At 71.9% G+C, this 47,356-nt stretch carries 38 protein-coding genes, 1 tRNA gene and 1 riboswitch (1 of these 40 cut by a window edge); of the genes, 11 read left to right on the top strand and 28 right to left on the bottom strand.

Features of this window, described 5'->3' with window-relative positions; all coding sequences use genetic code 11:
• Window position 1: 1 nt before the first annotated feature.
• Both MHO01S_RS11825 and MHO01S_RS11820 read right to left on the bottom strand, forming a co-directional pair.
• Window positions 2-895: a hypothetical protein gene (locus tag MHO01S_RS11825; RefSeq protein ID WP_061782363.1), complete on the bottom strand. Its 894-nt coding sequence runs from the start codon at window positions 893-895 to the stop codon at window positions 2-4.
• On the bottom strand, window positions 892-1,890 hold the full coding sequence (locus tag MHO01S_RS11820; RefSeq protein WP_371836325.1) for a TadA family conjugal transfer-associated ATPase: 999 nt from the start codon (window positions 1,888-1,890) through the stop codon (window positions 892-894). The genes MHO01S_RS11825 and MHO01S_RS11820 overlap by 4 nt, the downstream gene beginning before the upstream one ends.
• 446 nt (window positions 1,891-2,336) lie before the next feature.
• On the opposite strand from MHO01S_RS11820, the gene acs reads away from it, so the two are divergent.
• Window positions 2,337-4,310 carry an acetate--CoA ligase gene (gene acs, locus MHO01S_RS11815; RefSeq protein ID WP_061782361.1) on the top strand — a complete coding sequence of 658 codons (1,974 nt, stop codon included), beginning with the start codon at window positions 2,337-2,339 and terminating at the stop codon, window positions 4,308-4,310.
• Here the strand turns inward: acs and MHO01S_RS11810 are convergent.
• The 4 genes from MHO01S_RS11810 to sp36 all read right to left on the bottom strand — a co-directional run bounded on the left by MHO01S_RS11810 (window position 4,294) and on the right by sp36 (window position 10,525).
• Window positions 4,294-9,039: an HtaA domain-containing protein gene (locus MHO01S_RS11810; RefSeq protein ID WP_061782360.1), complete on the bottom strand. Its 4,746-nt coding sequence runs from the start codon at window positions 9,037-9,039 to the stop codon at window positions 4,294-4,296. The two genes, acs and MHO01S_RS11810, sit on opposite strands and share 17 nt — an antisense overlap.
• Window positions 9,040-9,160: 121 nt before the next feature.
• Window positions 9,161-9,628 carry a neocarzinostatin apoprotein domain-containing protein gene (locus tag MHO01S_RS11805; protein ID WP_060958325.1) on the bottom strand — a complete coding sequence of 156 codons (468 nt, stop codon included), beginning with the start codon at window positions 9,626-9,628 and terminating at the stop codon, window positions 9,161-9,163.
• Window positions 9,629-9,842: 214 nt separating this feature from the next.
• The gene (locus MHO01S_RS11800) at window positions 9,843-10,310 is read right to left on the bottom strand and encodes a RidA family protein (protein ID WP_061782359.1); all 468 of its coding nucleotides are present in this window, start codon (window positions 10,308-10,310) and stop codon (window positions 9,843-9,845) included.
• On the bottom strand, window positions 10,307-10,525 hold the full coding sequence (sp36, locus tag MHO01S_RS11795) for a Sp36 family protein (protein WP_061782358.1): 219 nt from the start codon (window positions 10,523-10,525) through the stop codon (window positions 10,307-10,309). The genes MHO01S_RS11800 and sp36 overlap by 4 nt, the downstream gene beginning before the upstream one ends.
• An 88-nt stretch (window positions 10,526-10,613) precedes the next feature.
• Here sp36 and MHO01S_RS11790 point away from each other — a divergent pair, with 88 nt between their 5' ends.
• The 4 genes from MHO01S_RS11790 (at window position 10,614) to MHO01S_RS11775 (ending at window position 15,109) form a co-directional block, all read left to right on the top strand.
• On the top strand, window positions 10,614-13,190 hold the full coding sequence (locus tag MHO01S_RS11790) for a transglycosylase domain-containing protein (protein ID WP_060958322.1): 2,577 nt from the start codon (window positions 10,614-10,616) through the stop codon (window positions 13,188-13,190).
• A complete protein-coding gene (locus MHO01S_RS11785; RefSeq protein ID WP_060958321.1) occupies window positions 13,187-14,182 on the top strand; it encodes a metallophosphoesterase in 996 nt (331 codons plus the stop codon). Before MHO01S_RS11790 ends, MHO01S_RS11785 begins: the two co-directional genes overlap by 4 nt.
• Before the next feature lie 16 nt (window positions 14,183-14,198).
• Window positions 14,199-14,272, top strand: a tRNA-Pro gene (locus MHO01S_RS11780).
• A gap of 72 nt (window positions 14,273-14,344) precedes the next feature.
• The gene (locus tag MHO01S_RS11775; RefSeq protein ID WP_060958320.1) at window positions 14,345-15,109 is read left to right on the top strand and encodes an HAD-IIB family hydrolase; all 765 of its coding nucleotides are present in this window, start codon (window positions 14,345-14,347) and stop codon (window positions 15,107-15,109) included.
• A gap of 18 nt (window positions 15,110-15,127) precedes the next feature.
• Here MHO01S_RS11775 and MHO01S_RS11770 read toward each other — a convergent pair whose 3' ends face one another.
• Window positions 15,128-15,865, bottom strand: a complete 738-nt coding sequence (locus MHO01S_RS11770; protein ID WP_061782357.1) for a FadR/GntR family transcriptional regulator — start codon at window positions 15,863-15,865, stop codon at window positions 15,128-15,130.
• A gap of 103 nt (window positions 15,866-15,968) precedes the next feature.
• Between MHO01S_RS11770 and MHO01S_RS11765 the strand changes: the two genes are divergently transcribed.
• Window positions 15,969-16,805 carry a DUF1295 domain-containing protein gene (locus MHO01S_RS11765; RefSeq protein WP_060958318.1) on the top strand — a complete coding sequence of 279 codons (837 nt, stop codon included), beginning with the start codon at window positions 15,969-15,971 and terminating at the stop codon, window positions 16,803-16,805.
• Here MHO01S_RS11765 and MHO01S_RS11760 read toward each other — a convergent pair.
• From MHO01S_RS11760 to MHO01S_RS11745, 4 genes are all read right to left on the bottom strand, one after another.
• Complete coding sequence (locus MHO01S_RS11760) at window positions 16,798-17,400, bottom strand: thymidine kinase (RefSeq protein ID WP_060958317.1); 603 nt, start codon at window positions 17,398-17,400, stop codon at window positions 16,798-16,800. The genes MHO01S_RS11765 and MHO01S_RS11760 overlap by 8 nt on opposite strands.
• 19 nt (window positions 17,401-17,419) lie before the next feature.
• Entirely contained in the window at window positions 17,420-18,895 is a 1,476-nt protein-coding gene (locus tag MHO01S_RS11755; protein ID WP_060958316.1) for a malate:quinone oxidoreductase, read from the bottom strand.
• Window positions 18,896-19,018: 123 nt separating this feature from the next.
• Window positions 19,019-20,092, bottom strand: a complete 1,074-nt coding sequence (locus MHO01S_RS11750; RefSeq protein ID WP_060958315.1) for an aspartate-semialdehyde dehydrogenase — start codon at window positions 20,090-20,092, stop codon at window positions 19,019-19,021.
• 131 nt (window positions 20,093-20,223) lie between these two features.
• Window positions 20,224-21,525, bottom strand: coding sequence for an aspartate kinase (locus tag MHO01S_RS11745; RefSeq protein WP_060958314.1), 1,302 nt, complete (start codon window positions 21,523-21,525; stop codon window positions 20,224-20,226).
• 122 nt (window positions 21,526-21,647) lie between these two features.
• Between MHO01S_RS11745 and MHO01S_RS11740 the strand changes: the two genes are divergently transcribed.
• The gene (locus tag MHO01S_RS11740) at window positions 21,648-22,136 is read left to right on the top strand and encodes a hypothetical protein (protein ID WP_060958313.1); all 489 of its coding nucleotides are present in this window, start codon (window positions 21,648-21,650) and stop codon (window positions 22,134-22,136) included.
• On the opposite strand, the gene MHO01S_RS11735 is transcribed toward MHO01S_RS11740, so the two are convergent.
• The 15 genes from MHO01S_RS11735 to MHO01S_RS11665 all read right to left on the bottom strand — a co-directional run bounded on the left by MHO01S_RS11735 (window position 22,021) and on the right by MHO01S_RS11665 (window position 41,545).
• On the bottom strand, window positions 22,021-22,896 hold the full coding sequence (locus MHO01S_RS11735) for a lytic transglycosylase domain-containing protein (RefSeq protein ID WP_082808082.1): 876 nt from the start codon (window positions 22,894-22,896) through the stop codon (window positions 22,021-22,023). The genes MHO01S_RS11740 and MHO01S_RS11735 overlap by 116 nt on opposite strands.
• 5 nt (window positions 22,897-22,901) lie before the next feature.
• On the bottom strand, window positions 22,902-23,717 hold the full coding sequence (locus tag MHO01S_RS11730) for a phosphate ABC transporter ATP-binding protein (protein WP_060958329.1): 816 nt from the start codon (window positions 23,715-23,717) through the stop codon (window positions 22,902-22,904).
• A gap of 193 nt (window positions 23,718-23,910) precedes the next feature.
• Complete coding sequence (locus MHO01S_RS11725) at window positions 23,911-24,876, bottom strand: sortase (protein WP_060958312.1); 966 nt, start codon at window positions 24,874-24,876, stop codon at window positions 23,911-23,913.
• Window positions 24,873-25,643: a hypothetical protein gene (locus MHO01S_RS11720; RefSeq protein ID WP_060958311.1), complete on the bottom strand. Its 771-nt coding sequence runs from the start codon at window positions 25,641-25,643 to the stop codon at window positions 24,873-24,875. Before MHO01S_RS11720 ends, MHO01S_RS11725 begins: the two co-directional genes overlap by 4 nt.
• Window positions 25,640-26,743, bottom strand: coding sequence for a WxL protein peptidoglycan domain-containing protein (locus tag MHO01S_RS11715; RefSeq protein WP_231734795.1), 1,104 nt, complete (start codon window positions 26,741-26,743; stop codon window positions 25,640-25,642). The genes MHO01S_RS11720 and MHO01S_RS11715 overlap by 4 nt, the downstream gene beginning before the upstream one ends.
• Before the next feature lie 175 nt (window positions 26,744-26,918).
• On the bottom strand, window positions 26,919-28,535 hold the full coding sequence (locus tag MHO01S_RS11710) for a DUF8696 domain-containing protein (RefSeq protein ID WP_060958309.1): 1,617 nt from the start codon (window positions 28,533-28,535) through the stop codon (window positions 26,919-26,921).
• A gap of 40 nt (window positions 28,536-28,575) precedes the next feature.
• Window positions 28,576-29,736, bottom strand: a complete 1,161-nt coding sequence (locus MHO01S_RS11705; protein WP_061782356.1) for a hypothetical protein — start codon at window positions 29,734-29,736, stop codon at window positions 28,576-28,578.
• 64 nt (window positions 29,737-29,800) lie between these two features.
• Window positions 29,801-32,323, bottom strand: coding sequence for a hypothetical protein (locus MHO01S_RS11700; protein WP_061782355.1), 2,523 nt, complete (start codon window positions 32,321-32,323; stop codon window positions 29,801-29,803).
• Between the two features lie 157 nt (window positions 32,324-32,480).
• The gene (pstS, locus tag MHO01S_RS11695; RefSeq protein ID WP_061782354.1) at window positions 32,481-33,965 is read right to left on the bottom strand and encodes a phosphate ABC transporter substrate-binding protein PstS; all 1,485 of its coding nucleotides are present in this window, start codon (window positions 33,963-33,965) and stop codon (window positions 32,481-32,483) included.
• Window positions 33,962-35,209 carry a phosphate ABC transporter permease PstA gene (gene pstA / locus MHO01S_RS11690; RefSeq protein ID WP_060960206.1) on the bottom strand — a complete coding sequence of 416 codons (1,248 nt, stop codon included), beginning with the start codon at window positions 35,207-35,209 and terminating at the stop codon, window positions 33,962-33,964. Before pstA ends, pstS begins: the two co-directional genes overlap by 4 nt.
• Window positions 35,209-36,222 carry a phosphate ABC transporter permease subunit PstC gene (gene pstC, locus MHO01S_RS11685; protein ID WP_060960205.1) on the bottom strand — a complete coding sequence of 338 codons (1,014 nt, stop codon included), beginning with the start codon at window positions 36,220-36,222 and terminating at the stop codon, window positions 35,209-35,211. The genes pstA and pstC overlap by 1 nt, the downstream gene beginning before the upstream one ends.
• Window positions 36,223-36,429: 207 nt before the next feature.
• A complete protein-coding gene (locus MHO01S_RS11680; RefSeq protein ID WP_061782353.1) occupies window positions 36,430-38,112 on the bottom strand; it encodes a protein kinase domain-containing protein in 1,683 nt (560 codons plus the stop codon).
• A complete protein-coding gene (locus MHO01S_RS16690) occupies window positions 38,109-38,594 on the bottom strand; it encodes a hypothetical protein (protein ID WP_060961042.1) in 486 nt (161 codons plus the stop codon). The genes MHO01S_RS11680 and MHO01S_RS16690 overlap by 4 nt, the downstream gene beginning before the upstream one ends.
• A 173-nt stretch (window positions 38,595-38,767) precedes the next feature.
• On the bottom strand, window positions 38,768-39,361 hold the full coding sequence (recR, locus tag MHO01S_RS11670; RefSeq protein WP_060961043.1) for a recombination mediator RecR: 594 nt from the start codon (window positions 39,359-39,361) through the stop codon (window positions 38,768-38,770).
• Window positions 39,362-39,364: 3 nt separating this feature from the next.
• Complete coding sequence (locus MHO01S_RS11665; RefSeq protein WP_174524676.1) at window positions 39,365-41,545, bottom strand: DNA polymerase III subunit gamma and tau; 2,181 nt, start codon at window positions 41,543-41,545, stop codon at window positions 39,365-39,367.
• An 86-nt stretch (window positions 41,546-41,631) separates the two neighbouring features.
• Here MHO01S_RS11665 and MHO01S_RS11660 point away from each other — a divergent pair, with 86 nt between their 5' ends.
• The 4 genes from MHO01S_RS11660 (at window position 41,632) to thiD (ending at window position 45,785) form a co-directional block, all read left to right on the top strand.
• Complete coding sequence (locus tag MHO01S_RS11660; RefSeq protein WP_060960017.1) at window positions 41,632-42,735, top strand: NAD(P)-binding domain-containing protein; 1,104 nt, start codon at window positions 41,632-41,634, stop codon at window positions 42,733-42,735.
• Between the two features lie 49 nt (window positions 42,736-42,784).
• Window positions 42,785-42,879, top strand: a riboswitch (TPP riboswitch).
• Complete coding sequence (thiM, locus tag MHO01S_RS11655; RefSeq protein WP_061782351.1) at window positions 42,872-43,675, top strand: hydroxyethylthiazole kinase; 804 nt, start codon at window positions 42,872-42,874, stop codon at window positions 43,673-43,675. It overlaps the preceding riboswitch by 8 nt.
• On the top strand, window positions 43,672-44,355 hold the full coding sequence (gene thiE / locus MHO01S_RS11650; RefSeq protein ID WP_060960009.1) for a thiamine phosphate synthase: 684 nt from the start codon (window positions 43,672-43,674) through the stop codon (window positions 44,353-44,355). The genes thiM and thiE overlap by 4 nt, the downstream gene beginning before the upstream one ends.
• Window positions 44,352-45,785: a bifunctional hydroxymethylpyrimidine kinase/phosphomethylpyrimidine kinase gene (gene thiD / locus MHO01S_RS11645; protein WP_061782350.1), complete on the top strand. Its 1,434-nt coding sequence runs from the start codon at window positions 44,352-44,354 to the stop codon at window positions 45,783-45,785. Before thiE ends, thiD begins: the two co-directional genes overlap by 4 nt.
• 91 nt (window positions 45,786-45,876) lie before the next feature.
• On the opposite strand, the gene MHO01S_RS11640 is transcribed toward thiD, so the two are convergent.
• Both MHO01S_RS11640 and MHO01S_RS11635 read right to left on the bottom strand, forming a co-directional pair.
• The gene (locus tag MHO01S_RS11640) at window positions 45,877-46,389 is read right to left on the bottom strand and encodes a hypothetical protein (protein ID WP_157553783.1); all 513 of its coding nucleotides are present in this window, start codon (window positions 46,387-46,389) and stop codon (window positions 45,877-45,879) included.
• 4 nt (window positions 46,390-46,393) lie between these two features.
• Window positions 46,394-47,356 carry the end of a primary-amine oxidase gene (locus MHO01S_RS11635; RefSeq protein WP_060960006.1) on the bottom strand. It continues 1,026 nt past the right edge of the window, so only the last 963 of its 1,989 coding nucleotides appear in the window; its start codon lies off the right edge, out of view; the stop codon is at window positions 46,394-46,396.

Here is a 47,356-nt window from a genome sequence, read left to right as displayed (position 1 = left end):
GCTAGGGCGGTGCCGCGGGTGCGCCGAGCGGCAGGGGTGCGCCGCCGACCACCGACAGCAGCAGCGGGGCGACGCCCAGCAGCAGGAAGGCGGGCAAGGTGCACACGCCCATCGGCAGCAGCAGCGACGCGCCCAGACGGGCCGCACGCAACCGGCCCTCCGTGCGTGCGGCACGGCGTTGCTCCGCGGCGCCCGCCCGGAGGAGGTCGACGGCCGGGGCGCCGGCCCGCTGCGACAGACGCAGGACCGCGCGCACGTCGGGCGCGATCCGTCCGGCGCCGGCACCCTCCGCCGTCGCCAGCGCCCGATCGATCGACACGCCCCCGGACAGGGCGATGGCGACGACTTCCGCCTGCATACCGGCGAGGCGGTCGTCGGGCTGGGCGCGCGCCACCAGGCGCTTCGTCCAGCCGCGTGCGGCGAGCATCAGCGCGATGCCCGCGACCGCGCACGCGATGCCGATCGGCTGGGTGAGCGTCGCGACGAGGTCGAAGCCCAGCGTCATGCCGAGGAGCACCGCGACGACCGGGAGCCACGTGACGAGACGCGCGGTGGCCGTCGGGTCGGCCAGCGCCACGCGCACGTCGTCGCGCGCCTCCTGGGCGCCGCGCAGCGTGTCGGCGAACCGCCGGAGGCTGGATGCGAGCGGCGCGCCGACGGTCTCCGCGACCTGCCACGCGGCGGCGACATCGACCCACGCGCCGCCCAGTGCGCGCAGCGCGGAGGAGGCGCCGGCGCCGTCGGGAGCCGTCGCGACCCGCAGCGCGACGGGATCGCCGTCCTCGGCCAGCAGCTCCCACGCCCGGCCAGGGGCGACGCCGGATTCGAGGAGGACCGACACCTTCTGGACGGTCGCGGCGGCGTCGGAGGCCTCCGCGGGCCGACGGGCGCTCACGATCCGACCTCCATGCGCAGGCGGCCGCTGTCGTCGAGCGCGGGCCGAGCGATTCCCGAGACGCGCCGGATGCCGTCGGCGCCCCGCTCGACGTGGACCACCACGCCGATGGCACTGACGACCTGACGCGCCATCGAGCGATCGTCCATGCCCGCGAGCGCGCCCAGCGCCTCCAGCCGGGCCGGAAGGTCGCGGATGCTGCCGGCATGGACGGTGCCGGCGCCGCCGTCGTGTCCCGTGTTGAGCGCGGTGAGGAGCTCTCGCACCTCCTCGCCGCGACACTCCCCCACGACGAGGCGGTCGGGCCTCATCCGCAGGGCCTCGCGGACGAGCCGCGCCAACGGCACCGCCCCGGCGCCCTCCAGATTGGGCTGTCTCGCCTCGAGGCGGACGTGGTGGGGATGCCGGATGCGCAGTTCGGCGACGTCCTCGATGGTCACGATGCGTTCCCGGGCGGGAACACGTCCCAGCAGCGCCGACAGCAGGGTGGTCTTGCCGGCCCCGGTCGCACCGGAGATGAGGACGTTCCGGCGCGCCGTCACGAGCGCGTCGAGGCGGCGGACGGTCTCGGCATCGCACAGACCGCCGCGCACGAGCTCGTCGAGATCGGGGATGCCGACCTGCGGGAGACGGATCGAGATGGCCGTGCCCGAGCACGCCACCGGCGGGAGCACCGCGTGCACCCGTGCGCCGTGCTCCCACCGGACGTCCACGAGCGGTGTGGCATCGTCGAGGTGGCGTCCGCCGACGCCGATGAGAGCGACGGCCAGCGCGCGCAGGTCGTCCGCTCCCAGGTGCCAACCCTCCACGGATTCGACGCCGCGACCACGGTCGACGAAGAGGCCGTCGACGCCGTTGATGAACACGTCCGTGATCTGCGGATCGCCCAGCAGATGGCGGAGGGGGTCGAGCGCCGGATGGTCGGGCAGCGGTCTGCGCTCCGGCCGCCGCAGCGGAGCCGCCCGTGACGCCGCGGCCGCCGCCGCATCGACCATCGGGGTCCGGCGCACGGATTCGGGAACGCGCCGGCTCTCGCGGCGACGGACGACGAACGGCTCGGACATGCCTCGACGGTAGGTGCGGCCGACGCCTGCGCTCGGGGTGGGCGGCGGCATCCGTGGACAGTGCGCGTCGGCGCGACGTTGGGGAGGAGCCTCCGCCGGAAAGAGAGAAGGCGGCATCCCATAGGGGGAGATGGGATGCCGCCACGCGACATCCCGGAATCGGGGGTGGTCGGGAGTCGCGCTGCCTGAATCGAAGTTCGGCCGGATCGAGCTTACGCAGACGCGCGGCACCACTCCAATCGAAACCGCGTGTTTCCACTGATATATCGGATGTCCGTCGCTCCCCACTTCCGGAGGTGGTGCACGTCGGAGGCCGTCGCTAGATTTCGTGAATCGTCCGGGACACGGTCCCGTCCCCGCCGCAAAGGAGCGCGCAGATGAGCAGCCAGATCGACCACTTGCTGAACGAGACCCGTCGGTTCGCCCCCTCCCCCGCGTTCGCCGCCGACGCGATCGCCACGGCCGACCTGTACGCGCGCGCGGATGCCGACCGTGAGGCGTTCTGGGCCGAGCAGGCCCGCGCGCTGCACTGGCACACCCCGTTCACCGAGGTCCTCGACTGGTCGCAGCCGCCCTTCGCCCGGTGGTTCGCCGATGGAGAGCTCAACGTCGCCTACAACTGCCTCGACCGCCACGTGGCGGAGGGCAACGGCGATCGCGTCGCGCTGCTGTGGGAGGGCGAGCCCGGCGATGAGCGCCGCATCACCTACGCGCAGCTCACCGAGGAGGTCAAGCGCACGGCGAACGTGCTGCACGACCTCGGCGTCGGCGCCGGCGACCGGGTCGCGATCTACCTCCCCATGATCCCGGAGGCGATCGCGGCGATGCTCGCCGTCGCGCGGATCGGCGCCATCCACTCGGTCATCTTCGGCGGGTTCTCCGCCGACAGCCTGCGCTCCCGCATCGACGACGCCGGCGCGAAGCTCGTCATCACCGCCGACGGCGGCTACCGCAAGGGCCGCGTGTCCCCGCTGAAGCCGGCGGTCGATCAGGCGCTCGGCGACCGCGGTGCCGGACCGCAGGAGACGGTGGAGCACGTCCTGGTCGTGCGACGCACCGAGAACGAGGTCGCCTGGACCGAGGGACGCGACATCTGGTGGCACGACGCCGTGCCGGCGGCATCCGCCGAACACGAGGCGCAGCCGTTCCCCGCCGAGAACCCCCTCTTCATCCTGTACACGTCGGGGACCACCGGAAAGCCGAAGGGCATCCTGCACACCTCGGGCGGATACCTCACCCAGGCCGCGTTCACCAACCGGGTCGTCCACGACCTGCACCCCGAGATGGATGTCTTCTGGTGCACGGCCGACATCGGCTGGATCACCGGTCACTCGTACGTGACGTACGGTCCGCTCGCGAACGGCGCGACCCAGGTGCTTTACGAGGGGACTCCCGACAGCCCGCACCCCGGCCGCTGGTGGGAACTGGTCGAGAAGTACGGCGTGACGATCCTCTACACGGCGCCCACGGCCATCCGATCGTTCATGAAGCTGGGCCGCGAGATCCCGCAGCGCTTCGACCTGTCGTCGCTGCGCCTGCTCGGCTCGGTGGGCGAACCGATCAACCCCGAGGCATGGATGTGGTACCGCTCGATCATCGGCGGCGACACCGCTCCCATCGTCGACACCTGGTGGCAGACCGAGACGGGAGCCATCATGGTCTCCGCCCTGCCCGGCGTGACCGAGACCAAACCCGGCTCGGCGCAGGTGCCGCTCCCCGGCATCGGAATCGACGTCGTGGACGACGAGGGCACCCACGTCGGCAACGGCAACGGCGGCCTCCTCGTGATCACCCAGCCGTGGCCGTCGATGCTCCGCGGCATCTGGGGCGACCCGGAGCGCTTCGTCGAGACCTACTGGGAGAAGTTCCAGGACAAGGGCTTCTACTTCGCCGGCGACGGCGCACGCCTCGACGAGGACGGCGACGTCTGGTTCCTCGGGCGCGTCGACGACGTCATGAACGTCTCCGGCCACCGGCTCTCGACGACCGAGATCGAATCGGCGCTGGTCGGCAACGAGGCCGTCGCCGAGGCGGCGGTGGTGGGCGCGTCCGACGAGACCACCGGCCAGGCGGTCGTCGCCTTCTGCGTGCTGAAGGAGTCCTTCCTCAAGGCGCACGACGCCGCGGGCATCGTCGACGTCCTGCGCCGTTGGGTCGGTGAGCAGATCGGCCCGATCGCGCGTCCGCGCGACGTGTACATCGTCACCGAGCTGCCGAAGACCCGCTCCGGCAAGATCATGCGGCGGCTGCTGCGCGACGTGGCCGAGGGACGCGAGGTCGGCGATACCACGACCCTCGCCGACACGATGGTCATGTCCACCATCCAGTCGAAGATCACGCCGACGTCGTAGGATCACCGGCCTTCCCGCGCCGGCGCATCACCAGGACGGTGCCCACGGACCCGGCGGCCGCGCACAGCAGCGCGATGCCGGCGATCAGGAGCCACGCCCACACCGGGAGCGCCGGCGTCCCGGCATCCGCCGTCGGCTGCGTCGCCTGCGGCACGTCGCCGTCGGTGAGCACCTGCGCGGCGCAGTCGGTGACCGCGACCGAGAAGTCGATCGGGTCGAACGCGGTGCCCGCCGGGTAGTTCGGGAAGGCGGCTGAGCCTTCTGCCGTGATCGTCGTGGCGGCCCCGGTCACCGTGATCGTGTCGGCGGTGCGGGAGACGTCGCCCTGCGTCAGGTCGATATCGGCGAAGGGCACCGCGACGGCCGTCACGACGTTCTCCGTGCGCCCGGCTAGAGCGTCGTCCATCGTGAGCCCCGACACGTCCAGGAGCAGTTGGGCCCGGGTCGAGTCGATGAGGCGGATGCGCGGGTTTCCGACGGTGGTGTGCAAGAGGCCGTCGTGGCCCGTGAAGGTCACCGTTCCGGTGAAGTCGACCTGACCGGTCGCCCCGGCGATGTCGGCCGTCCCGGTGCCGCCGCGCCACTGGAAGACGGGTGTGCTGTAGGCGGCGCCGTCGGCCACGGTCCACTCGCCGTGGGCGATCGAGCCGGAGATGTAGGAGCGGAACGACTCCTTGAACCCCCAGTCGAGCGACGCGTCCCGCACGGTGCAGCCGCTCATCGCGAGCGGGGCGAGAACGGTGACCGGCGCACCGAGAGCGAGCTGCGCGCCCTGGAAGGTCAGGGTGTGCTCCCCCGGCGCCAGCGTCGCCGGGAGCAGCCCGCGCCAGGCGGCGACACCGTTCTCGTCCGCGGTGAGCGCGAACTCGAGGACCACCGGGCTCGAGTACACGACGACCTTGATGTCGGTCTCGCCGGGGGCGAAGCCGCTTCCCGAGGCCGCGATCTCGCCGCCCGCGGGCACGCCGGCAGCGAAGGCGGGGTCGACCGTGAGCCCGGTGCGGGCGGGCGGGTCGGCCGGAGGGACCCACGCCGCGCCCGCGGCGGCGGACGCGACCGTCTGCGCCGGTGCGGCGGAGCCGGGCGCCGCATCCGCGCCGACGACGAAGGTGACCGCGTCCATCGCCGTGCCGGCGCCGTAGAACTGCGACGATCCGTAGGAGAACACGCCGGCGCCCGACGCCGTGAGGGTGGCGGGCACGGAGGTGTAGGCGATCGCGCCGTCCGCATCGCTGCGGGTGCCGGCAGACAGGTCGAGCGCGGCCAGCTCGGTGCGTCGACCGCCCACACTGACGATCAGCGCCCCGGCCGATGCCGAGTCGATCCGCACCTGCGGGTCGCTGAAGGTGAGGTCGAGCACGCCGGAGTGTCCGGTGAACCGCACCGCACCGCCGTAGCTCGCGGTGCCGCGCCCGTCGGCGAGGTCGCGCCCGGTCTGCCCGAAGCGGAACCGGCCGTCCGCCGCACTCGCGCCGCCGGAGACCGCGATGGCCCCCTTGGCGATCGGCCCGGTGATGTAGCTGCGGAAGGAGGACTTCACACCCCAGAGCAGGGCGCCCTCGCGGGTGGGCACGACCGTGGTCGGTGCGCTGGGCGCGATCACGGGTGGCGTGACGACGGGGACCTCGGGGGTGGTCGGGGTGGTCGGGATCGCTCCGGAGAACCCGACGGCGAAGGATGCCGGCCGCTTCGCGGCATCCATCGATCCGCCGGTCGAATAGAAGTAGGCGGCGAGATGGGTCGTCGCGTGGAAGTCGACGAACGACTGGGGCCACGACCCCCACCCGGAGCCCGACCGCACCTGCGGGGTTCCGCCGCGCGCGTCGATCTCGACGCCCGCGAAGTCCGGCGTGACGACGAAGCCGCGCTGCGCGTCGACGACGACGCCGCGCAGCGTCGCCACCGTGACGCCCGCCTGCGGCGCGACGGCCTCCTTCGGCTTGTCCGGATCGGACATGTCGCCGGCGTAGCCGGTGAGGTCGGCCGTCAGGGAGCCGACGCCGTCGGCCGAGACCTCGAGCCGGGGATGGGAGAGGGTGAACGGCACGAGCCCGTCGTAGAAGTTCACGCTCACCTCACCCGGCCAGGTGATGGTGGCCGCGCCGCTCGCATCGAGCACCGCGGTGCCGTCGGTGAATCGCATCAGCTGCGCGGCCTGCCCGCCCGCGTCGACATGGCTGCCGCGCGTGTCCCACGTCGCGGTCTCGGTGGAGCCGTCGGCGGCGCGCTGAAGGATCTCGGCGCCGTCGCCGCGCGCACGGTAGGTCGTCGTCGTCCCGTCGGAGACGCCCGCCGAGAAGTAGTTCGCGGCGCTGCCGTTGGGGGGACGGTGCTGCCATTCCGGCGCGCCGGTCCACTCGAGGACGACTCCCGTGTAGGTCGTCGTCTCGGGGACCGAGGGCCGCTCCCGCACGCTCACGCGCACCTCGGCGCTGTAGACGGTGTCGACGCTGTTCGAGAGCCGGGCGCGGTACACGGCGCCGTCGTCGCTCAACGGCGCCGCGTCGACCGTCAGCCTGCTCCCGTCGACGCCCCCGGTCACCTCGACCCAGTCCTCTCCCGAGCGGCGCTGCCAGGACACGGCGGGAGCGGGGTTGCCGGACGCGAGCACCGAGAGCTCATACGGCTGACCGGCATACACGGTCGGTGCCGTCGGCTGGGCTTCGACGATCGGCGCGGTGGTGACCCGGATCGTCGCCGGCGCGGTGGCGACGCGGCCGCCCGGGGTGGCGAAGACGGCGCGAACCTGGGTGCCGTCGGTGTTGACGGTGGCCTCGAGCGCGAGAAGCGGCGAGGTCTCCCCCGAGATGTCGGCGAACCGGGTGGCGCCGGACGGACGGATCTGCCACTGCACCTGACCGGTGCCGGTCGCCTGGAAGGCGATGGCCGTCGACGCCGTGCCGGCGGCGAGTGTGACGGCACGGTCGGCGGGGTCGGAGGTCACGACGGGAGCGATGCCCGTGAGCTCGAGGCGCTGCAGCGCCCGCCGCCCCGTCGCGGCATCCGCGACCTGCACGATGACGGAGCCGTCGGGAAGGACGGCGAACACGTCGCGGCTGAGGGCGTCGCGGGCGAATCCGGCGATCGGGATGCTGGCGACCAGGCGGTGGTCGCGGAGCACGTCGATCGCGGCCGCCGTCTGGCTGAGCACGTAGTCGAGGCCGTGCGCGGCGTCGGAGCCCGCCTGGTCCGCGTAGCCCTGGACGCCGATGCGGACGTCGTTCGCGAGCATGCGGACCGATCCCGCGATCACATCCGCGTAGCCGACGACGCCCGTCCAGTTGGCGCTGTAGAGCATCACCGCCCCGTCGGCCGCGGTCGCGGCGAGCTCGTAGGTGAAGTACTGGTTCCACTCAGCCGCATAGGGCTGCGTGGTCGGAACGGTGTCGGCGACGAAGGCCGCGGTCGCCGTCTGGGCGCTCACGACGAGGTGGCGCGCCGGCAGCGGGATGCCCTCGGCGAGCTTGCCGACGGCGAGGTAGCTGCCGTCGCGGAGCGCGACCAGTGTGCCGCCCGCCTTCGGGCCGGAGCTTCCGAACAGGTCCGCGGCGCGCTGCGCGTCGGTCGCATCGGCGGGCAGCACGATCGGCACGGAGACGAGGGCACCCGTGCCGCCTGCCGACCGCGTGAGGGTGAAGCGGTCGGCCGCGGTGCCGCGCACCTGCGTGATGACGGCGATCTCGTTCGCGACCGCGTTCCACGCCATCGCGTTGAGGGTGTACGCCGTCCCCGTGATCGTCCCCACGGTGGCCGTCTCGTAGCCGCCGCCCGTCCAGGTGAGCGCGGTCAGGGTGGCGTCGCCGCCGCGCACCCCGCCGACAGTGGTGCGCACCTGGGTGAGCACGAACACGCGGTCGGATGCCGGGTCGTTCGCGACCGCGTACACGGCGTTCGCGGCGAGCGGCACCTCGACCGCGCCGGCCGGCTGGAGGGTCACGGGATCGAGTGCGCTCACGGTCAGCGCCGTCGCCGTGCTCGTCGCCCGCTCGACGACGTGCAGCGCCGTCGCGCCGACCAACGCATCGCGGCTGGCCGGATTGACGGCGCCGACCCAGGTCGCGGCGGGCGTGAAGGCGGGCGCGCCCGGAACGCTCCAGTGCTCGCCCAGATCGGGCGCCCCGCCGGGACCGGCGTAGGTGAGCGAGACGGGATCCATCGTCGTGCCGACCGGATAGAGCGGGAAGCCGTCGCCGGCCACCGTGGGCATGGCGGGCCAGGTCGTCGTGCCGTCGCCCACGACCGGGCTCGCCCCGAGCGCATCGATCGTGGCGATCACGACGTCCTCGTAGCGCGTGATCGCGCCCCCGGGCGTGTCCCGGGAGATGCCCTCGTAGTCTCCCCGGAGCTCTTGCCTGTCGGCGGAGATGGTCAGCTGCAGCCCGGAGAACGTCGAGTCGAGCAGGCACGACGTGAAGGCGACGTTGTCGTCGCAGTACGCCGCGAAACGCACGGAGCCGCCCAGCTGCACCGTGAGCGCGTTGCCGTCGCCGAACGAGCCTGCCGTGACCGGGAAGTCGAAGGCGCCGTCCGCCGCCCGCGTCACGCCGCCGGTCATGATCACCCCGGCGCCGATGTAGTTGCGCCAGGACTCCTTGATGCCCCAGTGCACGCTCCCCGCGCCGATCTCGGCGGGGGCGGCCACGGCGGGAACCGGGGCGAGGACGGCGAGCAGTCCCGCCAGAAGGGCCAGGACGGCGGTGAACGCGGGGATGCGGCGGCGCGCGGACATGCGGAAGTACCTCGGTCGGGTGGAGGAGAAGGGGAGGACGGGTGGGGCCGATGCCGGGGCGCGCCGCAGTGGGGACACGGTCGCGGCGACCGGCCCCACCCGTCCGGGGGAGGGGGTGCGACTACTGCTCGACGCGGAACGAGACGCTCTGGTCGACGATCTGCTTGCTGGTGCCGTGGGTCGCGACCTTGATCGCGCACGCGTTGGTGGCGGTGCAGTTCACCGTCGCGGGCTGTCCGGGTGCGGAGGCGTGCGTGTTGGCGCCGTTGCTCTCCAGGGCGACGGTGGCGGTGAACGCACCCGAGGCGTCCGTCGTCACGGTCTGGAAGCCGGCGCACGCGGGGATGCCGAAGAGATAGCTGGTGTTCGAGCACAGGCCGACGTAGTAGTCGGTGTTGGCGGCGAGGCCGGTGACGGTCGTCGTCGTGATGTCGCCGTCGACGAAGTAGCGGTTGCCGGCGGCATCCACGGACGGCGCCGGGCTCAGGCCGGTCGCCGCGAACGCGGGGACGCCGACGAGTCCGACGAGGGCGAGCGTGAGGCCGGCGATCGAGGCGGCCATCGTGCGCTTTCGCAGGGTACGGGACATGAGGGAGTACTCCAATCAGTAGGGTTGGAGTGCCTCTCGGCACTCGGTGCGGCGCCCGCACACGTGCGGGCGCTCGATGAGCCGATGAGGCGCCGGGGCGGCTGCCGCTACCAACAGTCGCCGCCCCGGCTCTCACCAAGCTCTTAGGTGAGGCTAACCTAATTCACGGCCCGGCGGAAGTGCGTCATCGCCGACGCCTCCCCCTGGGCACGGGTCAGGCGAAGGAGAAGACGACCTCGACCTCGACGGGGCTGTCGAGGGGAAGGACGGGCACGCCGACCGCTGATCGTGCGTGTCGGCCGGCCTCGCCGAAGATCTCGCCGAGGACCTCGCTCGCTCCGTTGATCACGCCGGGCTGCCCGGTGAAGTCCGGGACCGACGCGACGAAGCCGGTGAGCTTGACGACACCGGTGAGGCGTTCGAGGTCGCCGACCGCCGCGGCGGCGGCCGCCAGGGCGTTCAGCGCGCTCTGCCGCGCGAGACGTTGCGCCTCGGACGCCGGGACGAGCCCCTCCCCCTCGCCGACCTTGCCCGTCGCCGGAAGCGCGCCGGAGATCATGGGCAGCTGGCCCGACGTGTAGACGAGATCGCCGTGGACGACGGCGGGCACGTACGCGGCGACCGGCGGCACGACGGCGGGCAGCTCGATGCCGAGCTCGCTCAGGCGGGCGGCGATGCTCACGCGTCCTCCCCGAACTGCTGGGCGGCCACGGCCGCGGCTCCGAGCCCGCCGTTGGCGGCGCCGCCGCCGACCGGCCGCTTGAAGTAGGCGACCAGTCCGCCTTCCGGCCCCGGCACGACCTGCACGAGCTCCCACCCCTGCTTGCCCCAGTTGTTCAGGATGGCGGCCGTGTTGTGGATCAACAGGGGCGTCGTGAGGTACTCCCACGTGGTCATGCGAACTCCCGGAATCGGTGCGATGGAGCGGGGGGCGCGCCCCGGCGCACCGAGGGATCCCCCAGGGTTGTCCCTTACCATCAAGCCTATGCCCCAACTCAAACGGACGGCCACCGGTGTGCTCGGTGGCCTCGCGGGACTCGTCGGTCTGAGCGCTGTCGCCGGCATCCTCATCACCGCGACAGTGACTCCCGCGATCGCGGTCTCCGGGTACGCGGCCTCGAGCGCTCTCGACACGTTCGAGAACATGCCGGGCTTCCTGCAGATCGACCCGCTGATGCTGCCGACCGAGATGTACCGCAAGGATGCCAACGGCAACGACATGCTGATGGCGGAGTTCTACGACCAGAACCGCATCCCGGTCACGTTCGACCAGGTCAACCCGGTCATGTACGACGCGATCATCTCCAGCGAGGACAAGAACTTCTACACGCACGGCGGCGTCGACCTCCTCGGCACCGTGAGCGCGCTCGTCGGCAACGCCTCCAGCGGCTCCAACCGCGGTGGATCCTCGATCACCCAGCAGTACGTCAAGAACGTGCTGCAGCAGAACTGCGAGCGCAAGGCCACCAACGACGACGAAGTGAGCGCCTGCTACGCCACGACGACCGCCAACGAGGGCGCCGAGGGCTACCAGCGCAAGCTCCAGGAGATGCGCTACGCCATCCAGCTGGAGAAGATGTACTCGAAGGACGAGATCCTCCTCGGCTACCTCAACATCACGAACTTCGGTGGCCTCGTCTACGGCATCGGAGCCGCTGCGCAGCACTACTTCGGCGTCTCGGCCGCCGACCTCACCATCGCGCAGGCCGCGACCATCGCCGGCATGGTGCAGGCGCCGAACGTGTACCGCATCGACCGCCCCGACGGCTCGACGACCGACAAGGCGGGCAATCCCGTCAACAGCGCCGCCGACGGCTACGCGCTGACGCTCGAGCGTCGCAACTACGTCCTGGGCCGGATGCTCGACAACGGCAAGATCTCCCAGGAGGAGTACGACGCCGCGAAGGCCTCGCCGATCGAGCCCAAGATCACCGACCGCACGCAGGGCTGCCAGACGGCGGCCGGGGCGGAGTTCTTCTGCGAGTACGTGCGCACCATCCTGCTGACCGACCCCGCCTTCGGCGACGATGACGACACGCGCGCCGCCAACCTCCGGCGCGGCGGGATGAAGATCTACACGACGCTCGACCCGACTCTCCAGCAGGACGGGCTCAACGCGATCTCGATCGTCCCGGCGACCGTCGACTACATGAACCTCGGCGCCTCCGGCGTGCAGGTGGAGGTGGGTACCGGCCGCATCCTGTCGATGGTCCAGAACCGTCCGTACTCGATCGAGGATGCCGCGACCAACGGTCCCACGACCCAGGTCAACTACAACGTGCGTGCCATCAACGGCGGCGGCGGCGGACATTCGGCCGGATCGACCTACAAGGTCTTCAGCCTGCTGAACTGGCTGGAGCAGGGACACTCCGTCAACGAGACCCTCAACGGGCGCGTCGGAGCCAAGAAGATCGACCAGTGCAACGGCACGATCCAGAACGTGGTCGCCGGTAACAGCGGCGGCGGACAGGTCGGCAACTTCGAGAACAACCCCGGCTACACCGGCACGGTCTACAACTTCACCCGCGACTCGCTGAACTCGGGCTTCCTCACGATGGCCGAGAAGATCTCGGTCTGCTCGACGAACCAGCTCGCGATGAAGATGGGCGTCATGATGGGTGACGGCAGCCCGCTCGATCAGACGAACCTCGCGTACAACGTGCTCGGCGACCAGCCCGTCGCGCCGCTGGACATGGCCGAGGTCTACGCCTCGATCGCCGCGAAGGGCGTGCTCTGCCAGCCGAAGTCCATCGACAAGGCCCTCGACGCGGACGGCAACGACATCACGCCGCAGACGAACTGCTCCCCCGCCATGAGCGAGGCCGTGGCGAACACCGCCGCGTACACGCTGGAGGGCGTCATGAGCGGCACGGGTTCCGGCGCACGGATCGGCGACGGCGTCCCGGTGTTCGGCAAGACCGGTATCCACGAGTACCTGCACACCTGGATGGACGGCTCGTCGACGAAGGTCGCGACCGTGGTCTGGGTCGGCAACGTGGAGGGCGACGCGCTCCTGAGCGACCACTACGAGAACGGCTACGTCCTCTCGCGCATCCGCAACTCGATCTGGCCCGCCATGCAGGGCGCCGCCAACGCGAAGTTCGGCGGAGACGCGTTCCCCGGCCCCGACGCCGCGCTCACGAAGCGCCAGCTGGCCGACCTCCCCTCGGTGATCGGCATGACGGTAGACCGGGCCACCCAGACGCTGCAGACGGCCGGGTTCTCGGTCACGGTCGGCGACGCGGTGGACGGCACGGAAGCGGCCGGCACGATCATCCAGCAGGACCCCGGCGCCGGTCGCGTGGCGGGTGGCACGACGGTGACGATCCGTCCGAGCAACGGCCAGGGCGTGGCGGTGCCGGGCGGGTTCACGACCTGGAAGGACGCTCAGGACACGTTGAAGGCCGCCGGCTTCGCCGTCACCGGTCAGTGCACCGTCTCCCCCACGGCCAGCGACGACGGGACCGTGACGGGGACCGACCCGGCCGCCGGAACCGTGGTGAGCCGTGGCGCGCAGGTGACCGTCCAGTATCAGGCGAAGAACTGCGGCGGACGTTCGTGACGCCCGGTCGTACCGCCCTCGCTGCCGTCTCGGCGGCGGGGGCGGTCGCCGTCGGGGCGACCGTCTGGGGCACGTGCATCGAGCGGTTCCTGTTCACGGTGCGCCGCCATGAGCTCGCGATCCTTCCGGTCGGCTCGCCGTCGATCACCGTGCTCCATCTGTCGGATGCGCACATGGCGCCCTGGCAGCACCGCAAGCAGGAGTGGATCGCGCGCCTGGCCGAGGCGACCCAGCCCGACCTCGTCGTGAACACCGGCGACAACCTGGGTCACGCCGACGGGCTGCGCGGCATCCGCACCGCTTTCGCTCCTCTCCGCTCCGTCGCGGGCGTCTTCGTCCACGGCTCGAACGACGTCACGGGTCCGTCGGCGCGCAACCCGCTGCGCTACTTCCAGGGGCCGTCCTCACGTCCGCACCGCGCGGAGCGGCTCGACACGGCCGCGATGAACGCGTACTTCACGGACGAGCTGGGCTGGACCGATCTCAACAACACGGCCGCGATGCTGGAGGTGGCGGGCCTGCGACTCGAGACGTTCGGCGTCAGCGACGCGCACCGCGAGTGGGACGACCTGTCAGCCCTCCCCGGTGCTCTCGACGCCGCTCGACGCCCCCGCGCCTTCCGGCGCTCGCCCGCCCCCGACCTCGCGGTCGGCGTCACCCACGCCCCCTACCGCCGCGTGCTCGACCGCTTCGTCGAGTTGGGAGCCGAGGCGATCTTCGCGGGCCACACGCACGGCGGACAGGTGCGGGTCCCCTTCTCGCGGTCGGCGATCGTCGCGAACTGCGACATCCCGCTCGACCAGGCGCGCGGCCTCAGCAGCTGGAGCGCCGCCGGTCGCCGCGTCCCGTTGAACGTGTCGGCGGGACTCGGACACTCGATCTACGCGCCGGTGCGCTTCGGATGCCGTCCGGAGGCCTCGGTGCTCACCCTGCGCGCCCGCGACGCAATCGATGGCCCTCTCGATTCGTCAGCACGGCCCCTGCCGGGGTAGACTCGGGGGGTTGCCACGGGGTGTGGCGCAGCTTGGTAGCGCGCTTCGTTCGGGACGAAGAGGCCGCAGGTTCAAATCCTGTCACCCCGACAGCAGAGAGGCTCCGCCTGTATCGTCAGGCGGAGCCTCTCGTGGCTCACTCACCGGATGGGAGCACACCCGATGACCACCCCGCGCCTGATCGCCTTCGATCTCGACGACACCCTCGCGCCGTCCAAGAGCGCGATCGATGCGCGCATCGGCGATCTGCTCCTCGACCTCGCTGCACGCGTCGAGGTGGCGATCATCTCCGGCGGGCAGCTGCAGCAGTTCCAGACGCAGGTCGTCGACCGGCTCCCGGCCGCCGATGCGGCCACGCTGGACCGGTTCCACCTCATGCCCACGTGCGGCACGCAGTACTACCGGCTCGAGGCGGACGGGGTGCGCACGGTGTACGCGCACGCGCTGACGGAGGACGAGAAGTCCCGCGCCCTCGCCGCCGTCGAGGAGGAGGCCCAGCGCCTCGGGCTGTGGGAGGCCGAGCCCTGGGGCGACATCCTCGAGGATCGCGGCTCCCAGATCACGTTCTCGGCGCTCGGACAGACCGCCCCGCTCGAGGCCAAGATGGCCTGGGACCCGACGGGCGAGAAGAAGAACGCGCTTCGCGACGCCGTCGCGGCTCGCATCCCCGACCTCGAGGTCCGCTCCGGCGGCTCCACCTCGGTCGACATCACCCACCGCGGCATCGACAAGGCCTACGGCATGCGCAAGCTCGCCGAGGTCACCGGCATCCCGCTCGACGACATGCTCTTCGTCGGCGACCGTCTGGACGAGCACGGCAACGACTACCCGGTGCTCGCGATGGGCGTGACCTGCCAGGCGGTCGACGGCTGGGAGCACACCGCCGAATACCTGACGGCGCTGATCCCGACGCTCCCGCTGCGCTGACGCCCCGCGGGCGGAGGCTCAACCCTCCGTCGGGACGACGGCGTCGGAGGGCGCGGGCATGCCCGCGTCGGCGTAGTAGGCCGTGATGTGCGCCCGCACGAGGTCGCGCGCACGCGCGGCGTCACCGTCGTCGATGGCGGCGAGGATGTCGCCGTGCTCGCGGTGCAGCCGCGCGACCGTGGCGTCCCAGTCATCGATCCGGCGGGCGCCGGCACGGATGTAGCTCTCGATGGTGGTGCGCAGGCCCGCCATCGTGGCGGCGACGACCACGTTGCCCGCGGCATCCGTCAGGCGCAGGTGGAACTGGGCGTCGAGCGCGAGGAAGTCGTCGGCCGTGAGGCCGGCATCCTCCATCGCCTTGAGCGTCGCGCGCGCCTCGGCCAGATCGGGCTCGTCGAGATCGGCCAGATGCGCGACCGCCCACTCCTCCAGCAGGAGCCGCGTCTCGTACACGTCGGGGATCGGGAAGCCCTGGGCGGCCACCTGCAGGCGCAGCAGCTGGGCGAGACCGCCGTGCGGCGTCGCCGTCACGATCGCGCCCGCCGTCGGACCGGAGCCCGTCGCGGTGCGGATGAGCCCCATGACCTCGAGCACGCGCAGCGCTTCACGCACGCTGGAGCGCCCCACGCCGAGGGTCGCGGCGAGCTCGCGCTCGGGCGACAGCCGGTCGCCGGGGCCGAGGGCCCCACTCAGCAGATCGGCCTCGATCTTCTCGAGCACCACACGCCATGCGCGCGCCGGAGCGTTCTCCGTCATCGTCGCCTCCCGCCGCTTCCTATATGGTCAGGCCACATTAGCGCACGTCGGACGGACCGGCAAAAATCCTCGCCGTGTCGGACTCCGGCCCTACGCTCGGAGAATGGACCCGCTTCTGGCCGTCATCGTCGTCGCCGCACTCGCGTCGGCCTTCTGCTGGATCGCCTCCCTCCTCACCCGCGACACGTCGTGGGTCGACCGGCTGTGGTCGATCGTCCCCGTCGTGTACGTCTGGATCTTCGCCGCGGCCGGGCTCGCGTCGGGTCAGGATGCCGCGAGACTCGTGCTGATGGCCGTGCTGGTGACGGCGTGGGGCGCCCGGCTGACGTTCAACTTCGCCCGCAAGGGTGGATATTCGGGAGTCGAGGACTACCGGTGGGCGATCCTGCGCGCGCGCATGCCGGCCGCACTCTTCCAGCTCTTCAACCTGCTGTTCATCGTCCTGTACCAGATGACGCTCCTGGTGCTCATCACCCTGCCCGCCTGGACGGCCTGGCAGCATCCCGCCCCGCTCGCACCCGCAGACGTCATCCTGGCCCTGCTCTTCCTCGGGCTGCTGAGCGGAGAGACCGTCGCCGACCAGCAGCAGTGGGAGTTCCATCGCGCCAAAGCGCGGGGAGAGGCGACCGGGTTCCTCACCCGCGGGCTGTTCGCCTACAGCCGGCATCCGAACTTCTTCTTCGAACAGGCGCAGTGGTGGGTCTTCTACGCGATCGGGGCGACGTCGGCGGTCGTCGCGGGCGCGGGCTTCTGGGGCGGGGTGATCAATCCCACCATCGTCGGCGCCGTGCTGCTGACCCTGCTGTTTCTGGGTTCGACCGTGTTCACCGAGTCGATCTCGGCGAGCAAGTATCCGGAATACGCCGACTACCGCCGGACGACGTCGATGCTCGTGCCGCTCCCCCGACGCCGCGGCGCGTCGCGCGACGCCGTCAGCTGAGGCGGCCGCCCGACTCGCGCAGATAGCACTCCGCGCACATCGACTCGTAGGTCACCTTCTCGTGCGACAGCTCGTCGATCGCGACCTGATCGCCGTCGAAGACGAACCGCCCACCCACGAGCCGCGCGTTGAACAGCGCCTTCCTCCCGCACCGGCAGATCGTCTTCAGCTCTTCGAGGCTGTGCGCGAGCTCGAGCAGGCGCGCAGAGCCCGGGAAGGCACGGGTCTGGAAGTCCGTACGGATGCCGTAGGCGAGAGCCGGGATGCCGTCGTCGACCACGATCCGCAACAGGTCGTCGACCTGCTCCGGCGTCAGGAACTGGGCCTCGTCGATGAGCAGGCAGGCGACCGCGCCGTCGTAGCGGGCGGCGTGCTCGGCGACGAGCGCACGCAGATCGGCATCCGGAGCGATGAGGAAGTCGACCTCGCGCGCCACCCCGAGCCGGCTGGAGATCTGGTCGGCACCCTTCGTGTCGATCTCCGGCTTGGCCAGAAGGACGTGCTGTCCGCGTTCCTCGTAGTTGAACGCGGCCTGCAGCAGCGCCGTCGACTTTCCGGAGTTCATCGCTCCGTAGCGGAAATAGAGCTTGGCCATGCGAGGGGGATGCCGCGGGTCAGCGGTTGATGCCCAGCACGGCGGAGGTCGCGGTCAGCGACGCATCCGCGGCAGCCGGGTCGCCGTTGAGCGTCGAGCCGTAGCTCGGGATGAGCGCCCGCAGCTCCGGCTCCCACTCGGCGATGCGGTCGGGGAAGCACGTCTTGAGAAGGCCGAGCATGATGGATGCCGCGGTCGACGCCCCCGGGGAGGCACCCAGCAGACCCGCGATCGAGCCGTCCGCGGAGGTGACGACCTCGGTGCCGAACTGCAGGACGCCGCCCTTCTGCGGGTCCTTCTTCATGACCTGTGCGCGCTGGCCGGCCTGGAGCAGCTCCCAGTCCTCGTCCTTCGCGGTGGGCATGAAGTCGCGGAGCGAGTCGACCTTCTTCTTGTGGTTCTTCAGCAGCTCGCTGACGAGGTACTTGATGAGCCCGGGGTTGTCGACGGCGACCTTGAGCATCGGGCCGATGTTGCCGGGGCGCACCTGCGCGACGATGTCGGTGATGCGACCGTTCTTGAGGAACTTCGGGCTGAAGGTCGCGAACGGGCCGAACAGCAGCGAGGCCTCGCCGTCGACGACGCGCGTGTCGAGGTGGGGCACCGACATGGGCGGCGCGCCGACCGAGGCCTGCGAGTACACCTTCGCCTTGTGCTGCGCGACGATCGCGGGGTTCGAGGTCTTCAGCCACTGCCCGCCGATCGGGAAGACGCCGTAGCCGGAGATCTCGGGGATGCGCGAGGACTGCAGGAGCTTGATGGCCCAGCCGCCGGCGCCCACGAACACGAACCGCGCCGAGAAGCTGCCGGGCGTGCGCCCGAGCGTGTGGCGGTATGACACCTTCCAGGTGCCGTCGGCGTTCTTACGGAGCTTTCGCACCTCGCGGTTGGTCACGACCTCCACGCCCTGCTCCTGCAGGTGGGAGAAGAGCTGGCGCGTGAGCGAGCCGAAGTCGACGTCGGTGCCGGCCGGCACGCGCGTGGCGGCGAACGGCTCGTCGGCCTTCTTCCGCTTCTGCATCAGCAGCGGCGCCCACTGGTTGATGACGCGGGAGTCCTCGGAGTACTCGATGCCCTCGAACAGCGGCTGCGTGCGCAGCGCGTCGTAGCGCTTCTTGAGGTACGCGACATCCTTCTCCCCGCGCACGAAGGTCATGTGCGGGGTCGCGTTGATGAAGGTGGACGGGCCGTCTAGGACGCCGCGCTCCACCAGGCTGGACCACAGCTGGCGGCTCTGCTGGAACTGCTCGTTGATCGCGATGGCCTTGGCCGGGTCGACGGAGCCGTCTGCGGCCTCCGGCATGTAGTTGAGCTCGCAGAGCGCCGCGTGACCGGTGCCGGCGTTGTTCCAGGCGTTGGAGGACTCCTCGGCGACATCGCTGAGCCGCTCGAGCACCACGATCTTCCAGTCCGGCTGCAACTGCTTCAGCAGGGTTCCGAGGGTGGCACTCATGATGCCACCGCCGATCAGGACGACGTCGACGGGTTCACTCACAATGATCCAGTCTAGGTGCCGTTTTGCACGGTCTCCGCGTGCCGCGGCATCCCTCGCCGTGAACTCTCGCCGTTCTTTCGCCCGCGCTCAATTCCACGGATGCCGCGGGCGTGCGCCGTGGCGTCAGACGGTCGTCGCGGTGAGGCGGGCGGCGACGAGCTCGGCGATCTGCACGGCGTTGAGCGCGGCGCCCTTGCGCAGGTTGTCGTTGCTGATGAACAGCACGAGGCCCTTGCCCTCGGGCGCGGACTGGTCGGCGCGGATGCGGCCGACGTAGCTCGGGTCGTTGCCGGCGGCCTGCAGCGGCGTCGGCACCTCCTCCAGCGCGACCCCGGGAGCGGATGCCAGGATCTCGCGGGCCCGCTCGGGGGTGATGTCGTCGCGGAACTCCGCGTGGATCGAGAGCGAGTGGCCGGTGAAGACGGGCACGCGCACGCACGTGCCGGCGACGCGGAGCTCGGGCAGCTCGAGGATCTTGCGGCTCTCGTTGCGGAGCTTCTTCTCCTCGTCGGTCTCGTTGTCGCCGTCGTCGACGAGGTTGCCCGCGAAGGGGATGACGTCGAACGCGATCGGGGCGATGTACTTCTCGGGCTGCGGGAAGTCGACGGCCGATCCGTCGTGGACGAGATCGAGCGTGTGGCCCTGGGCCAGCACGCCCTCGACCTGGCCGAGCAGCTCCTGGGCGCCCGCGAGGCCCGAGCCCGACACGGCCTGATAGGTGCTGACGATCAGCCGTTCCAGGCCCGCGGCGGCATCCAGGGGCTTGAGGACGGGCATGGCGGCCATCGTGGTGCAGTTGGGGTTGGCGATGATGCCCTTGGGCGGGTTCACCGTGGCGTGCGGGTTGACCTCGCTGACCACGAGCGGCACCTCGGGGTCCATGCGCCACGCGCTCGAGTTGTCGATGACGATCGCGCCGGCCTCGGCGAAGCGCGGGGCGTGCGCCCGCGAGCCGGTGGCACCCGCGCTGAACAGGGCGACGTCGATGCCGGTCGGATCCGCCGTGGCGATGTCTTCGATGATGACGGTCTCGCCGCCGAACTCGACGGCCGTGCCGGCCGAGCGGGCCGTCGCGAACAGCCGCAGCTCGCGGATCGGGAACGAGCGCTCGGCGAGAATCTCGCGCATGACCGTGCCGACCTGTCCGGTGGCGCCGACGACGGCGACGTTCAGTCCTGAGTCAGAGATGCGGGTCATGAGGGATCCTTGCGAGAGAGGTGGGGTTGAGTGATTCTATCGCCGGCCGAGGGCAGGCGATCTGCCGAAGGACGGCGGATGCCCGCCATATCGGCCTCTGCTGGGCGTGTGCGATGCCGCGGCTGGGGCCGTCAGCGGCCGGTGCCGGCGTAGACCGTGGCCTCGGTGTCGCTGTCCAGGCCGAAGGCCGTGTGCACGACGCGGGCGGCCTGGGCGAGGTCGTCGCCGCGCAGCACGACCGAGATGCGGATCTCCGAGGTCGAGATCATCTCGATGTTCACGCCCGCGGTCGACAGCGCCTCGAACAGCGTCGCCGAGACGCCCGAGTGGGTGCGCATGCCGGCGCCGACGACGGAGAGCTTGCCGATCTGGTCGTCGTGCACGAGGCTCTCGAACCCGATGCCGGCCTGCTCGGCGGCGAGCGCCCGCAGGGCGGTCGCGGCATCCGACTTGGGCAGCGTGAAGGAGATGTCGGTGCGGCCCGTGGCCGCGGCGGACACGTTCTGGACGATCATGTCGACGTTGGCCCCCGACTTGGCGATCACCGTGAAGATCTCGGCCGCCTTGCCGGGAACGTCCGGCACGCCGATGACGGTGATCTTGGCCTGGCCGAGATCGGTGGCGACACCGGCGACGATGGGCTCTTCCATGGAGGACTCCTCTGTGCTGTCGGGAGCGAGGCTTTCGGGGACGGTCATGCCCGGGCCGAGCACGAAGGTGCCGCGGCCGGAGCTGAACGTGGAACGGGCGTTGATCATGACGCCGTGCCGGCGGGCGTACTCGACGGCGCGGATGTAGAGCACCTTGGCGCCGTTGGCGGCGAGCTCGAGCATCTCCTCGGCGGACACGACCTCGAGCTTGCGGGCCTTCGGCACGACGCGGGGGTCGGCGGTGAAGATGCCGTCGACGTCGCTGTAGATCTCGCAGACGTCGGCGTCGAGGGCGGCGGCGAGCGCCACGGCGGTCGTGTCGGAGCCGCCGCGACCGAGCGTCGTGATGTCGCGGGTGTCGCGGTTGAAGCCCTGGAAGCCCGCGACGATGACGATGGCCCCTTCGTCCAGCGCCTCGCGCAGCCGCACGGGCGTGACGTCGACGATGCGCGCCGAGCCGTGGTCGGCGGTCGTGATCATGCCGGCCTGGCTGCCGGTGAACGAGCGTGCCTCGAAGCCCATCGAGTGGATCGCCATCGCCAGCAGCGCCATCGAGATGCGCTCGCCCGAGCTCAGCAGGATGTCGAGCTCGCGCGGCGCCGGGATGGGAGCGACCTGCGCGGCGAGGTCGATCAGCTCGTCGGTCGTGTCGCCCATCGCACTGACGGCCACGACGACGTCGTGCCCGGCGCGTCGGGCGTCGACGATGCGCTTCGCGACCCGCTTGATGCTCTCGGCGTCGGCGACGGACGAGCCGCCGTACTTCTGGACGATCAGCGCCACGTGTGGAACTCCTGAAGACATGTCGACGGGCACTCGGATGCCGCGCCCACCTCCCCATCCTAGAGAGCGGCGCATGCCCGCCGAGCCATGTGACGGCGGCCGGCGGCCACTATCCTGCGAGCATGGATGCGCTGGAGAATTGGCACGAGTACAACGTCGCGATGCTCGGCGCGACCGCCGCACTGGCGGGTCTGGTCATCGTCGCGGCCAGCGTGAACATCCAGGTCGTCATCACGGCGGCATCCCTGACGTCCCGTGTCGCGTCGGGGATCGCGGGGCTGATCCTCGCGAGCATCGTGTGCGCCGTGGGGCTGTTCCCGGATCTGACGATCACCGCATACGGCGCTGTCGTCGTGGGCGCGGCCGCCCTCACGACGGTCTTCGCCGCCGTCGCGGCGGTGCGCATCTTCCAGAACCATCACCCGGAGAACCGCCTGCGGGCAGGCAAGGCCGCGGTCGCCTTCGTCACGCCGTTGCTGTACGCGGCGGGCGGGATCATCGCGCTGACGGGATCCGGCGGCGGACTGGTCTGGCTGGCGGTCGGGGCGATCGCGGCGATCGTCTCGGCGCTGTTCGTGTCGTGGGTGGTGCTGGTCGAGGTGCTGCGCTGAGGCGCGCGGCGGCCGCGGAGTAGCGGTTCGCGAGGGCGGCGACATCGTCGACGTAGACGTCGAGGTGGTTGTACGCGAACACGGCCGCCCGCCACCCGTCGGCATCCGTCATCGCGCCCGCACCGCAGAGGTAGCGCGCCGTCGCGAGCGCCGCGTCGTCGATCTGGTTCGGATCGGCGATGCCGTCGCCGTCGGCGTCGACGCCCCAGCGTGCCCACGTGTCGGGGATGAACTGCATCGGGCCGACCGCGCGGTCCCACACCGCGTCGCCGTCCCACCGCCCGCCGTCGGTGTCCGCGATCGCCGCCACGCCGTCGCCGTCCAGCGCGGGCCCCCGGATCGCGGGCGTCGAGCGGCCGTCCTCGCCCAGGACCGCTCCCCCGTGCCGCCCGTGGTCGGACTCGATCGCCCCGATCGCGGCGACGGTGTTCCACCCCAGCCCGCACGAGGGCTGTTCGGCGGCGACCGTGAGCTGGGCGCCCGCGTAGGCGCGCAGGGCGCGGGCGGGGATGCCGGTGGCCGCGGCGGTGCGGGCGAGCCACGCGGGGTCGACGCGTGCGGCGGGAGCCGTGACGACCGGAGCGACCTGCTCGACCGGGGCGACCGGCTCGACCGGACCGCTCGCCGAGGAGGCGAGGGGCGCGGGCGGACGCGGCGTCTCGGCGTGGGCGATCACCCCGCCGACGAACACCGCGATCAGAGCCCCGGCGACGGCGATCAACATCCCGTCGCGCGGCGACCACCATCCGCCCGCCCGCATCGCGCTCAGCCGAAGCGGCCGTTGACGTAGTCGAAGGTGCGCGGGTCGATCGGGGAGGAGAACATCGCGTCGGTGTCGCCGTGCTCGACGATGTGACCGGGCTGGCCCTGCGAGGCGAGGAAGAACGCGCACTGCTGGGAGACCCGCTGCGCCTGCTGCATGTTGTGGGTGACGATGACGATCGTGACCTCGCGCGCGAGCTCGGTCATCGTCTCCTCGATGACGCGCGTGGAGGTCGGGTCCAGCGCCGAGCACGGCTCGTCCATTAGGAGCACCCGAGGCCGCACGGCGAGGGAGCGCGCGATGCACAGGCGCTGCTGCTGCCCGCCCGACAGGCCGCCGCCGGGCGCACGCAGACGGTCCTTCAGCTCCCGCCACAGTCCCGCTTTCGTGAGGCAGGTCTCGACGAGCATGTCCTTCTCACTGCGACTGGCACGGATGCCCGCCAGCTTCAGGCCCGCGACGACGTTGTCGTAGATCGACATGGCCGGGAAGGGGTTGGGCTTCTGGAAGACCATGCCGATCTTCTTGCGCGCATCCACGAGACGGTGGCCGGCGTCGTAGATGTCGTCGTGGTCCAGCAGCACCTCGCCGGCGAGGGATGCCGAGGGCACCAGTTCGTGCATGCGGTTGAGGATGCGCAGGAACGTCGACTTCCCACAGCCGGACGGGCCGATGAGGGCCGTCACCTGGCCGGCGGGCATCTGCAGCGACACGTCGTGGAGCACCTGATGGTCGCCGAACCAGGCCGAGATGGCGCGGGCCTCGAGCTGCGACGGCGGCAACGGGACCGCCGTCGCGCCGACGGCATCCGCGTGCATCGCCGGAGCGCCGCCGACCACGACGGCTCCGCCCGGCGCGGGAGAGAGGGCGAACTCGCCGCCTGCCATCACCAGTTCCGACGGGGCGGGCGCACGTCCGCTCGTGCGGCCGAGGAAGCGGGGGCGGTTCGCCCGCTCGGCGCGGTGGGCCGCGCGGGACGGTTCGACGTCGTCAGACATGGGGGGCTCCGAGTCAGAGGAGGTTGGGAAGGAGGCGGACGAGCTGATCGCAGACGAAGACGCTCGCGAGGAGGAGGACCGGCACGAAGACGATCCAGGTCTTCTGCGCGCCCACCCGACGAAACGCCCAGACCGCGGCCACCTCGGCGGCGACGAGGAACTGCAGGGCGAACACGAGCGCCCACACGGTGGAGGTGTCGGTGGCCATCGCCCGGTCCGACGGCGCCAGCGTCACCGGCGTCGTCTGGCGGGCACCGGCCGGCTGCGCCGGGGAGGTGAGCGTCGCGTCGACGTAGGCGATGCCCGTCGGGACGTACGGAGCCCCGCGCGCGGTCATGAGGATGAGACGGCTCTCCCCGCGCGCCGGGGCCGGCGGGGTGGGGTCGCCGGCGTAGCGCACGCCGAGCACCTCGAAGGTGTTCGCCCCCTGGCCGGTGCGGACCTCGAACGTGTCGCCCGGCTGGAGCGACTGCAACCGGCCGAAGGGCCCGCCGAACGCCGCGGCACGAGCCATGACGACGCTCACCCCCACCTGTCCGGGCAGGACCGTGTCGCGGCGGTGTCCGGGGCCGCCGGTCAGCACCCCCGAGGAGGTGCCCTCGGAGATGACCTCCCTGATGCCCAGGCGCGGGATCTCGATGATCCCGACGGGCACGCCGTCGGCGAGCAGGACGTCGTCGAAGTCGCCCTCGCTCACCGGCGCCGTTCCGGCGGCGAGCTGCGCGCGATACGTGTCGGAGAGCTGCTGCTGCGCCGCGAAGTGGAGGACGTGGCTGAGGATCAGCAGGTGGAACACGAAGGCGAGCGCGAGCGCGGCGACGAGCGCCAGGATGCCGCGCGCGAGCGCCTGCCCCGCGGTGAGCGGCGCGTACTGCGGGATCGGCCGCGGCATCCGACGGGGGCGCCGCGGGGGCGGCGGGCTCGCCGGGGCCGCAGGGGCCGGGGCGACGATCTGGGTCCGCTCCTCGAACAGCGTCATGCCGCGGCCTCCGCCGGCGGCTCGGCGGCGAGGGCGAGGGCGACCGCGCGCCACGCGAGCAGCCCGATGACGATCACGGCCGCGACGAGCACGCTCACCCACGGGAAGACGAAGACCAGCGCGTCGCGGGTCACCGGCGTCAGCGCCGTACCATCCACGGTCGCCGGCGGGGTGACCGTCGCGTGGGTGTCGACCAGGCCCCACTGTCCGGCGCCGTGCAGGCGGGTGGAGACGACCCGGACCTCGGCCGGCTGCAGCGCCGGAACCGCGACACCGCGCGTCTGATCGAGCGGGACGCCGAACAGCACGCTCTCCATCCAGAAGTCCACCGTCAGGTCGATCGTGCTGGTGGAGGCGTTGCGCACGGTCAGCCACAGCGTCACCTCACCGCTGCCGGGGTCGGGTGAGAGGGCGACCGAGGAGTTGATCCCCCCGATGTAGACCATGCCGGCGATGCTGACGTCGTCGGCTGCGCCGGTGCCGCCCGGCGCCGAGCCTCCCGACGCGCCGCCGGCCGCTCCCCCGCCGCCGGACCCGCCGGACGTCGACGACGATCCGGGAGCGGGAGGGGTCGTGGGCCGCGGGCTCGCGGTGGACGACGGGCTGGGCGACGGGGTCGATCCGTCGACGACCGTCACCGACACGTTGCCGCTGTCGTCGACGCCGTCGTCGGCACGGGCCCCGAGCCCCGCGATCGGCAGCAGGGTGAAGAGGGCGACCGCGCCCAGCAGCGCGACGGCCCACGGCGTGCGCCGGACGGCGGTCATTCGTCGACCGCCCCGGAGGCGGCGCGCAGCCTCGCCTCCGCTGCGGCGGCCGCCTGGCTCTCCGTGTAGGCGATCCATTCCCGGGCGGCCTCGTCGTCACGACGGCGACGCCGGCGCACGAAGAGGACGACCGCCACGATGAGCGCGACGAGGATCACGACGCTCCAGGGCAGGACGAGCACCACGGTGTCGCGGGAGACGGGCGCGACGGGCACCTGGAGCGCGGCATCCGAGGCGTCGACGAAGGGATGCAGGAGCGCGCTGGGGTTGAGGTAGCCCCACTGCGCGATGCCCGGCAGCTCGAACTCGTAGGTCGCGGAGTTGCCGGGCAGCAGCACCGGGATGCTGCCGCCGCGCTCGGCGGTGACGGGGACGCCGAACCAGGTGGCCGCGCTCATCGTCAGGTTGGCGGCGAGAGCGACGTTGCCGGGGTTGTCGACGGTGTAGAGCACCTTCAGGGAGCCCCCGAACGGGTTCCACCAGTCGCCCTGATAGGTCGCGTCGAAGCTGGCCAGCGTGAGCCGGGGCTGCAGCTCGCCGGAGACCCGGGCGAACACGGCGGTCGCCACGCGGCGGTCCAGGCTCACCTGCTGACCGTCTTCGACGACCGACGCGACGATGCCGCCGACGTGGTCGCCGGGGGTGGCGTCGGCGGGGATGGCGACGGTGAACGTGAGGAGGCGGACCTCCTGGGGGGCGAGGGAGAACTGGATGCGGTTCTCCCCGTTCTCGAAGCGGACCCACGCCCCGACGGAGGTCGGCGTCTCAGCCGACGCGAGCAGCGAGAAGTCGCCGTTCGTGCCGTTGTAGGCATCGGTCGCCAGCACGGTGAAGTCCTGGCTCTCGGTGCCGGTGTTGCCGACGAGCACCTGGTCGGTGACGCTCTGGCCGGGGTCGGCGGAGTAGGCGAAGCGCGTGCGATCGTCCGGGCGGCCGTCCGCGCCGGCGGGGCGGGTGGCCACACCGACCGTCGTGTCGGTCGAGCCGTCGTCGTCGGCGTGGGCCGCAGCGGGGACGCCCAGCGGAGCGAGGGCGAGGGCGAGGGCGAGCAGGAGGAACGCACCGAGCACGGGCTGGATGCGGCCCCTCGATCGGGTCAACGAGGAGAGCACGGTCTATTTCCGCAGATGGCGGCGACGCAGCGTCGTCGCGGGGGTGAACGGGGAGTGATCGAGATCGTTCGCGCAGATGACGGATGCCGCGCTGCGCACGAACACGCAGTGAGGGGAGGCCGCAGGCGGCCTCCCCTCACCGGTTCTCAGTGGAGGGCTCGACTCACTTGGAGGCGAGCGTGAGGGTCAGCGTCGAGTGGTACTCGCCGACCTTCGCGTCCTTGGGCGCGGTGAAGACGAGGTCGGCGTCGAACAGCGCACCGCTCGTCAGGGTGGACACGCCCGCGGCGCTCTGGGCGATCTTGGTGCCCGTCGAGCCGAGCGTCACACCGTCCAGGAGCGTGTAGCCGGTGTAGGCCTTCGGGGTGACCGTGAGGGCCGTGCCGGGGATCTCGTCGTTGGCGGCGTTCGTGAACGAGGTCCAGCCGACGTTGAGGTCCCAGCCCTTCAGAACGTTGCGGTCGTCCACGACGGTGACCTTGCCGAGCGACTGGGTCGCCGCCGTGGCGCTGCGCGCGACGTTGCCGAAGTTGATCGCCGACTTCTCCGCGTTCAGCGACCACAGGTCGCTCGCCGTGACCGTCGCCTGCACGTCGGCGGTGGCGGTCTTGTCGGGGTAGGAGGCGACCGGGACGGTGAACGTGCCCCAGGCGAGCACGTCGGGGTCGGCCGGGAGCGTCAGGGCGACCGTGTGCGCGCCCGCCGGCAGGCTGCTGATGTTCACCAGCGCGTCGCCGTTGGCGTCCGTCGTCACCTGACCGAGGCTGGTCGGGGTGGACCAGGCCCACGCCTGCAGCGTCTTGTTCGCGTTGGCCACGCCCGCGGGCACGGTGATCGTCTTCGCCCCGTCGGCCGGGTCGGTGATGGTGACCTTGTGCGCGTCGGAGCCGGTCGGCTCGGTGGGCACCGAGTCGATCACGGTCAGGGTCGCGGCGGAGGTCGTGACGGAGCCGGCCGTGTTGGTGAAGACGGCACGGTAGCGCGCGGCGTTGTTCGCCAGCGTCGTGTTGGCGACCGTGAGCGATGCGGAGGTCGCACCCGCGACATCCGCCCAGTTGGCACCGCTGTCGGTGGACGACTGCCACTGCACCGCGGGCGCGGGCGAGCCCGACGCGGCCGCGGTGAAGGTCGCGGAGTTGCCGAGGATCACCGACGCGTCGGCGGGCTGCGTCGTCACCGTCGGGGCGACGGCGGGGTGCGGCGTCGAGAACGTCCAGGTGCCCTGGTTGAAGTCGGACGTCGCGACGACGTCGACGAAGACGAAGTCCGTCTCGACGACCTGCGAGCCGCCGTTCTTGAGGAACGCGATGCCGAGCGAGTACTCGCCGCCGGTGTAGGAGCCCGCCGCGGTGAACACCGAGCGGATGCCGGACGGGCTGCCCTGACCGTTGCTGGTCAGCGAGCTCGGCTGGAGGTTGGGGAGCTGGATGCCGGGGTTCGGGGTGAAGCCGAGCGCCGCGTAGGCGTTCCACTGCGACTGGTCCGCCTCCTTGCCACGGGGCGAGATGAACTTCACGACGGAGTCGGCACCGGCCGGGATCGAGAAGTAGCTGTTGAAGTCCGTGTCGCTGGCCTCGGGCGCGGCGAGCACGCCCTTGTTCCACTTGAGCGACGCGCCCTCCGTGATCGGGGTGCCCTCCTCGACATCGATCAGGTAGACGTCGTGGGTGGAGCCGACGGTGGGGACGATCGCCGCGCTCGCTCCGAGCGTCGGGACGAGGACGAGGGCGGCGGCGGCCGCGAGGCCGACCAGTCCTCGGGCGAGGGTGTTGGTGTTCATGAGGATCGTGTTCTCTTTCTCTGTCTGCGCGACGAGGGGATCAGCCGTTGCGGGTGACGGTGTCACCGACGGGCTTGGCGAAACCGAACTTGAGCTTCACGGCCTTGGTGGTGGCCGGGGAGTTCGAGGTGCCCCAGTAGGTGAGGCTCTGCGGGGAGCTGGTGTCGAGGAGCTCGCCGAGACCCGCGTCCGAGAGCTTCGCCGTCGGGACGACGATGTAGACCGTGCGACCCCAGCTCGCGCTGTTGTAGAAGTCGGAGTTCGGGACCAGCGTGCTGGTGCCGGCGGTGCCGTTGAAGCTCAGCGTGCCGGTGAACGGGCTCGGCAGGCCGTCGATGGTGCCGACGAGCGTGGCCGCGTTGAAGGTGTTGATGCGCGAGGCGCCGTTGACCTGGCCGATGTAGTTCGCGACCGAGACCGGGATCAGCTGGATCTCGTCGGTCCCCGGGGTCAGGACGGTGCCGTCGTTCTCGGGGATCGAGTTGTTGCGCGTGTCCACACCGCTGCCGATGCTGGTGACGCCGATCTTGCTGAGGAAGGTCGTCCAGGTGCCCGAGCTCGACTGGATGGCGAGCGGCTTGACGACGTAGCCCGAGGAGCCGGCCGCGACCGGGGAGGCCGAGGTGGACGTGTAGATCGACTTGAGCTGGGCGGAGGACAGACCCGACACCCAGTCCTTGGCCGCGGCGGCGTCACCGCTGCCGGAGGCGCCCACCTTGAACACGAACGAGATCGCGTCCTGCCCGAAGGGGATGTAGGTGAGGACGCTGCCCTGCGTGCCCGAGACGGACGAGCTGCGCGCGAGGTCGACCTGGTCCTTGATGTTGACGTTGTTGTACGTGAACGAGTTGCCGCCCACGCCGCCGATCGACGCGAGCAGCGCGTTGCGACCGGCACCCGAGCCGTTGGGCCGGTCGAACGTCGGGCCGAAAGGCTTGGTCTGGATCTTGCCGACGCCGCCGGTGACACCGAGGGCGAAGGCGTCCCAGGATGCCAGGACCTTGCCCGCGCCGGTCGCCTTGACCGAGGGGCCCGTGATGTTGGTGCCGTTGGCCAGGGCGCTGACCGCATCCTGCAGCGTGTCCGAGCCGACGATCGAGTAGCCGTCGGTCACGGGGTCGGCGTGAGCAGCGCTCACGCCGAAGCCTGCGAGGGCGACGCCGACCGCGGCACCGATGGCCGCGAACTTCTGGAGTTTCATGTGTTCCTGTTTCCTTTGTCGGGTACTGCGTTGGTGGAAGGCAGAAGCGACGCGGGGACGCGCTTCAGAGGACCCGCCGGCGAAAGCGGGTGATCAGGGGGACGATGAGTGCACCCGCGGCGCCGCCGAGGACGGTCGCGGGAACGGCCGCGGCGAGGGCCCCGACATCCGGGTCGCCGGGGGTGGTCGCGCCGGCCAGCGCACCGCTGGCCGCTCCCGTCGCGGTGGGCGCCGCGGCGGCGGGAGCCGCGACGGGAGCCGCAGCAGCCGCCGCGGCGGCCGGTCGCGCGGGAGCCGCGGCGGCCGGGGTCGTGGGCGGCGCCGTGGTGGTGGCGGGGGCGTACGTCTCCAGGCGCTCGGCGGCCGCCGTCGCCTGCGCCACCCAGGAGGAGGGCAGCGGCGCGTATCCGGCGGGGAGCTGTCCCTCGTCGGCGCCCGGCGTCTGGCCGTTCGTGCTGACGGCGTAGCGGATGAAGGCGGCGTAGGAGGTCCGCACCGCAGCGGTGGTCTTCGCGGGGTTGTTGGCGGCGTAGATCGGCAGCGTGAGCGGGTAGGCGGATGTCGCGGCCTTCGCCTCCGGCGACGCCGGCTGGAACCCGACGACGGCGCCCGCGGCGTTGTCCGCGGTCATCGCGGCGGCGGCCGCGGCCATCGCGTCGCCGGTGGCCGCGACGAAGCTCCCCGCGGGATTTCGCAGGGATGCCGAGATCACCTGGTACCGGGCGGCCGCGGCGGAGCTGGTCAACCCGAGCATGGCCTGCGAACCGGTCGCCATGCGCGACGCCTTGGCGTAGCGCGGCGGGCTCGCGTAGGGATCCCAGCCGCCGAGGATCTGACCGTCGCCGCGGAGGGTGAGATAGGAGACCGTGCCGAGGTCGGACGCGTACGGACGCCACGTGACGAGGTTCACGGGACCGGAGTTGGTGGGGGCGTACTCGACGGGATCGGCCTTCGGGAAGTCGTCGCGATCGAGCGAGAAGGCGTTGCCCGTCTTGTTCTTCGCCGCGTCCGTGGCGTACCAGGGGTTGACGGTCATCCCCCACGGGTCCGGCTCGCCCGCGAGGAAGGCGCGCGCGTCGTCGTCGGCTGCGATGTAGGCCCACACGGCGCGCGCGGCGTCGGAGCGCCCCTGCGGGACGATCACGTCCGCGATCGCGGGTCCGGCGAGATCCTGCGCGGCCCACTCCGGGTCGTTCACGGCGAGGAAGTCCGGGTCCTTGGTGATGTTGCTGGGGTTCTTGGCACCCATGTACGACGCGTCGGCGCCGGTGGGAAGGGACGACAGGTACGAGTAGCTCAGCAGCTTCGCGAGCAGCCGCGGCGTCAGGTTCACCGAGGTGAACGGCAGGTGCGCCGCCGCGAGGTACTTCTCCGGGATGTCCTGCAGGAACGGGTCCGGCGAGCGGTCGATCGCCAGCGCGACGCTGATGCCGCTGATGGCCAGGGGCGCGTACACGAGCGGATCCGACCCGCCGTCTGCGGCGAGCGGGAACGAGGTGAGGGCCAGCGGCGCGTCGTCGGTGGTCGCGGCGGCCGTCACGGCATCCGATTCGGGGACCGTGAGAAGCGAGTACACGCCCCCGGACGCCTGCTTGCAGACGGCCGGCTGCCACGAGCCCGCGGCGTAGGAGATGAGCTCGCTGCCGGCGAGCTGGTGCTCCTTCGCGCCCGCCTCGCATCTGCTGCCGACGGGCTCGAAGTCCAGCTTGATCGACAGCGCATGCCTCCACGAGTCGATGAACAGGCCCGACTGCGAGATGCTCGAGGCGCCGTTGTCGGCGGTGCCGCGCGGCAGCACGACCAGCCAGCAGCTGGCACCGGTGGTGACGCCGTCGTGGACGACGGGAGTGCCGCAGCCGAGCCCGTTGGACTGCGCGAGGGTCTGGACCTCGAAGGACACCGAGCCGCTGCCGTCGTCCCCCGAGCCCGCCCACGGGATCTCGTTCGTCGTGTACGACGTGAAGAACTCGTTGGTGCTCAGATCGACCGTCAGATCGCGCGACTTCGCCCCCGTCGTGGGATCGGTCTTGATCGCGTCGACGCGCTTGCCGTCACGCGCGACGAACGGGATCGCGGTGTACGGGGGCAGGAAGCTCGCGAGACCGGGCGCGGTGTACGCCTGATCCTCCTTCGGCACGTCGGCGAGGGCGGTGCCCGAGGCCCGGTACGCGTCGCGGGACGCGCCGATGTTGCCCGGAGCCCCGTACTGGCACGTGGTGCGGTCGGGGCGGGAGGAGTCGGTCGGGTCGTCGCCCCAGCACATGAAGATCTGCAGGAAGTTCTCGCCACCGCTGCTCACGCTGGACACCACCGACTTCTTGCCGCCGGTCCAGCTGACGCGCACACCCTGCGCCACGAGGTTCTCGGTCTGCGAGACCGTCACGGCCAGGTCGGGCATCGGCGCGTGCGTGAGGTCGCGATCCTGCTCGGCGGCGGTGACGGTGACGGCGGAGGACGCCGGGGTCGCCGCCTGCGCGGGCGAGCCGAGGGCGACGTTCGCGCCCGCCACGAGGGTGAACACGAGGGCGGCCGTCACGAAGCCGCTGGCCGTGGAGGCGAGCAGGGTCCGCCGTCGAGGACGCAGCATCCTGGAACCGTTCTTTCGGGTATCGCCGGCGATCTCTCGCGCGACGTCATCACGCTAGAAGCGCGCTATGGATTCGAGATGAACGAGCTGGGAACGAGGCGACTCGTCGGGGTACCGAACGCTCGAACGCGGTCAAACCCCAGGCCCGGCCGGAAATTCAGCGTCGGCGATCGTTGCGCAGTCGTCGCGACAGCAGCGGCGGCAGGATGACCGCGGCGACCAGGAGTCCCCCGGCGACGAGCATCGTGGTCTGCGGCACCCCCCACGCGTCGGACGCGAGCGTGAACGGGCTCGACACTGCCTGCGCCCCGCCGGCTGCCGCCCCGGAGACCAGGTTGCCGTTGGCGTCGTAGACGGGATCGGATGCCGCCGCCCCGGCCGCCGCGGCCGTTCCTCCCGCCGCGGCGGCGGCCCCGCCGCCTCCGGAGCCGTCACCGCCACCGCCGCTCGCGCCGCTGCCGGGATCGTTCGCCGGCGCGCCGGAGTTCTTGCACGTGGACGGATCGAATCCGCTCACGGACGCTCCCGGGATGCGCTTGATCTGGTCGTACGCCGCCTGGACGAGGTTCATCGGCAGCGGCGAGTAGCCGAGCGTCGCGGCCTGGTTCTGCCCCTCGCAGACGACGTACTTCAGGAACTCGCCGAGCGTGAACCCCTTCACATCGGTGAAGACGCCGCCGACCGCTGTGGGCACGATCATGTACGAGTAGCTCGAGACGGGATACGCATCGGCCTCGGGGGCGTTGTACACGTCGTCGAGGATCTGCGTGAGGTAGTCGGGCGAGCTCTGGTCGGTGTTGATCTTCGCGTGCGTCAGGGCGACCTGCACGTTCGCGGCGGTGGGCTCGACGAAGGCGCCCGCCGCGTTCTGCACGCGCACCACGGGGAAGCCCGCGTTGAGCGCGTAGGAGTACTCGACGTAGGTGATCGCGCCCTCGCCGTAGTCCTGCTTGACGTACCCGGACACACCGAGAGACCCGTTCTGGGCTTTGAACGTGCTGTTGATCGTCGGGAACTGCGAGGTCATGCGGTAGGTCCAGATGGACGGGTACTGCGTCGCCATCCAGCGCGTGAACTGCGCCGTCGAGCCGGATCCGTCCGAGCGCACCACGGGGGTGATCGGACGGCTCGGAAGAGCGAGGTCGGGGTTGAGCGACTGGATCGCCGGGTCGTTCCACGCGGTGATCGCTCCGGTGAAGATCTTGGAGATCACCTCTCCGGTCAGCTGCAGCGTCGTGACCCGCTTGCCGTTGATCTTCAGGTTGTACATGAACGAGCTGCCGCCGGCGACGATCGGGAGATAGGCGTACGGCCGACCGGAGGGGTCTTCGGGCGCGTCGTTGGGGTTGTCCGGCGTCAGCTGGAAGGGGATCTCGCTGACGGCGAAGTCGACACGACCGCTGATGAAGTCGGTGCGACCGGCGGAGGACCCGGTACCGGAGTAGTTCACCGTCATCGCGAAGTTGTTGGCGACGTTGCGGCGCCACTGGTCGAGCGCGTTCTGCGACCACGTCGACCCGGAGCCCGAGATCGCGACGTACGACGGCGCAGCGCCGGCGGGCAGCACCGACACGAGCGAGAGGGCGACGACGGTCGAGACCGCAGCCGCGGTCCGGACGAGGAGGCGAAGTCGACGGGTCACGATGTCTCCTGGTGAGAGGCGGCGAGCGGAGGGGTCACGCGTGCGGAGCCGCGACGACGCTCGATGCGGAGCAGGTCGTCGCGCGAGCGCTGCGACGCGCGGCGCCGCTGACGGTCGGAGAGGACGCCCGCTCCCCGGCCGCCGATGACGCGCGCGATCACGAAGAGGAGCAGGACGAGGATGATGAGCACCGCGGCCGTCCCGAAGCCGCGGGCGATCATGTTCGGCTCCGGCGACTTGACGAAGTCGAACACCTGCAGCGGCAGGGAGATCATCGGGCCGGTGAAGGGATTGACGTTCATCTCTGCCGTGACCCCGGAGGTCAGCAGCACCGGCGAGGTCTCACCGATCCCGCGCGCGGTGCCGAGGATCACGGCCGTGACCAGACCCGAGCGCGACGTCGGCAGGACCACGTTCCACACCGTGCGCCAGCGCGTCGTGCCCAGCGCGTAGGACGCCTCGCGCAGATTGTTCGGCACGAGGCGGAGGACGACGTCGGAGGCGCGGATGATGATCGGCAGCATCATGACGCTGATCGCCAGCGCCGCGGCGAACCCCGAGCGCTGGTGCGTGACCAGCGTGACGACGGCCGCGTAGATGAACAGTCCGGCCACGATCGACGGCAGCGCCGTCATCGCATCGGAGATCGTCCGCACGAACCGCGCGAAACGCCCGCCGACCTCGTTGAGGAACACCGCCGTGGTGATGCCGAGCGGGATCGTGATCACCAGGGCGATGGAGATCTGGATCAGCGTCCCGACGATCGCGTGTGCGATCCCCCCGACGCTGAGCGGTTCGAGCGGTCCCGCCAGCCGCATGGTCTCCACGAAGAAGTTCGGATGGATCAACGCGGGCACGCCGCGCACGACGGTGAAGCCGAGGACGAAGACCAGGGCGCCGAGCAGCAGGGCGCCCGCCGAGTAGAAGAGCGCGGTCATGATGCGCTCGCTGACGGTGAGGCGGTCGGCCCGCAGGGCGGACAGGACGCCGTACACGCCCAGGAACGCGATGAAGGAGATGATCAGCCACCCGACGAAGCCCGTCATGGGCGTCAGCCATCCGAACAGGAGGGTGGCGATGGCCAGGCCCGCCGCGACCGCACCCAAAACGTTGAACGCGTCGTCGAGGGGGACGCTGCGCAGATCGCGACGAGCGGCGACCTCGTCGCGACGGTGCGGTACGGCCGTCCGCCCCACGGCGGCGCTCTCCGCGCGCTCCGGCGCGGCGGTCTCGAGGATCGTCATCAGTTGCTCTCCGCTCCCGAACGGCTGCGGGCCACGATCGTGGATGCCGTGAAGTTGACGATCAGGGTGATGATGAACAGCACGAGCCCGGCGGCCATCAGCGCGGACAGCCCGAACTGACTCGCCTCCCCGTAGCGCAGGGCGATCAGCGCCGACACCGAGTTGGTCCCCGTCTTCAGCACCTGCGGGTTGATCGAGAAGATCGGAGAGATGATCATCACGACGGCGATCGTCTCGCCGAGCGCCCGGCCGAGGGCGAGCATGGTTCCGCCGATGATGCCGCCGCGGCCGAACGGGAGCACGACCGTGCGGATCATGCCCCACCTCGTCGAGCCCAGGGCGAGCGCGCCCTCGCGCTCGCCGAGAGGCGCCTGCGAGAACGCCTCGCGCATGACGGAGGTCTGCGTCGGGACGATCATCAGCGACACGACGATGCCGGCGATGAACGCGGAGGAGGTGAAGGCCCCGGCATCCGTGATGCGGGCGCCGGTGTCGTCGGTGACGGCGAACAGCGGGATCCAGCCGAAATAGGTCGAGATCCACTGCGAGATGGGGATGACGTTGGACTGGAGGAAGAACACGCCCCACAGCCCGAAGACGACGCTCGGGACGGCGGCCATCAGATCGACGAGCGAGATCAGCAGGGGCCGCACGGATCCCGGCACCACCTCGCTGATCAGCAGGGCCGTCGACAGCGACAGGGGGACGGCGATGGTGAGGGCGATCAGGGCGATGGTCACGGTGCCGAAGAGCACGGCCGCGATGCCGAACTCGCCCGTCTCGGGCGACCATTCCTGGGTCCACAGGAAGGCGGGCCCCGACCGCGCGAGCGCCTCGCCGGCGCGCCCGGAGAGGAAGACGCCGACGGCGAGCATGATCGCGACCGTGACCCCGCCGGCCGTGTAGCAGACGGCGCGGAAGATGCGGTCTGCCTGCACCGGGCGGGAGGTGAGCGGCCGCGGGGTCGGCACGGTCGGCGCCGGGATGACCTCCGTCACGGAGTCAGTGGTCATGGCGCCTCCCTGGCGGGCCGAATCGGTCAGCGGATCGCGATGTCGAGCGACGCTTGTGGATCCGGGCCGCGCGCGCTGCGGGGCGCTCGGGACGCACGCCGCGGTCACAGGATGACGGCACGAGGTGAACGAGGATCGCTCGTTTCATGACCGCCGTCTTACGCCTCGCCGTGCGGGAGATGACGGCTCGGGATGGTGCGCGCAGGGTCACGGACGGGGCGGGTCGGTGACCGCCGGCGACGGTGTCGGTACCGGCGTCGGGGATGCCGACGGGGTGGGCGTCGCGACGGTCTCACCCGGGATCGAGAGCACCACCACCGTGCCGACCGGAGCCCGCTCGCCTGCCGAGGGCATCGACGCGGAGACGGCGCCCGAGGGGCCTGCGCCGACGACCGCCGTCCGCGACGCGAACCCCGCGGACACGAGAGCGGCCTGGGCGTCGGCGAGCGTCATCCCCACCACCGCGGGGATCGCATTGCTCCCCGACGCGAGACGGAGCGTCACGGGCGAGCCCTCCCGCACACGCTCCCCCGCCCCCGGCGACGACTCCAGCACGACGTCGGCGGGAGCCGGTCCGTCGACGCGCGCGAGGTCGCCGACGGCGAGCCCCGCACTCTCCAGCGCCGCGGTGGCCTCGGCGAGACCGAGCCCCCCGACCTGCGGAACCCCTACGAGGACCACCGCGACGCTCGTCGGTGTCGGCGGCGCGGCGACGGACGGCGACGCGGTCGCGGACGGGGCCGTCGGCGAGGCGGCCGGCGGAGCGCTCGTGGATGCCGCCATCGCCGACAGGCCCGCGGCGGCGGTCACCGCGGCGATGAGGACGGCAGCGACCAGGGGCGCCCGCCACGCGCCGCGGGCCGCGGTCACGGCGGGTGGCGGTGCGCTCCCCGCCGCGGCCGCCGGTGTCACGGGGTCGCCCGCGAGACGGGTGCGGTACACGCGGGTCCGCGCCGTCTGCTCCCCCGCCTCGTCCGGAGGCGTGTCCGCGGTGACACCGATCGCGGGGACGGCGGCGGCGAGGGCGGCGGCCATCGCCGCGGCATCCGCGTACCGGTCGTCGGGCCGTTTGAGCATCGCGGTCGTCACGACGCGGTCGAGCGGCCGCGGGATGCCGCGCCGCCGTGCGGAGGGCACGGGCGGCGGAGCGGTGAGGTGGGCGCGCACCACCGCGCGCGCATCGCCGGCGAACGGCGCCGACCCGGTGAGGGCGAAGCAGAGCGTGGCGCCGGCCTGGTAGAGATCACTCGCCTCCCCCACGGCGGCGCCGGACAGCTGCTCCGGCGACGCGTAGGGCACGCTCGCCACGACACCCGCGGTGCGGGAGTCGTCCGCGCTGAGCAGGGCGTCGGCGCCGAGGGTCGTGCGGCCGGGGATGTCCGCGAGCCCGAAGTCGAGCAGCCGGACGCTCCGCGCGAACGCGTCCGCGTTGCCGGCATCGGCGCTCAGACGAGGGTCGAGCATGATGTTGGCGGGGGTGAGGTCACGGTGCACCACCCCGCCGTCGTGCACCGCCTGCAGCGCATCGAGCACGGCGCCCATCAGCGCGACGGCCGCCCACGGTTCGAGGGGCCCGTGCTCGCGGACGTGATCGGCGAGCGTCTCGCCGTCCACGCGCTCCATCGCGATCCAGGCGACCGGCGGGTCGCGGTCGTCCACCCCGGCGTCGTACACCTCCGCGAGGTTCGGATGCGCGATCGCGCGGGCGGCCCGGACCTCTTCGAAGAACGCCTCCCACACGGCGGGGCCGACGGCGAGGTGCGGGTGCAGCAGTTTCAGGGCGACGACGACGCCGCCGACGACGTCGTCGGCCTCGAAGACGGATGCCGTCCCCCCGCTGCCGAGCAGTCGGCGGAGGTGGAACCGGTCCGCGATCAGGCCATCGCTCATCGCAGGATGAGTGGATCCGTCGGCTCCGGGCGCGCGAGCACGGGTTCGCCCGCCGCGGCGAGCTCGCGCATCAGGCGCACCGCCAGCACCGCCGCGCTCTCCGCCGCCGATCTCTTCTCGTAGCGGCGTGCCCCCATCATGACCAGTGCCCCGCCGGAGCTGACGAACCATCCCGTGCTGCGCAGCCGCGGCGCCGGGTTGGTGTGGATCTCGAAGGCGGCCGCATCCCGCAGCACGACCGCGAGATCGGCCCGCGCCGCCGTCTCATCGGCGAACAGGCGGCATCCGCGGGCGATCTCGCGACGGTTCTCGCTCACGAGGCGCCATGCGACCGCGGGTGCCGGCGGCAGGACGTCCTGACCGGTGAGGAACGGTCCCACGCCGGGCCGGCCCGCCGCGATCTCGGCGACGACGCGCATCCACTCGAGGGCGGAGGGGTGCGTGGCCGCGGGAAAGTGCGCGTAGAGAAGACGCGCGGACATGATGCTCCCTTTCGCGACACCGGAAGTCGTGCACTCGGCCGCGAAGGAAGAGTGTCGGCTGCAGGCGACGCGGACGGGTCGGCGGGGTGAACGCGGGAGGTCGATCTCGCGCACGAGAGGTTGCGCGCGACCGGGCTAGAGCGCCCAGGCGCGGCCGGACACCGCCGGCGACATCAGATGCTTCGGCGGCCCTCGAAGGCGCGGCCGAGGGTGACCTCGTCGGCATACTCGAGGTCGCCGCCGACCGGCAGTCCCGACGCGAGTCGCGTCACACGGATCTCGAGGGTGTGCAGCAGCCGGCTGAGGTAGGTCGCGGTCGCCTCCCCCTCCAGGTTGGGGTTGGTGGCGAGGATGACCTCCTGCACGGTGCCGTCCGCGAGGCGCTGCATGAGCTGCGCGATGCGAAGATCTTCGGGCCCGACGCCCGCGATGGGGCTGATCGCGCCGCCGAGCACGTGATAGAGCCCGCGGAACTCACGGGTGCGTTCGATCGCGGAGACGTCCTTGGCGTCCTCGACGACGCAGATGAACGTCTGGTCGCGTCGCGGATCGCGGCAGATGGCGCAACGCTCCTGCTCGCTGACGTTTCCGCAGATCTCGCAGAAGCGCACCCGTTCGCGCAGTTCGCCCAGCAGCTGCGAGAGACGCGCGACGTCGAAGGTCGGCGTCTGCAGGATGTGGAACGCGATGCGCTGCGCCGACTTCGGTCCGATGCCCGGAAGGCGGCCGAACTCGTCGATCAGGTCTTGGACGATGCCGTCGTACATGGATCAGTTGAACCTCGTCGGCGGCGTGTACGGTTCCTCGCGCACGAACGTCGCTCCCAGCACCTGGCGCACGACCGCCTCCCCCACGCGCTCGATCCCGCCGGGGCGGGGGGCGCGTACGGGGGCGGGACGCTCGACGGTCACGGGCGCCCGCGGCGGGACGGGCGTGTCGTCGACGGGCGGCGGGAACTCGTCGTCGTCCGGAGCGTCGTCGTCGGTGAGGGTGTACTCGGCCGCTGCCGGGGACGGCGCCTCGCGGACCGCCGTCAGCGTGCGGACGGGCGCCGCCACGGCATCCTCGGGCTCGTCGTCGACCGCGAGCCCGGGCGCCTCCGTCAGGGCGGAGGCAACGGGAGCGGACGGCGCGGCCGCCACCGGGCCGGGATCGGTCGGGATCGGAGCGACGGCCCACTCCGTCACGGGCGCGGCGGCCGCGGAGGCCACGGTGCCGCCCGCCCGTCCGCCTCCGCCCGGGCGCGCGTCGCCGGTGGGAGCGGGCGCGGTCGCGGGCGGCGATGCGGGGCGCGGGGGCTCCGCGGGAGCACCGTCGGCCGGCGGGTCGGCGTCGAAGCGCGCGACGTACTTGACCCGGATGCCGAGGACAGCGTGGATCGCTCCGCGCAGGTCTTCGCTCGGTCCCTTCCCGGCCGCGAGCTTCTTGAAGGCGGCCACGTCGCCCTGCGTCCGGAAGCTGAGGGTCAGCACGTCGTCGGCGAACGCGATCGGGGTGGCGTCGGTCGCGATCATCCACGACGACCGGCTCACCGGTTCGAGCCGCTGCAGGATCTCGGGCCACGCGTCGCGCACCTGCGGCAACGTCACGGGACCTGCCGGCGGCACGGGAGCGGCGGCCGGCGGCGGAGTCGGTGCGGCGGCAGCCGGCGGGACCGGTTCCTCCGGCGGAGTCGACGCGACCGGTGCGGCCGGCGCTGCGGTGGCCGGCGGGGTCGGCGGGGTCGGCGCGGCGGCAGCCGGCGGGGTCGGCGCGGCCGGCGGCTCCGCGACGGGAGCGGCGGCGGGCACGGCCACCGGCGGCGAGTCCGGGGCCACCGCCGGGACGGATCCGGCGGTGTGGGCGAGGACGCGGGCGACGAGCAGCTCCAGCTGCAGCCGCGGGGACGTCGCACCGCTCATGTCGTCGAGGGCTCCGACGACGAGATCGGCGATGCGCGAGAGGCGATCGGTGCCGAACGCGGACGCCTGACGGCCCATCCGCTCGAGCTCGTCGGCCGGGATGCCGCGCAGCACCGCGCCGGCACCGTCTCCCGTGGCCGCGACGATGATGAGGTCGCGCAGACGCTCGAGCAGGTCGTCGACGAATCGACGCGGGTCCTGACCCGTCTGCACGACACGGTCGACGGCCGCGAAGGCGGCGGCCGCGTCGTGGGCCGAGAACGCCGTGACGACCTCGTCGAGCAGGGCGCCGTGCGTGTAGCCGAGCAGGGCGACGGCGCGCTCGTAGCGCACGGTCGCACCGGCGGCACCGTCGACCGGATCGGATCCGGCGATGAGCTGGTCGAGCAGCGACAGCGTGTCGCGGGGCGACCCCCCGCCGGCGCGGACCACGAGCGGCAGCACGCCCGCCTCCGTCTGCACACGCTCCTGGGCGCACAGCTGTTCGACGTACTCGAGCATCGCGGCGGGCGCGACGAGGCGGAACGGGTAGTGGTGGGTGCGCGAGCGGATCGTGCCGATGACCTTCTCGGGCTCGGTCGTCGCGAAGATGAACTTGACGTGCTCCGGCGGCTCCTCGACGAGCTTGAGCAGGGCGTTGAACCCCTGCGCCGTCACCATGTGCGCCTCGTCGAGGATGAAGATCTTGAACCGGTCGCGCGCGGGGGCGAAGATCGCGCGCTCACGCAGGTCGCGGGCGTCGTCGACGCCGTTGTGCGAGGCCGCGTCGATCTCGACCACGTCGAGGGAGCCCCCGCCTCCGCGGCTGAGCTCCACGCAGCTGTCGCAGACGCCGCAGGGGGTGTCGGTCGGGCCCGCCGCGCAGTTCAGGCAGCGGGCGAGGATGCGCGCCGAGGTCGTCTTGCCGCAGCCGCGCGGGCCGCTGAACAGATACGCGTGCCCGACGCGGTCGCCGCGCAAGGCGGTCATGAGCGGCTCGGTCACCTGCGCCTGCCCGATCATCTCGCCGAACGTCTCCGGACGGTAGCGGCGGTACAGGGCGGTGGTCACCAGAACAGACTACGGCGTGCCCCCGACATGCGGCGCGGCGGGCGCCCCGGCGGGAACATCTACGGCCGGACCGCGTTGGGATGGGCATGAGTCTCGCCCTGCCCGACCGGACGGTGGACGTCCTCGTGATCGGCGCCGGCCAGGCGGGGCTGTCGGCGGCCTACCATCTGCGCCGCCGCGGGTTCGTCCCGGCACCGGGCGACGGACGCGCCCCCGTGTTCGTCGTGCTCGACGCCGATGCCGCTCCGGGCGGCGCCTGGCAGCATCGGTGGCGTTCGCTGCGGATGGCGACCGTCAACGGCATCCACGAACTGCCGGGAGCCCCCGTTCCCCCGGCCGACCCCGACGCGGCGAGCGCCGACGTGCTCCCGGCGTACTTCGCCGACTACGAGCGGCGATTCGATCTGAGGGTCCAGCGGCCCGTGGACGTCACCGCCGTGCGCCGCGTCGACGCCGATCCGCACGGCCTCCTGGAGGTCGACACCGATCGCGGAGCCTGGCACGCGCGGTTCGTGATCAACGCCACGGGCACCTGGCGACGGCCGTTCTGGCCCCACTACCCGGGTCAGGAGCAGTTCGCGGGCCGCCAGCTGCACGTGCACGACTACGTGTCGGCCGACGAGTTCCGCGGTCAGCGCGTCGTCGTCGTGGGCGCCGGCATCTCGGCCGTGCAGCTCCTGGAGGAGATCTCCCGGGTCGCCGACACCTTCTGGGTCACGCGGCGGGAGGTGCGGTGGGATGCCGCGGAGTTCGACACCGCGGCCCGCGTCGCGGCGATCGCGGGCGTGGAGGAGCGGGTGCGGCGCGGTGAGGCGCCGGGCAGTGTGATCTCGGTGACGGGCCAGCACTGGACGCCCTGGGCGCGGCGTGCGCAGGAGCGCGGCGTCCTGGTGCGCCATCCGATGTTCACCCGCATCGAGGAGCACGGGGTACGGATGCCCGACGGGTCGTTCGAGCCCGCCGACGTCATCCTGTGGGCCACCGGCTTCCGCCCCGACATCGCCCATCTCGCCCCGCTGGGGCTGCGGACCGCGCTCGGCGGTGTCCGCGTGGCGAACGGTCGCGCCGTGGACGAGCCGCGGCTGTTCCTCATCGGCTACGGGCCGTCGCAGTCGACGGTGGGCGCGAACCGCGCCGGCCGCGACGCGGTGCGCGCGATCGTGGCCGACCTCGCGGCCGCTCCGGTCTGAGCCGCCGACGGCGGGTTCGCGCCCGCGGCGACGCCCTGCTACATTCCTGGTCAACGACACGGGGTGCCCGAACCATGGGCTGAGATCACACCCGTCGAACCTGATCTCGTTCGTACGAGCGAAGGGATGTCCCCCGATGAGCGCGCGCGCCCACCTCTCCCCCGCCGACGCCGTGGATGCCGTGCGCACGGCCCATCCGCTGGTGCAGTGCATCACCAACGCGGTGGTGACGAACTTCACGGCCAACGCCCTCCTGGCCCTGGGCGCCGCCCCCGCGATGTGCGACATCCCCGGCGAAGCGGGCGTGTTCGCGGGCATCGCGGACGGCGTGCTCGTGAACCTCGGCACGCCGACGGCCGAGCAGCGCACCGCGGCGCGCGAAGCGGTCGCGGCGACCGAGCGCTGGGTGCTCGATCCCGTCGCCGTCGGCGTGCTCCCGGTGCGGACGGCCCTCGCCGCCGAGCTCGTCGAGCGCCGACCCGCGATCGTGCGCGGCAATGCGTCGGAGATCCTCGCACTCGCCGGCCTCGGGGCGGGCGGACGCGGCGTGGATGCCACCGACGACCCGGAGGCCGCGGGGGACGCGGCGGTCGCGCTCGCCCGGCGGACGGGCGGGGTGGTGGCGGTGTCGGGGCCGGTCGACCTGATCACCGACGGCACCCGGGTGGTCCGGGTGCACGGCGGCGACGCGCTGCTGACCCGGGTGACGGGAGGCGGATGCGCGCTCGGTGCGACCATGGCGGCCTTCCTGGGCGTGTGCGACCCACTGTCGGCGGCGGTCGCGGCCTCCGCCGTGCACGCCGTCGCGGCGGAACGGGCGGCGCGCTCGGCCCGCGGGCCGGGCTCGTTCGCGGTGGCGTTCCTCGACGCTCTGGCCGCCGTGGCGCCGGCCGACCTCGACACCCCCGATCGCCTCTCGTCTGCGGAGCCCGCGCGATGAGCGGGGCGACCGGTCACGACCTCTCGCTGCACCTCGTCACCGACGAGCGCGTCCCGTTCCCGCTGCTGTGCGAGATCGTCGATGCGGCCCTGGCCGGCGGGGCGAGCGTGGTGCAGCTGCGCGCCAAGACCTCCACCGCCCGCGAGCTGATCGCACAGGCGGTCGCTCTGTCGCATGTCGTCGCCGCACGGGCGGCGCTCGTCGTCGACGACCGGCTCGACGTCGTGCTCGCGGCCCGTGACGCCGGCGCCCGTGTCGACGGCATCCACCTGGGCCAGAGCGACGTGCCCCCGCAGACCGCACGTGCCCTGCTCGGCGCCGACGCGCTGGTCGGCTGGACGGCGAACACCCCCGCCCATCTCGCCGCCGCGGCCGAGATGCCCGCCGGCACCCTCGACTACCTCGGGGTGGGGGTCATCCGGCCCACCGCGACCAAGCCCGATCACCCCGAGCCGCTCGGCATCGGCGGGTTCGCGAGGATCGCCGCCGCGACCGCGCTGCCCTGCGTCGCGATCGGGGGCGTGACGCCGGCCGACGTCCCTGCCCTCCGGGCCGCGGGCGCCGCGGGCGTCGCGGTGGTCTCGGCGATCTGCGCGGCCGCCGATCCGGGCGCGGCGGCGGGGGTCTTCGCCGCCGCTCTGACCGGCCCCGCCGAGCACGCCGCCGAGGCGGCCCGGTGACCGCCGGCATCCCCCGCGTGCTCAGCATCGCCGGGACCGATCCGACCGGTGGGGCGGGCATCCAGGCCGACCTCAAGTCGATCGGCGCGCTCGGCGGGTACGGGATGGCGGTGGTCACGGTGCTCGCCGCCCAGAACACCCGCGGCGTGCGCACGCTGCACGCGCCGCCGACGGCGTTCCTCGACGAGCAGTTGCGCGCGGTCAGCGATGACGTCGAGATCGATGCGGTCAAGATCGGCATGCTGCTCTCGGGCGAGATCGCCGGCGTCGTCGAGGCCTGGCTGACGCGGGTGCGTCCGCCGGTGGTGGTCCTCGATCCGGTGATGGTGGCCACGAGCGGCGACCGGCTCCTCGACGCCGAGGCGGTGGCGGCCGTCCGTCGGCTGTGCCGCCGCGCCCACCTCGTCACCCCGAACCTGCCCGAGCTGGCCGTCCTCGTCGACGCCGCGCCCGCCACATCGTGGCCGCAGGCCGTGGCACAGGCCGAACGCCTGCACCGTGAGACCGGGACGGCCGTGCTGCTGAAGGGCGGGCACCTCGACGGCGCCGCCTCTCCCGATGCGATCGTCGACGCCGACGGCGTGCACGAGGTCTCCGGCATCCGCGTGATGACCCGTCACACGCACGGCACCGGGTGCTCGCTGTCCTCCGCCATGGCCACGCTCGGCGCCGCCGGGATGCCGTGGCCGGCGGCGCTGGCGCGGGCGAAGGCGTGGCTGACGGGCGCGTTGCAGCATGCCGACGCCCTTCGCGTCGGCGAGGGCGATGGACCCGTCGACCACTTCCACGAGCTGCGCCCCGCGCTGCGGGACGGGGCGCCGTGGAGCGCGGGCGTGTGGCGGCTGACCTCGACCGTTCGCGCCGACGTCGACGCGTGCGACCTCGTGACGGGCCTCGGCGACGGCTCCCTCGACCTCGACCGCTTCCATCGCTACCTCGCGCAGGACGCCCTGTATCTGCGGGCATACTCCCGCGTGCTCGCCCGCGCCGCCGAGCTCGCCGCGGATGGGCAGGAGCGCGCCTTCTGGACCGAGGCGTCGGCCTCGTGCCTCCTCGAGGAGGAGCGCCTTCACCGCGTGCGCATCGGCGAGGCCCACCCCGAGCCGGGCCCGGCCACGCGCGGCTACCTCGCCCACTTCGACCGGGTCGTCGCGGGCGGCTCCTCTGCGGAGCTGGTCGCCGCCGTGCTCCCCTGCTTCTGGCTCTACGCCGACCTCGGCACCCGGCTCGCGCCGCTCGCGCACGACGCGCACCCCTACGCCGACTGGCTGCGGGCCTACGGCGACCCGGCGTTCGCGGAGGCTACGAGGCGGGCGATCGCGATCGCCGACGCGGCAGCCGCCGCGGCATCCCCGGACGACCGCGACCGGATGTCCGCCGCGTTCGAGCGGTCGATGCGTCACGAGCTCGCCTTCTTCGACGCCCCCTGAGGGTGACGATTCCGTTGACGCTCACGCCGGAGACCAGACCCGGGTTTCCTGCGCACGCGTCAACGGAACGGCCTGTCGACGAGAGGGCGCCTCAGACGACGAGGGCGAGCGACATCAGACCGACGGATGCCGCCATCGCCGCGTACTGCCCGCGATCCAGCGCGGTGCGCGCCCGCACGGCCACCCGCACCGATCCGAGCACATAGGCGCCGGCGAGCGCCACGCCCACCGGGGCGAGCGCCGGAGCGGACGCCCCGTGGTGATGCGCGGCGTCGGCGACCCCGCCGCCGGTCATCGCGAGCATCAGCGCCGCCATCACGACCATGCCCGCGGCGGCATGCAGTGCCATCGGCATCCGTACGGCGTCCGCGGACCGGCCGGATCCTCGACGCCGTCCACCGGCCGCCGAGAGGGCGATCGCCCCGGCCAGGAGCATCGCCACCCACCACACCACCGGTACGAGCCGCGTCACCGCGGCATCCGCCATCGCGACGAGCATGAGCAGCGCGGTCGCCAGCTCCCCGGCTCGCGCCCGCCGCCGGTCGGCTGCCAGGCAGCACAGTCCGATCGTGGCGGGCGCGAGCGCGAACAGGTGCAGGGTCACGTTCTCAACTGTGGTGTCCGTGACCGCCGTGGTCATGACCGTGACCGCCGTGATCATGACCGGGCGCGCAGTGCGCGGACGTCGGCGCGGGAACATGCAGCGCGGGGTTGCGCTCGAAGAAGTTGTACGGCTTGAGGGTGAACTTCGCGTAGTCCATCGGCATGACCGGCCAGTCCTCGTTGCGCGGGAAGTGCGTCAGACCGAAGGTGTGCCACAGCACGAGGTCCTCGCCGACCAGCGGCTCGTCGCCGGCGATGAAGGCGGGGATGCCGCCGCCGCCCGGGTGCTGGTTGACGAAGTCCCCCGCCGCGTACCGCTCGTCCGGATCGTACTTCGTGACGAAGAGGTTCTTGGTCGCGAAGGCGGCGCGCGCGGCGATCGAGGAGTCGTCGTCCGCCAGCAGCACGGGGGTCTCCGTCGGGAAGAGCACGTACGACGTGGGCTGGCCCATCGCCGTGGTCCGCTCGGTCGAGGCGATCTGCCAGACCCGGTTCACGGCGCCGTCGGCGACGCGGCCGGAGACCTTCTCCGACACGATGGGCGTGACCTTCTTCGTGAAGGCGTTGCCCGCCGGGTTCTGCGGCGAGATCGGCACCCGCACCGCGTCGATCTCGTTGACGACGTTCGCCACGCCGTCCACGGTCATGTCGAGCCGGGCCGAGAAGAGGTGCTGATGGTACGGGGCGCCCAGGCCGGGTGCCACCTGCGACGCGAACGGGTAGTCCGCGCCGGGGTAGGCGGAGGTGAAGAGGATGCCGGTCAGCTTCGCCTCGCACTCGAGCGTGCCGTCGAGGTACAGGTACCAGAAGAAGCCGTAGTCGTAGTTGCCGACCGTGGTGAAGAAGGAGATCACGAGCCGGCGCTGGCGGCGCACCTCGCTCGCCCCCGTGAAGATGTCGGTGTGCTTCCAGAGGGAGCCGAAGTCCTCCTCGTGCATGCACACGCCGTTGCGGACGGTCCGCGGCAT

This window comes from Microbacterium hominis NBRC 15708, assembly GCF_001592125.1.
Lineage (GTDB): Bacteria > Actinomycetota > Actinomycetes > Actinomycetales > Microbacteriaceae > Microbacterium > Microbacterium hominis.
Note: the sequence above shows the minus strand (reverse complement) of the source record. Positions and strands in the feature narration are given on the sequence as shown.

Coding starts and splice junctions, on each gene's coding strand:
- MHO01S_RS11765 (WP_060958318.1), top strand. CDS start 15,969: ATGGACCCGCTTCTGGCCGTCATCGTCGTCGCCGCACTCGCGTCGGCC.
- pstA (WP_060960206.1), bottom strand. CDS start 35,209: ATGACGATCCTCGAGACCGCCGCGCCGGAGCGCGCGGAGAGCGCCGCC.
- sp36 (WP_061782358.1), bottom strand. CDS start 10,525: ATGACCACGTGGGAGTACCTCACGACGCCCCTGTTGATCCACAACACG.
- acs (WP_061782361.1), top strand. CDS start 2,337: ATGAGCAGCCAGATCGACCACTTGCTGAACGAGACCCGTCGGTTCGCC.
- MHO01S_RS11700 (WP_061782355.1), bottom strand. CDS start 32,323: ATGCTGCGTCCTCGACGGCGGACCCTGCTCGCCTCCACGGCCAGCGGC.
- MHO01S_RS11660 (WP_060960017.1), top strand. CDS start 41,632: ATGAGTCTCGCCCTGCCCGACCGGACGGTGGACGTCCTCGTGATCGGC.
- MHO01S_RS11710 (WP_060958309.1), bottom strand. CDS start 28,535: ATGAACACCAACACCCTCGCCCGAGGACTGGTCGGCCTCGCGGCCGCC.
- MHO01S_RS11730 (WP_060958329.1), bottom strand. CDS start 23,717: ATGCACGCGGATGCCGTCGGCGCGACGGCGGTCCCGTTGCCGCCGTCG.
- pstC (WP_060960205.1), bottom strand. CDS start 36,222: ATGACCACTGACTCCGTGACGGAGGTCATCCCGGCGCCGACCGTGCCG.
- MHO01S_RS11740 (WP_060958313.1), top strand. CDS start 21,648: ATGGATGCGCTGGAGAATTGGCACGAGTACAACGTCGCGATGCTCGGC.
- thiM (WP_061782351.1), top strand. CDS start 42,872: ATGAGCGCGCGCGCCCACCTCTCCCCCGCCGACGCCGTGGATGCCGTG.
- recR (WP_060961043.1), bottom strand. CDS start 39,361: ATGTACGACGGCATCGTCCAAGACCTGATCGACGAGTTCGGCCGCCTT.
- MHO01S_RS11735 (WP_082808082.1), bottom strand. CDS start 22,896: ATGCGGGCGGGCGGATGGTGGTCGCCGCGCGACGGGATGTTGATCGCC.
- MHO01S_RS11705 (WP_061782356.1), bottom strand. CDS start 29,736: ATGAAACTCCAGAAGTTCGCGGCCATCGGTGCCGCGGTCGGCGTCGCC.
- MHO01S_RS16690 (WP_060961042.1), bottom strand. CDS start 38,594: ATGTCCGCGCGTCTTCTCTACGCGCACTTTCCCGCGGCCACGCACCCC.
- MHO01S_RS11770 (WP_061782357.1), bottom strand. CDS start 15,865: ATGACGGAGAACGCTCCGGCGCGCGCATGGCGTGTGGTGCTCGAGAAG.
- MHO01S_RS11725 (WP_060958312.1), bottom strand. CDS start 24,876: ATGACGCTGTTCGAGGAGCGGACCCAGATCGTCGCCCCGGCCCCTGCG.
- thiE (WP_060960009.1), top strand. CDS start 43,672: ATGAGCGGGGCGACCGGTCACGACCTCTCGCTGCACCTCGTCACCGAC.
- MHO01S_RS11775 (WP_060958320.1), top strand. CDS start 14,345: ATGACCACCCCGCGCCTGATCGCCTTCGATCTCGACGACACCCTCGCG.
- MHO01S_RS11760 (WP_060958317.1), bottom strand. CDS start 17,400: ATGGCCAAGCTCTATTTCCGCTACGGAGCGATGAACTCCGGAAAGTCG.
- MHO01S_RS11720 (WP_060958311.1), bottom strand. CDS start 25,643: ATGACCGCCGTCCGGCGCACGCCGTGGGCCGTCGCGCTGCTGGGCGCG.
- MHO01S_RS11750 (WP_060958315.1), bottom strand. CDS start 20,092: ATGACCCGCATCTCTGACTCAGGACTGAACGTCGCCGTCGTCGGCGCC.
- MHO01S_RS11810 (WP_061782360.1), bottom strand. CDS start 9,039: ATGTCCGCGCGCCGCCGCATCCCCGCGTTCACCGCCGTCCTGGCCCTT.
- MHO01S_RS11680 (WP_061782353.1), bottom strand. CDS start 38,112: ATGAGCGATGGCCTGATCGCGGACCGGTTCCACCTCCGCCGACTGCTC.
- MHO01S_RS11790 (WP_060958322.1), top strand. CDS start 10,614: ATGCCCCAACTCAAACGGACGGCCACCGGTGTGCTCGGTGGCCTCGCG.
- MHO01S_RS11820 (WP_371836325.1), bottom strand. CDS start 1,890: ATGGTCGATGCGGCGGCGGCCGCGGCGTCACGGGCGGCTCCGCTGCGG.
- MHO01S_RS11805 (WP_060958325.1), bottom strand. CDS start 9,628: ATGTCCCGTACCCTGCGAAAGCGCACGATGGCCGCCTCGATCGCCGGC.